General features: G+C 72.2%; 55 protein-coding genes and 1 pseudogene (1 of these 56 running past the window's edge). 29 read left to right on the top strand and 27 right to left on the bottom strand.

Features of this window, described 5'->3' with window-relative positions; genetic code table 11:
* Nucleotides 1-424, top strand: the 3' portion of a protein-coding gene (locus tag ACFYY1_RS06320; RefSeq protein ID WP_388581664.1) for a BTAD domain-containing putative transcriptional regulator. The gene continues 2,534 nt to the left of window position 1, outside the view; the window shows 424 of its 2,958 coding nt (coding positions 2,535-2,958); its start codon lies beyond the left edge, outside the window; the stop codon is at nt 422-424.
* Between the two features lie 219 nt (nt 425-643).
* On the top strand, nt 644-853 hold the full coding sequence (locus ACFYY1_RS06315; RefSeq protein WP_388581661.1) for a hypothetical protein: 210 nt from the start codon (nt 644-646) through the stop codon (nt 851-853).
* Between the two features lie 151 nt (nt 854-1,004).
* On the opposite strand, the gene ACFYY1_RS06310 is transcribed toward ACFYY1_RS06315, so the two are convergent.
* On the bottom strand, nt 1,005-1,799 hold the full coding sequence (locus ACFYY1_RS06310; RefSeq protein ID WP_388581658.1) for a thioesterase family protein: 795 nt from the start codon (nt 1,797-1,799) through the stop codon (nt 1,005-1,007).
* A gap of 115 nt (nt 1,800-1,914) precedes the next feature.
* Nucleotides 1,915-3,471, bottom strand: coding sequence for a FadD3 family acyl-CoA ligase (locus ACFYY1_RS06305; protein WP_388581655.1), 1,557 nt, complete (start codon nt 3,469-3,471; stop codon nt 1,915-1,917).
* Nucleotides 3,472-3,561: 90 nt separating this feature from the next.
* On the opposite strand from ACFYY1_RS06305, the gene ACFYY1_RS06300 reads away from it, so the two are divergent.
* Genes ACFYY1_RS06300 through ACFYY1_RS06290 form a run of 3 tightly spaced genes read left to right on the top strand, consistent with a single transcriptional unit; the run spans nt 3,562 to nt 5,945 of the window.
* Complete coding sequence (locus ACFYY1_RS06300; protein ID WP_383717702.1) at nt 3,562-4,710, top strand: lipid-transfer protein; 1,149 nt, start codon at nt 3,562-3,564, stop codon at nt 4,708-4,710.
* A 14-nt stretch (nt 4,711-4,724) separates the two neighbouring features.
* Nucleotides 4,725-5,165, top strand: a complete 441-nt coding sequence (locus tag ACFYY1_RS06295; protein ID WP_388583417.1) for a Zn-ribbon domain-containing OB-fold protein — start codon at nt 4,725-4,727, stop codon at nt 5,163-5,165.
* A gap of 6 nt (nt 5,166-5,171) precedes the next feature.
* Nucleotides 5,172-5,945 (top strand): enoyl-CoA hydratase/isomerase family protein, encoded by a 774-nt coding sequence (locus ACFYY1_RS06290; protein ID WP_388581651.1) that lies wholly within the window; start codon nt 5,172-5,174, stop codon nt 5,943-5,945.
* A 16-nt stretch (nt 5,946-5,961) separates the two neighbouring features.
* Here the strand turns inward: ACFYY1_RS06290 and ACFYY1_RS06285 are convergent, their stop codons facing one another.
* A complete protein-coding gene (locus ACFYY1_RS06285; protein ID WP_388581648.1) occupies nt 5,962-6,513 on the bottom strand; it encodes a hypothetical protein in 552 nt (183 codons plus the stop codon).
* Nucleotides 6,514-6,671: 158 nt separating this feature from the next.
* On the opposite strand from ACFYY1_RS06285, the gene ACFYY1_RS06280 reads away from it, so the two are divergent.
* Entirely contained in the window at nt 6,672-7,367 is a 696-nt protein-coding gene (locus tag ACFYY1_RS06280; protein ID WP_388583416.1) for a hypothetical protein, read from the top strand.
* 95 nt (nt 7,368-7,462) lie between these two features.
* Here the strand turns inward: ACFYY1_RS06280 and ACFYY1_RS06275 are convergent, their stop codons facing one another.
* Entirely contained in the window at nt 7,463-9,898 is a 2,436-nt protein-coding gene (locus ACFYY1_RS06275) for a PQQ-binding-like beta-propeller repeat protein (RefSeq protein WP_388583414.1), read from the bottom strand.
* A gap of 164 nt (nt 9,899-10,062) precedes the next feature.
* On the bottom strand, nt 10,063-10,914 hold the full coding sequence (locus ACFYY1_RS06270) for a VOC family protein (protein ID WP_388581645.1): 852 nt from the start codon (nt 10,912-10,914) through the stop codon (nt 10,063-10,065).
* A 323-nt stretch (nt 10,915-11,237) separates the two neighbouring features.
* Between ACFYY1_RS06270 and ACFYY1_RS06265 the strand changes: the two genes are divergently transcribed.
* Nucleotides 11,238-11,885: a TetR family transcriptional regulator gene (locus ACFYY1_RS06265; RefSeq protein WP_124717053.1), complete on the top strand. Its 648-nt coding sequence runs from the start codon at nt 11,238-11,240 to the stop codon at nt 11,883-11,885.
* 143 nt (nt 11,886-12,028) lie between these two features.
* Here the strand turns inward: ACFYY1_RS06265 and ACFYY1_RS06260 are convergent, their stop codons facing one another.
* Both ACFYY1_RS06260 and ACFYY1_RS06255 read right to left on the bottom strand, forming a co-directional pair.
* Nucleotides 12,029-12,523, bottom strand: coding sequence for a nitroreductase/quinone reductase family protein (locus ACFYY1_RS06260; RefSeq protein WP_388581642.1), 495 nt, complete (start codon nt 12,521-12,523; stop codon nt 12,029-12,031).
* On the bottom strand, nt 12,523-13,770 hold the full coding sequence (locus ACFYY1_RS06255; RefSeq protein WP_388581639.1) for an acyl-CoA dehydrogenase family protein: 1,248 nt from the start codon (nt 13,768-13,770) through the stop codon (nt 12,523-12,525). The genes ACFYY1_RS06260 and ACFYY1_RS06255 overlap by 1 nt, the downstream gene beginning before the upstream one ends.
* 164 nt (nt 13,771-13,934) lie before the next feature.
* Between ACFYY1_RS06255 and ACFYY1_RS06250 the strand changes: the two genes are divergently transcribed.
* Both ACFYY1_RS06250 and ACFYY1_RS06245 read left to right on the top strand, forming a co-directional pair.
* Nucleotides 13,935-15,104: an acetyl-CoA acetyltransferase gene (locus ACFYY1_RS06250; protein ID WP_358941993.1), complete on the top strand. Its 1,170-nt coding sequence runs from the start codon at nt 13,935-13,937 to the stop codon at nt 15,102-15,104.
* Nucleotides 15,105-15,236: 132 nt separating this feature from the next.
* Complete coding sequence (locus ACFYY1_RS06245) at nt 15,237-15,917, top strand: pyridoxal 5'-phosphate synthase (RefSeq protein ID WP_388581636.1); 681 nt, start codon at nt 15,237-15,239, stop codon at nt 15,915-15,917.
* Between the two features lie 112 nt (nt 15,918-16,029).
* Here the strand turns inward: ACFYY1_RS06245 and ACFYY1_RS06240 are convergent, their stop codons facing one another.
* Nucleotides 16,030-16,218 (bottom strand): ferredoxin, encoded by a 189-nt coding sequence (locus ACFYY1_RS06240; protein ID WP_388581634.1) that lies wholly within the window; start codon nt 16,216-16,218, stop codon nt 16,030-16,032.
* Between the two features lie 87 nt (nt 16,219-16,305).
* Entirely contained in the window at nt 16,306-17,499 is a 1,194-nt protein-coding gene (locus ACFYY1_RS06235; RefSeq protein ID WP_388581631.1) for a cytochrome P450, read from the bottom strand.
* 215 nt (nt 17,500-17,714) lie between these two features.
* On the opposite strand from ACFYY1_RS06235, the gene htpX reads away from it, so the two are divergent.
* The 4 genes from htpX (at nt 17,715) to ACFYY1_RS06215 (ending at nt 20,837) form a co-directional block, all read left to right on the top strand.
* Entirely contained in the window at nt 17,715-18,656 is a 942-nt protein-coding gene (htpX, locus tag ACFYY1_RS06230) for a zinc metalloprotease HtpX (RefSeq protein WP_388581629.1), read from the top strand.
* Between the two features lie 60 nt (nt 18,657-18,716).
* Nucleotides 18,717-19,301, top strand: coding sequence for a hypothetical protein (locus ACFYY1_RS06225; protein WP_388581627.1), 585 nt, complete (start codon nt 18,717-18,719; stop codon nt 19,299-19,301).
* Between the two features lie 104 nt (nt 19,302-19,405).
* On the top strand, nt 19,406-19,993 hold the full coding sequence (locus ACFYY1_RS06220) for a DUF1707 domain-containing protein (RefSeq protein ID WP_388581624.1): 588 nt from the start codon (nt 19,406-19,408) through the stop codon (nt 19,991-19,993).
* A gap of 121 nt (nt 19,994-20,114) precedes the next feature.
* Nucleotides 20,115-20,837, top strand: a complete 723-nt coding sequence (locus ACFYY1_RS06215) for a hypothetical protein (protein ID WP_388581622.1) — start codon at nt 20,115-20,117, stop codon at nt 20,835-20,837.
* Between the two features lie 30 nt (nt 20,838-20,867).
* On the opposite strand, the gene ACFYY1_RS06210 is transcribed toward ACFYY1_RS06215, so the two are convergent.
* A complete protein-coding gene (locus tag ACFYY1_RS06210; protein ID WP_388581619.1) occupies nt 20,868-21,287 on the bottom strand; it encodes a Zn-ribbon domain-containing OB-fold protein in 420 nt (139 codons plus the stop codon).
* Nucleotides 21,284-21,736 (bottom strand): DoxX family protein, encoded by a 453-nt coding sequence (locus ACFYY1_RS06205; protein ID WP_388581617.1) that lies wholly within the window; start codon nt 21,734-21,736, stop codon nt 21,284-21,286. The genes ACFYY1_RS06210 and ACFYY1_RS06205 overlap by 4 nt, the downstream gene beginning before the upstream one ends.
* A gap of 191 nt (nt 21,737-21,927) precedes the next feature.
* Between ACFYY1_RS06205 and ACFYY1_RS06200 the strand changes: the two genes are divergently transcribed.
* The gene (locus tag ACFYY1_RS06200; protein ID WP_388581614.1) at nt 21,928-23,115 is read left to right on the top strand and encodes a flavin-containing monooxygenase; all 1,188 of its coding nucleotides are present in this window, start codon (nt 21,928-21,930) and stop codon (nt 23,113-23,115) included.
* Between the two features lie 110 nt (nt 23,116-23,225).
* Here the strand turns inward: ACFYY1_RS06200 and ACFYY1_RS06195 are convergent, their stop codons facing one another.
* The gene (locus ACFYY1_RS06195; protein ID WP_388581612.1) at nt 23,226-23,801 is read right to left on the bottom strand and encodes a TetR/AcrR family transcriptional regulator; all 576 of its coding nucleotides are present in this window, start codon (nt 23,799-23,801) and stop codon (nt 23,226-23,228) included.
* A 69-nt stretch (nt 23,802-23,870) separates the two neighbouring features.
* Between ACFYY1_RS06195 and ACFYY1_RS06190 the strand changes: the two genes are divergently transcribed.
* Both ACFYY1_RS06190 and ACFYY1_RS06185 read left to right on the top strand, forming a co-directional pair.
* Nucleotides 23,871-24,458 (top strand): dihydrofolate reductase family protein, encoded by a 588-nt coding sequence (locus ACFYY1_RS06190; RefSeq protein ID WP_388581610.1) that lies wholly within the window; start codon nt 23,871-23,873, stop codon nt 24,456-24,458.
* A gap of 171 nt (nt 24,459-24,629) precedes the next feature.
* Entirely contained in the window at nt 24,630-25,367 is a 738-nt protein-coding gene (locus ACFYY1_RS06185) for a PepSY domain-containing protein (RefSeq protein WP_388581607.1), read from the top strand.
* A 293-nt stretch (nt 25,368-25,660) separates the two neighbouring features.
* Here the strand turns inward: ACFYY1_RS06185 and ACFYY1_RS06180 are convergent, their stop codons facing one another.
* Both ACFYY1_RS06180 and ACFYY1_RS06175 read right to left on the bottom strand, forming a co-directional pair.
* A complete protein-coding gene (locus ACFYY1_RS06180) occupies nt 25,661-26,686 on the bottom strand; it encodes a helix-turn-helix domain-containing protein (protein WP_388581604.1) in 1,026 nt (341 codons plus the stop codon).
* Nucleotides 26,687-27,001: 315 nt separating this feature from the next.
* A complete protein-coding gene (locus ACFYY1_RS06175) occupies nt 27,002-27,439 on the bottom strand; it encodes an ATP-binding protein (protein ID WP_388581602.1) in 438 nt (145 codons plus the stop codon).
* Between the two features lie 163 nt (nt 27,440-27,602).
* On the opposite strand from ACFYY1_RS06175, the gene ACFYY1_RS06170 reads away from it, so the two are divergent.
* Genes ACFYY1_RS06170 through ACFYY1_RS06160 form a run of 3 tightly spaced genes read left to right on the top strand, consistent with a single transcriptional unit; the run spans nt 27,603 to nt 28,938 of the window.
* Nucleotides 27,603-28,481: a helix-turn-helix transcriptional regulator gene (locus ACFYY1_RS06170; RefSeq protein ID WP_388581601.1), complete on the top strand. Its 879-nt coding sequence runs from the start codon at nt 27,603-27,605 to the stop codon at nt 28,479-28,481.
* Entirely contained in the window at nt 28,478-28,687 is a 210-nt protein-coding gene (locus tag ACFYY1_RS06165) for a DUF397 domain-containing protein (protein WP_388581599.1), read from the top strand. The genes ACFYY1_RS06170 and ACFYY1_RS06165 overlap by 4 nt, the downstream gene beginning before the upstream one ends.
* Nucleotides 28,688-28,728: 41 nt before the next feature.
* Nucleotides 28,729-28,938 carry a DUF397 domain-containing protein gene (locus ACFYY1_RS06160; RefSeq protein ID WP_388581597.1) on the top strand — a complete coding sequence of 70 codons (210 nt, stop codon included), beginning with the start codon at nt 28,729-28,731 and terminating at the stop codon, nt 28,936-28,938.
* 78 nt (nt 28,939-29,016) lie between these two features.
* Here ACFYY1_RS06160 and ACFYY1_RS06155 read toward each other — a convergent pair whose 3' ends face one another.
* Nucleotides 29,017-30,372 carry a hypothetical protein gene (locus ACFYY1_RS06155; protein ID WP_388581595.1) on the bottom strand — a complete coding sequence of 452 codons (1,356 nt, stop codon included), beginning with the start codon at nt 30,370-30,372 and terminating at the stop codon, nt 29,017-29,019.
* Between the two features lie 269 nt (nt 30,373-30,641).
* Between ACFYY1_RS06155 and ACFYY1_RS06150 the strand changes: the two genes are divergently transcribed.
* The 4 genes from ACFYY1_RS06150 (at nt 30,642) to ACFYY1_RS06135 (ending at nt 36,185) form a co-directional block, all read left to right on the top strand.
* Nucleotides 30,642-32,873, top strand: coding sequence for an acetate--CoA ligase family protein (locus ACFYY1_RS06150; protein WP_388581592.1), 2,232 nt, complete (start codon nt 30,642-30,644; stop codon nt 32,871-32,873).
* Between the two features lie 103 nt (nt 32,874-32,976).
* Complete coding sequence (locus ACFYY1_RS06145) at nt 32,977-33,825, top strand: enoyl-CoA hydratase/isomerase family protein (RefSeq protein ID WP_388581590.1); 849 nt, start codon at nt 32,977-32,979, stop codon at nt 33,823-33,825.
* Nucleotides 33,826-34,033: 208 nt separating this feature from the next.
* Nucleotides 34,034-35,464: a histidine kinase gene (locus ACFYY1_RS06140; RefSeq protein ID WP_388583412.1), complete on the top strand. Its 1,431-nt coding sequence runs from the start codon at nt 34,034-34,036 to the stop codon at nt 35,462-35,464.
* 34 nt (nt 35,465-35,498) lie between these two features.
* The gene (locus ACFYY1_RS06135; RefSeq protein WP_388581587.1) at nt 35,499-36,185 is read left to right on the top strand and encodes a response regulator; all 687 of its coding nucleotides are present in this window, start codon (nt 35,499-35,501) and stop codon (nt 36,183-36,185) included.
* Between the two features lie 90 nt (nt 36,186-36,275).
* Here ACFYY1_RS06135 and ACFYY1_RS06130 read toward each other — a convergent pair.
* Nucleotides 36,276-36,896, bottom strand: a pseudogene (locus ACFYY1_RS06130) (phosphatase PAP2 family protein); the annotation flags it as partial.
* A gap of 180 nt (nt 36,897-37,076) precedes the next feature.
* Between ACFYY1_RS06130 and ACFYY1_RS06125 the strand changes: the two are divergent.
* Entirely contained in the window at nt 37,077-37,691 is a 615-nt protein-coding gene (locus tag ACFYY1_RS06125) for a flavin reductase family protein (protein ID WP_388583411.1), read from the top strand.
* Nucleotides 37,692-37,753: 62 nt separating this feature from the next.
* On the opposite strand, the gene ACFYY1_RS06120 is transcribed toward ACFYY1_RS06125, so the two are convergent.
* Nucleotides 37,754-38,644, bottom strand: coding sequence for a LysR family transcriptional regulator (locus tag ACFYY1_RS06120; RefSeq protein WP_388583409.1), 891 nt, complete (start codon nt 38,642-38,644; stop codon nt 37,754-37,756).
* Between the two features lie 105 nt (nt 38,645-38,749).
* On the opposite strand from ACFYY1_RS06120, the gene ACFYY1_RS06115 reads away from it, so the two are divergent.
* Nucleotides 38,750-39,493, top strand: a complete 744-nt coding sequence (locus tag ACFYY1_RS06115; protein WP_388581584.1) for a DUF6585 family protein — start codon at nt 38,750-38,752, stop codon at nt 39,491-39,493.
* 20 nt (nt 39,494-39,513) lie between these two features.
* Here the strand turns inward: ACFYY1_RS06115 and ACFYY1_RS06110 are convergent, their stop codons facing one another.
* Nucleotides 39,514-40,860: an MFS transporter gene (locus tag ACFYY1_RS06110; protein ID WP_388581582.1), complete on the bottom strand. Its 1,347-nt coding sequence runs from the start codon at nt 40,858-40,860 to the stop codon at nt 39,514-39,516.
* A 188-nt stretch (nt 40,861-41,048) separates the two neighbouring features.
* Between ACFYY1_RS06110 and ACFYY1_RS06105 the strand changes: the two genes are divergently transcribed.
* Nucleotides 41,049-41,390: a hypothetical protein gene (locus ACFYY1_RS06105; protein WP_388581579.1), complete on the top strand. Its 342-nt coding sequence runs from the start codon at nt 41,049-41,051 to the stop codon at nt 41,388-41,390.
* On the opposite strand, the gene ACFYY1_RS06100 is transcribed toward ACFYY1_RS06105, so the two are convergent.
* A complete protein-coding gene (locus ACFYY1_RS06100) occupies nt 41,317-41,742 on the bottom strand; it encodes a DUF2809 domain-containing protein (RefSeq protein ID WP_388583407.1) in 426 nt (141 codons plus the stop codon). The two genes, ACFYY1_RS06105 and ACFYY1_RS06100, sit on opposite strands and share 74 nt — an antisense overlap.
* A gap of 86 nt (nt 41,743-41,828) precedes the next feature.
* On the bottom strand, nt 41,829-43,049 hold the full coding sequence (locus ACFYY1_RS06095) for an MFS transporter (protein WP_388583406.1): 1,221 nt from the start codon (nt 43,047-43,049) through the stop codon (nt 41,829-41,831).
* A 187-nt stretch (nt 43,050-43,236) separates the two neighbouring features.
* Here ACFYY1_RS06095 and ACFYY1_RS06090 point away from each other — a divergent pair, with 187 nt between their 5' ends.
* Nucleotides 43,237-44,220: a GlxA family transcriptional regulator gene (locus ACFYY1_RS06090; protein ID WP_388581576.1), complete on the top strand. Its 984-nt coding sequence runs from the start codon at nt 43,237-43,239 to the stop codon at nt 44,218-44,220.
* A 20-nt stretch (nt 44,221-44,240) separates the two neighbouring features.
* Here ACFYY1_RS06090 and ACFYY1_RS06085 read toward each other — a convergent pair whose 3' ends face one another.
* From ACFYY1_RS06085 to ACFYY1_RS06075, 3 genes are read right to left on the bottom strand one after another with little or no spacing between them, the layout of a single operon-like run.
* Nucleotides 44,241-45,290 carry a Zn-dependent alcohol dehydrogenase gene (locus ACFYY1_RS06085; protein ID WP_388581573.1) on the bottom strand — a complete coding sequence of 350 codons (1,050 nt, stop codon included), beginning with the start codon at nt 45,288-45,290 and terminating at the stop codon, nt 44,241-44,243.
* Nucleotides 45,287-46,483: an acyl-CoA dehydrogenase family protein gene (locus ACFYY1_RS06080; protein WP_388581570.1), complete on the bottom strand. Its 1,197-nt coding sequence runs from the start codon at nt 46,481-46,483 to the stop codon at nt 45,287-45,289. Before ACFYY1_RS06080 ends, ACFYY1_RS06085 begins: the two co-directional genes overlap by 4 nt.
* Before the next feature lie 37 nt (nt 46,484-46,520).
* Entirely contained in the window at nt 46,521-47,435 is a 915-nt protein-coding gene (locus tag ACFYY1_RS06075) for an SDR family oxidoreductase (RefSeq protein ID WP_388581567.1), read from the bottom strand.
* Between the two features lie 83 nt (nt 47,436-47,518).
* Here ACFYY1_RS06075 and ACFYY1_RS06070 point away from each other — a divergent pair, with 83 nt between their 5' ends.
* Complete coding sequence (locus ACFYY1_RS06070) at nt 47,519-48,445, top strand: cyclase family protein (RefSeq protein WP_388581564.1); 927 nt, start codon at nt 47,519-47,521, stop codon at nt 48,443-48,445.
* A gap of 31 nt (nt 48,446-48,476) precedes the next feature.
* On the opposite strand, the gene ACFYY1_RS06065 is transcribed toward ACFYY1_RS06070, so the two are convergent.
* From ACFYY1_RS06065 to ACFYY1_RS06050, 4 genes are all read right to left on the bottom strand, one after another.
* The gene (locus ACFYY1_RS06065) at nt 48,477-48,995 is read right to left on the bottom strand and encodes an ATP-binding protein (protein WP_388581562.1); all 519 of its coding nucleotides are present in this window, start codon (nt 48,993-48,995) and stop codon (nt 48,477-48,479) included.
* Between the two features lie 517 nt (nt 48,996-49,512).
* On the bottom strand, nt 49,513-50,457 hold the full coding sequence (locus tag ACFYY1_RS06060; RefSeq protein WP_388581560.1) for an acyl-CoA dehydrogenase family protein: 945 nt from the start codon (nt 50,455-50,457) through the stop codon (nt 49,513-49,515).
* 7 nt (nt 50,458-50,464) lie between these two features.
* Nucleotides 50,465-51,625, bottom strand: a complete 1,161-nt coding sequence (locus tag ACFYY1_RS06055) for an acyl-CoA dehydrogenase (protein WP_388581557.1) — start codon at nt 51,623-51,625, stop codon at nt 50,465-50,467.
* A gap of 7 nt (nt 51,626-51,632) precedes the next feature.
* Nucleotides 51,633-52,826 carry an amidohydrolase family protein gene (locus tag ACFYY1_RS06050; protein ID WP_388581554.1) on the bottom strand — a complete coding sequence of 398 codons (1,194 nt, stop codon included), beginning with the start codon at nt 52,824-52,826 and terminating at the stop codon, nt 51,633-51,635.
* A gap of 144 nt (nt 52,827-52,970) precedes the next feature.
* On the opposite strand from ACFYY1_RS06050, the gene ACFYY1_RS06045 reads away from it, so the two are divergent.
* Nucleotides 52,971-54,509, top strand: coding sequence for a class I adenylate-forming enzyme family protein (locus ACFYY1_RS06045; RefSeq protein ID WP_388581552.1), 1,539 nt, complete (start codon nt 52,971-52,973; stop codon nt 54,507-54,509).
* The last annotated feature ends 162 nt before the right edge of the window (nt 54,510-54,671 follow it).

The raw sequence follows: 54,671 nt of genomic DNA, 5'->3' as shown, positions 1-54,671 counted from the left end.
CGACGGCATGGGGCTCAGCCTCCGCACGGCCAACGGCCGCTTCGCGCTGGGCATCGCGCTCACTCAGGCGGGACGGCCGTCCGAGGCCCTGGAGGAGCTCGACGAGGCGCTGCGCGTGTTCCGGGGCAACCGGCAACGGCTCTGGGAAGGCTCGACCCACTTCCGGATCGCAGAGGCGCACCTGGCCGACAAGCGCCCCGCACAGGCGGCTCAGCACGCGGAGCAGGCCCTGGCCCTGCGTGTCATCGGAGGCGAATGGATGCGGGGAAACGTTCTGATCACCCTGGGACACGCCCTCGAACGCCTCGGTCAGATCGATCGGGCCCATGCATGCTGGACCGAAGCACTCGCCATCCACGAGCAGTTCGGAGCCGTGGAGGCGGACAAGGTCCGGGCGCTCCTCAATCCGGTCAGTGCCGCCTGACGCACCGGAACGGGCATCGAGCCGTCGGCGTTCATCGAACGTTTATCACCACTCGTCAGTCTTAAGTCCATCGATCCGCCGTGTCGGGGGGCAGGCGGGTTGTACGGGGGACCACACCGCTAGGGTGAACGGCCCTGATATGCCCGTCCGGCAGCCCACGGGGGAGCAGCCGGACGGGCATCGCCGACCACACAAGCAAGAACTTGGGAGTTGACAGGCATGAGCGACGCATTGAAGCCGAAGACCGGTGCGACCACTCAGGAGAACCACGCCGGCAGCCCGGGCAGCGGTGCAGGCACCGTCAAGCCGCTGGAGAACCACGCCGGCAGCGTGACCGAGGACATCACGACCCTGGAGAACCACGCCGGCAGCACGCCGAAGGACTTCCTCAAGACGCAGGAGAACCACGCGGGTTCCGAGACGGCCTGAACGTCACTCGACGGGGGAGCGGCCGCGGCGGCGCGGAGGGGGAGCCGTCGCGGCCGCTGCGCGTCCGCGAAAACGGAGAGGGGCACGTGACATCGTCGCGTGCCCCTCTCCGCGTTCGTGTACGCGCCAACGCCCAGGGCGGGGGCGGTGGTCACAGGGGGCGGACGGTGAGTATCTGCTGGGCGTGGCCGACCGGCCCGTCGGCGTCGTGCAGGACGGTGCTGGTGACGCCCTGGCCGGTGGGGCCGAAGGTCACCGTGGTGTCGAGTCCCGTCCAGCGGCCCTCGGGCCGGCGGTGCAGGTGGATGGTCAGGTCGACGTTGGGGAACATCCAGGCGGTCGGCGACTCGCGTACGGCGATGCCGTTGGCGGTGTCGACGAGCGCGATGTAGGAAGCGAGGGGGCTCGCGGTCTGCCCGGCGACGAGGTCCAGGGGTGTGGAGATCCAGGCGGTCGTACGGCCCGGCCGCGGCTCGGCGAGCGGGCGGACGTCGAGGGAGGCGATGTAGCCGCCGGGCCAGACCTCGCTCATCGGCCAGGACCTGAGCTCCTGGGGAGGGGTGAGCCGGTCCTCGGCGCCGCCGGCGACGGAAGTGGTGTCGCCGGAGGCGAGGAGCCAGGCGCGGGCGCGTACGACGGGGCGGCCGGCGATCAGGGCGACGGCTTCGAGCAGTTCGATGGTGCGGCCGGGACGGAGGGTCTCGACCCGGATCTCGCACTCGTCGAGGGCGAGCCGCCCAAGGATGTCGAAACTGATCCGCGACAGGACCGGCCGACGGTCCGGGCCGCCGTCCGGGCGCGCGGCCAGGTAGCGGTCCATGGCGTGGACGATGAGGCCGCCGAGCGGGCTGAAGTGCTGCTCGTCGGTGTCCCAGGCGCCGCCCGCGTGGGCGGTGGGCTTGTAGCGGTGCTCGTCGATGGGCTCGTAGTAGCTGCCGATGTTCAACGCGTCGTTCCTCGGTCCGGTGGCTGGTGGGGCTCACTGGACGAAGACGCTACTCGCCAAAGCCACGTGGCCCGCGGCGGGCTGCCGGGACCACGACGACGACCGCCGCCGACCGCTACACCCGCCCCCGCAGCTCCCCCTTCACCACCTTGCCGCTCGCGTTGCGCGGCAGCTCGGGCACGAACTCCACCGCTCTGGGGACCTTGTAGTTGGCCATCTCGCGGCGGGACCAGGCGATCAGGTCGTCGGCGGTCGTCGTCGCGCCGGGGCGGCGTACCACGTAGGCCCTGCCGACCTCGCCGAGACGGGGGTCGGGGACGCCGATGACCGCCACGTCGGCCACGTCGGGGTGCAGGCCGAGGAGCTGTTCTATCTCGGCCGGGTACGCGTTGAAGCCGCCGACGATGAACATGTCCTTGATCCGGTCGGTGATCCGGAGGTTGCCCGCCTCGTCGAGGACGCCCACGTCGCCGGTGTGGAGCCAGCCGTCGGGGGTGATCGTGGCGGCCGTGGTCTCCGGGTCCTCGAAGTAGCCCTGCATCACGTTGAAGCCGCGGACCAGGACCTCACCGGGGGTGCCGGGGTCGGCCAGGACGCGGATCTCGGTGTCCGGGATCGCCCGGCCCGACGTCGAGGCGATCGTCTCGGACGGGTCGCCGCGGCGGCACATCGTGACGATGCCGCTCGCCTCGGAGAGGCCGTACGCGGTGAGGACCGTGGTGATGCCGAGCTCCGTGCGCAGCCGTTCCACCAGTTTCAGGGGGACCACCGCCGCGCCCGTCACCACCAGGCGGAGGGCGGAGAGGTCGTGGGTGGAGCGCGCGGGGTGGTCCAGGAGGGACTGGTGGAGGGTGGGCGGGCCGGGCAGCACCGAGATCCGTTCGGCGGCGATGTTGGCCAGGGCCGTGTCCACGTTGAAGACCGGCTGCGGGACCATCGTCGCGCCCCGCATCAGGCACGCGATGATGCCCGCCTTGTAGCCGAAGGTGTGGAAGAACGGGTTCACGATCAGATAGCGGTCCCCCTCGCGCAGATCCGCGAGCTCGCTCCAGATCGCGTAGCAGCGCAGGGTCTGGGCATGGGTGATCACCGCGCCCTTGGGCCGGCCCGTGGTGCCCGAGGTGTAGATGATGTCGGAGGGGTCCGAGGAGGCGATCGCGTCGGCCCGGGTGCGCACCTCGGCCCCGGACACCTCCTCCCCCGCCGCCAGGAAGTCCTTCCAGGTGACGTAGTCGTCGGGGGCGGAGTCGGCGAGCACCACCACCCGCTCCAGGTGCGGAAGCCGTACGTCCGCCCGGCGCAGCGACGCCACGTACGACGTGCCGAGGAAGGTGCCCGTGACGAAGAGGAGCTTCGCCCGGCTGCGCTGCAGGACGTACGCCGCCTCGCTGCCCTTGAAGCGGGTGTTGAGGGGGACGAGGACCGCGCCGGCCGTCACCGCCCCCAGCGCGGAGACGATCCAGTCCAGAGTGTTCGGGGCCCAGACCGCGACCCGGTCCCCCGGCTCCACGCCCGAGGCCATGCACGCGGCGGCGGCCCGCTCCACGCGCTCGCCGAGTTCGGCGTACGAGACCCGGGTGCGGCCCTCGACGACCGCCTCCCGGTCCCCGTACCGGCGCGCCGCCGCCCGGATCAACCCCGGGATGCTGCCCCACTCCTCGTCACCGCGCATCACTGGCCCTCCTGACGCAGTAGCTGACTATCCGTCAGATTAGCTGTAGCCTCAGCCGCTGTCAGCAGTCATGACGGCCTGGGAGGTGCGGTGACGGCACTCAAGGACGCGACGGCGATAGCCGGCATAGGACAGACGGCCTTCGCGAAACAACTGCCGGAATCCGAGAAGACCTTGGCCTGCCGGGCCATCGTCGCGGCGCTCGACGACGCGGGCATCGCCGCGTCGGAGGTGGACGGATTCGCCTCGTACACGATGGAGGAGACCGACGAGGTGGAGGTCGCCAAGGCCATCGGGGCCGGCGACGTCACCTTCTTCAGCAAGGTGGGGTACGGGGGCGGCGGCTCCTGCGCGACGATCGCGCATCTCGCCGCCGCCGTGGCGACCGGGCAGGCGAGCGTGGGCGTCGCCTGGCGGTCGCGGAAGCGGGGGTCGGGGCCCCGGCCCTGGAAGAACACCGCCGTGCAGCTGCCCACCCCCGCCCAGTGGACCCGCCCGTACGGTCTGCTGCGGCCGGCCGACGAGATCGGGATGCTGGCGCGGCGGTACATGCACGAGTACGGGGCGACCCGCGACCATCTCTTCAACGTGGCCCTCGCCTGCCGCAACCGGGCCAACCAGAACCCGGACGCGATGATGTACGAACGGCCGCTGACCCGCGACATGTATATGACCTCGCGCTGGATCAGCGATCCGCTCTGCCTCTTCGACAACTGCCTGGAGACGGACGGGGCGCTGGCCTGCGTGATCGTCTCCGCCGAGCGGGCACGCGACTGCCGGCAGAAGCCCGTCTACATCCACTCCGTCGCCCAGGGGCTGCCCGCCCAGCACCACGGGATGGTCAACTACTGGAACGACGACCCGCTCAGCGGCCCCGCCTGGACGGCCGCCCGACAGCTGTGGAAGCAGGCCGACTTCGGCCCGGACGATGTCGATGTGGCGCAGATCTACGACGCGTTCACCCCGCTCATCCCGCTCTCCCTGGAGGGCTACGGCTTCTGCGGGCGCGGTGAGGGCGCCGCGTTCACCGAGGGCGGGGCGCTGGAGAGCGGCGGGCGGCTGCCCATCAACACCGGGGGCGGCGGGCTCAGCGAGGCGTACGTGCACGGCTTCAACCTGATCAACGAGGGCGTCAAGCAGCTGCGCGGCGTCTCCACCGCCCAGGTCCCGGACGCCGGGACGTGCCTGGTCACCGCCGGGGAGGGCGTTCCCACATCCGCCGTACTGCTGAGGAGCTGAGGGAGTTGACCGGGATGGATGGACTGCTGCTGCCCGTCGTGGACGAGGACGGCGCCCCCTTCTGGGAGTACGCGGCCCGCGGGGAACTCCGTATCCAGGCGTGCGCCGCCCCGGAGTGCGGACGGCTGCGCTTCCCGCCGCGGCCGTGCTGCCCGCACTGCCAGTCCTTCGAGAGCGAGTGGCGGCCGATGAGCGGCCGCGGCCGCATCTGGTCCTATGTACGGCCGCATCCGCCGCTGCTGCCCGCGTACGCCGCGCAGGCCCCGTACAACGCGGTGGTGGTCGAGCTGGCGGACGCCCCGCAGATCCGGCTGGTGGGGAACGTGGTGAGCGGTCCGGACGCCCCGCTGGACTCGGTCGATCCGGAGCGGCTGCGGATCGGCGCGCCGGTGCGGGCGGTGTTCTGCCCGGCCGGTTCCGGGGCCACGCTGGTGCGCTGGCTGCTGGAGAAGTGAGGGGCGATGGCGCTGCGCACGGAGACGGACAAGGAGACCGGGGTCGCGCTCGTCACCCTCGACCGGCCCGCGAAGCACAATGCGATCGACCTGGCCACGGCCGCCGAACTGGCGGCCGCCTGGCGGGCGTTCCGCTTCGACGACGGGGTGCGGGCGGTTGTCCTCACCGGGGCGGGCGGCCGGGCCTTCTGCACCGGGATCGACCGGGGCGTGGACGTGCCGCAGCCCTCGTCCCCGTACACGATCGACGATCCGCTGCTCGCGATCGGGCCGAAGGCCAACGACCTGTGGAAGCCGGTGATCGCGGCCGTGGAGGGGATGGCCTGCGGCGGGGCGTTCTATCTGCTGGGCGAGTCGGAGTTCGTGATCGCGTCCGAGGAGGCGACGTTCTTCGACCCGCACACGACGTACGGCATGGTCAGCGCGTTCGAGGCGATCTCGATGGCGCAGCGGATGCCGTTCGGCGAGGTGGCCCGGATGTCGCTGATGGGGACGGCGGAACGGGTCTCGGCCCGTCGCGCGTACGAGACCGGCCTGGTCAGCGAGTTGACGGCGCCCGGCGGCGCGGTGGACGCGGCACTGCGGGCGGCGGCCGTGATCGCCTCGTACCCGACCGGGGCGGTGCAGGGGACGGTACGGGCGGTCTGGTCCGCGCGGGAGGCGGCCAGGGAGCAGGCCATGGCCCACGCCCCGCATCTCGTCGCACTCGGCAATCTGCCGCCGGAGCATCAGACCGAACTGTTCCGGGGGCGGGGCGCGGGCGGGTTCCGGACGCGCTGACGGGACGGACGGCGGGTCAGTAGCTCAGCTCGGCTTCCACGCGGCAGTTCTTCACCTTGGAGACCTTGCGCGGGTTGTCCATCCGCACGGAGACGGTCTTGGTCTCGCCGCCCTCGGCTTCCACGGTCGCGTCACCGGTGTCGACGGTGTTGCCGAACGCGTCGACGAAGGTCACGTCGACCTCGTAGGTGTGCGAGCCGGTGGCATCGGCACTGGCGGTGAGCTTCACGGTGGAGGCGGTGACGGCCTTGCGCTTGCCCTTGCGGGGCTGGGCGCAGCGCACGGCGTACGCCTGGGGCTCGTCGGACGCCGTGGCGGTCGGGGTCGGGGTGCCGTAGTCGGTGGAGCCGGAGGAGCTGCTCGACGAGTCGTAGTCGTCGTCGTAGTCGCTGTCGCTGCTGTGGTAACCGTTGTTGCTCTTCTTGGAGTTGGAGCAGCCACCGCCGCTGCTCGACCCGCTGCTCTTGCTCTTGCCGCTGCGGCCGCCGTGACTGGAGGTCGAGAAGCCGGTGAGCGCGAGCACCACCACGACCAGTACCGCGGAAAGCTTTATGTGCTGCCGCATCATCGATGCAGCCCCCCTTGTGTTGTTGTCCGTCTCTGCAGTTGTCGAACGACCGTCCGTCACGCTAGCGCAAGGTGCGAGGGCGAGAGGCCGGGCGTAGCGTCGAGGGCCAGAGCGGTGCAGAGCTGTGACGCCGGTCCGTGGCACGCAGGAGGCCGATGATGATCCGCAACGTCCTCGGCTCGGTGCTCGCTCTCGCCGGAGCGGCGGCCGCCGTGCTGAGCCCCTTCCGTGACTGGTACGACGGTCGCCTCGGGCGTGATTACCGGGTCGCGGAGCTGTTCTCCGGAATCAGTGCGAGCCGGCCCGGACCACTGGACTCGATCCTGCTCGCGTTCCTCTTCGCCGCCGTGCTGACGGTGGTTGGTGTGGTGCTGCGGTCGCGGCTGCTGGTGGCGGCGGCGGGTGTGGTGGTGCTCGGGTTCACCGTGCTGTGGATGGTGCGCCAGGGCGAGTCGGTGGGCAGTCTGGCGGTCGCGGCCGACGGTTCCGGGCTGGAGTGGGGTGTGGCCGAGGCCGCGGCGGGCGGGGTGCTGCTGCTGTTGGGCGCGGCGGTGATGCCGGGGCGGCACGGTGCCGGGGGCCGGCTCGCCCGCAAGCGGCGCGACCAGCCGTACAAGGCGCCCGGCTCGGAGCACCCGGACACCTGGCCGCCGACGCAGGAGCCGGGGCCGTCCGTGCAGACGAGCACCCTGCCGGAGCCCGAGCCGGAGCTGTACACGGGCCCGGATCCGGCGGAACGGCAACGTCCGGGCTCGGCCCCGGACCCGGGCGGCCGGGACACGGCCCCGTATCCCGTCGCGCCGGACGAGGCCCCGGACAAGGCCCCGGATGCGGACGGGCACCCGAACGGCTGAGGCCCTCCGCGCCCGGGGTTCCGTCCTCGAACGCCGGACGGGCCGGATTCCGCCGCGGCCCGGCACACGTCCCGGACGGGCCCGATCCCGCCGCGCTACGCCCTGGCCCGGCTGCCCGTGCCCGTGCCCTTCAGCGCGTCCAGCGCGTACACGCAGCGGTCCTTGCTGCACGCGTACACGACACCGCCCTGCGCCACCGGCGAACCCGTGATCTCGCCGCCGGTCGCCAGCTTCCAGCGGAGCTGCCCGCCCGCCGCGTCCAGGGTGTACAGGACGTGGTCGGCGGAGCCGAAGTGGACCCGGCCGTCGGCGACCACCGGGGCGCCCACCACCTCGCCGCCCGCCGCGAACCGCCACTTCGGGGTGCCGGTGACCGCGTCGAGCGTGTACAGCGCGCTGCCGCTGCCGACGTGGACGTTCCCGGCCGTCACCAGCACCGGTTCGATCGACTGGCGGGCCTCCGTGGCGATGCGCCAGCGGTCCTTGCCGGTCGAGGCGTCGAGCGCGTACACCGTGCCGAGGTAGTCGGCGAGGTACACCCCGCCGCCGGTGACGGCGGGGCCCGGCGCGAACGCGGGCGGGGAGAGGAAGACGGCGGGCGACTCGAAGTGCCAGCGCACATGACCCGATACGGCGTCCACGGCGAGGACCCGGGCCCCCGCGCTGACGTAGACGAAGCCGTCGGGCGCCGCGGTCACCCGGACCGGCACCCCGCCGCAGGAGGCGGCGTCGCCGATGGGGTACGACCAGCGCTCGATGCCGGTACGGGCGTCGACGGCGCGCAGTCGGGCGTCCTGCCAGAGGTAGACCGTGCCGTCGTGGATCGCGGGCCCGGCCTCCGCCGTCTCGAAGTCGGTCTGGACGCCGCCGCTCTCCCACAGCTTCTCGCCGGTGGACGCCTCCCACGCCTGGACGCCGCCGCCCCGGGTGCCGGTGACGACGGTGCCGCGGTCGGCCTTGAGGGAGTACACCCAGGCGTCCGTCTGGAGCCGCCACCGCTCGGCGCCGGTGGTCGCGTCCAGGGCGTACAGGGACGGCCCGTCGGAGGCGTGGATACGGCCGCCCTCGACGGCCATCGCCCAGGCCACGTCACGGGTCTTGAACTGGCGCCGCCCGTTGCCCACGTCCAGGGCGTGCACCTCGAACGACGTGACGTAGAGGAGGTCCCCGGCGACGACGGGTGTCCCCCAGACGTCGTTGGACATCCGGAAGCGCCAGGGCCGCCAGCGGTCCGGGCCCGGCGGCGGCTCCGGCGGCTGCGCGGGGCCCGGCACGGGCACGGCGGGCGCGGCCGGGACGGAACCGTTCACTCCGGCGGGCGGGCGCACCCAGCCGGTCGCGGGGCCCGCGTCCGCGGTGGCCGTGGCGGTGGCCCGTACGTCCTGGGCCCGCGGGCCGGGACCGATCGGCACCTTCGCACCGGGCAGCCGCACCGGACCGCCCGCGTCGGGCACGGGCACCGGGTCGGAGGTCTGCGGGCGGGGGTCGGGGGCCTGAGGGCGCGGGTCCGGGGCCTGCGGGCGCGGGGCGGGGGCCTGGTGGCGCGGGTCCGTGTTGGCGCGCCAGCCGGGGTCGACGCCCGGCGGCGGTCCGGGCGGCGGGCCCGGCGGCTGGGCCGGGCCGGGTCCCACGGGCCTGCGGCCGCCGCGGCGCTGCTCGATCATCGCGGTGGCGGAGGTCGGCAGCCAGGCCGAGGCGGTGCCGCTGTCGTCGCCGCCGGAGGCGAAGAGGTGCGGGGCGAGCTGGGCCTGGAGGTCGGCGGGGGTGGGCCGCAGTCCGGCGTCCATCTGCATGCAGGACTCGATCAGCGGCCGCAGCTCGCCGGGCAGCCCCTCCAGGTCGGGGCCCTCGCGCAGCAGCATGAAGACCGTCTCGACGGGGTTGGCGCCGTGGAAGGGCGCGTGGCCGGTGGCGGCGAAGACGAGGGTGGAGCCGAGCGAGAAGATATCGCTGGCGCCGGTGACGCTGCGGGAGTCCCTGGCCTGCTCCGGCGACATGTAGGCAGGCGTGCCGACGGCGACGTTGGTCATGGTCAGCCGGGTGTTGGAGACCCCGGACGCGATCCCGAAGTCGATCACCCGGGGGCCGTCCTCGACGACGAGCACGTTCGACGGCTTCATGTCGCGGTGGACCAGTCCCGCGCCGTGGATCGACTGGAGCGCCTCGGCGATACCGGCGGCCAGCCAGCGCACTGCCTGGACGGGCATGGGCCCGCACTCGCTCACTATCTCTTCCAGCGAGGGGGCCGGCACATAGGCGGTGGCCAACCACGGCACGGCCGCGCGCGGGTCGGCGTCCACCACCGCCGCCGTGTAGAAGCCGCTGACGGCGCGGGCGGCCTCCACCTCGCGCGTGAACCGGACCCGGAACAGCTGGTCCTCGGCGAGCTCCGTACGAACCGTCTTGATCGCCACGCGCCGGCCCGAAGCCGAGCGGGCGAGATAGACCAGCCCCATGCCGCCGGCACCGAGCCGTCCCAGCACCTCGAACGGGCCGATCCGCCTCGGGTCGTGCTGCGTCAGCTGCTCCACCACTTGCCCTGCCACCTCCCCGTACGAGCCTCAGGAACAGAAGCCCGCGAAAACCCGCCCTGTACGGCGTCTCACCACTGGGCACCACCCGGCGGTGCGCACCCCCGATTCTTCCTGGCTGAGGCCCTGGTTGCGAACCCGGGGGCGGATCGGGGTGTCACAGCTCACTCTGCCCCGTTCCCGGACACAGGGGGCTGAAGTACGGCGAACACGGCGCCCTGATCGTCCTGGAGGACGGCCATCCGCCCGTACGGGATGTCGAAGGGCGGTGCGGAGATGCGGCCGCCGAGGCGTACGGCGTTCCCGGCGGCGCGGTTGCAGTCCTCGACGGCGAAGTAGCTGAGGAAGTAGCTGGGCATCTCCGCCGGGAACGCGTCGGTGATGACGCTGCGGCCGCCGACCGCGGTGTCCGGACCGGGTTCGGTGCCCGCCGGGGACCACATGCGAAAGCCCGGCGGCTCCGGCTCGTCCGCACCGGATGCGCCGGAGCCGGACTCGCCGGCACCGGCGCCCTGCGGAAGGTCGGTGCCCTGGAAGCCGAAGACCTCCTCGTAGAAGGCGTCCACCCGGTCCTTCTGCCGGGTGTAGACCTCGGTCCAGCAGAAGGAGCCGGGTTCGTTCTGCTTCTGGAATCCCTCGCGGTCACCGGCCTGCCAGAGCCCGAAGACCGCTCCGCCGGGGTCGGCCGCCTGGGCGAGCACCCCGGCCCGGCCGGCCCGGACCGGTTCGGTGATCACCTGGCCGCCCGCCTCCCTGATCCGGGCGACGGACGCGGCGATGTCGTCGGTGGCGAAGTAGATCCCCCAGGCGGTGGGCATCCGGCCGTCCTTCTTGGCGGCGAGCGCGGCGACGAGCTTCCCGCCGCTGCAGGCGTCCGCGTACGGCCCTTCGCCGTACGGCGCTTCGCCCGCTCGGAAGGTCCAGCCGAACAGCTCGCCGTAGAAGCGCTTGCCCGCTTCCAGGTCGGGCAGCTGCACATCCACCCAGCACGGCGCGGATCGCGCGAATGCGGCCATGGGCCCGGGTCCTTCCGTGATCCCGCGTCGTTCACGGGTCATGACAGTGACACTCGTCACAGCAAACGTAACCACGCATCGCCCGCATCGCGCCCCGACCCCTCAACATCGAACTAATTTTCGAAGAATCTCGACGGAAGCGTTCCATGCTCACGGCATCACGGAAAGTTATCCACTGAAGTTATCCACAGGCTGTTGATAACACTTATCGCTTCGTGGTGCGCATGCGTCGAAATCCGGCCACTCCCCCCACCGCGTCTGCGGTGATCCCCATTTGCAGTCGGCCGAATCGCGCTCAGATCACCCCTCGGTAAGCTGACGGCATGACAGGACAAGTGCGCACCGTCGACGGCCGCGTGGCCGGTCGACGCGGACAGGCGACGCGGCAGAAGCTGCTCGACTGCCTCAGCGAGATGCTCAGCTCCTCGCCGTACCGGGACGTCAAAGTCATCGACGTCGCCCGGAAGGCGGGGACTTCACCCGCGACCTTCTACCAATACTTCCCCGACGTCGAGGGCGCCGTCCTCGAAATCGCCGAGGAGATGGCCAAGGAGGGCGCCGGGCTGACCGAACTGGTCGCCGGCCGCTCCTGGGTCGGCAAGGCCGGCTGGCAGACGGCCGAGGAACTCGTCGAGGGATTCCTCGACTTCTGGCGGCACCACGACGCGATCCTGCGCGTGGTCGACCTCGGTGCGGCCGAGGGCGACAAGCGGTTCTACAAGATCCGCATGAAGATCCTGAACTCGGTCACCAACTCGCTCACCGACTCGGTGAAGGAGCTCCAGGCCAAGGGCAAGGTCGACAAGGAGGTCAGCGCCGCCGCGATGGCGGGCTCGCTGGTAGCGATGCTGGCCGCCGTCGCCTCGCACCAGAAGGGCTTCACGACCTGGGGTGTGAAGCAGGCCGAACTCAAGCCGAACCTCGCCCTGTTGGTGCATCTGGGCATCACCGGAAAGAAGCCCACGAGGTAGCACAGGCGCCGACGGCCCCTCCCCCACCGGGTTTCGCGCGGCCGTCCCGGGCGCCCCAGGTCCTGTCTCACCGACGGCGGGCCACGCATGTGGTCCGCCGTCGGCGCACCCGGACCTTTCCCCCACTGCCGGTAACCCCGGCATCAGGGCGCGGCGCCGCCCCGCTCGCACAGCCGGAAGAGCCGGATCTCCCGCTCCACCCGCGCCTGGTAAGTCGCGTACGGCGGCCAGAACTTCAGCGCCGCCCGCCACACCTCTTCCCGTTCCTCGCCCGCCAGCAGCGTGGCGCGCACCGGAACGTCCCGGCCCTGCCAGTTGACGACCGCCTTGTCGGGGCCGGCCAGCAGATTCGCGGTCCAGGCCGGATGCCCCGTGCGGCCGAAGTTGCTGCCGACCAGGATCCAGCTCCGCTCCGTCCCCTTCACGGGCATACAGGCCAGCGGAGTGGTTCTGAGCTGACCGCTCCGGGCCCCCGGCACCGTGAGGATCAGCCCCGGCAGCATCCGGGAGCTGAGCAGCACCTTGCCGCGCGTCAGCCGGTGCACCGCACGGTCCATGGCGGGCACGACATGCGGGGCGACCTTCGCGAACGCGCGGGTGGAGGACACCTTCTGGATCAGCCGGACGCCGGGCGCCATCAGACCGCCACCCGCTCGGACGAGGCGGACGAGGTGGACGAGGTGGACGAGGCAGCCGGGGCGGACGGGGCCGGTCCCGCGAACAGTCCGGCCAGCTGCGCCGCGTGGTCCCGGAGCTGGTGGACGGGGCCGAAGAGCAGTTCGTCGGCGGCGGCCCGTTTGAAGTACAGATGCGCCTCGTGCTCCCAGGTGAAGCCGATCCCGCCGTGCAGCTGGACGGCCTCGGCGGTGGTGATCCGGAGCGCCTCCAGGGCCTGGGCCAGGGCGAGCCCCCCGGCGTCGGCCGGGTCCCAGGCCGCGTAGTACGCGGCGGAACGGGCCGCCTGCACCTGTACGTAGAGATCCGCCAGGCGGTGCTTCACGGCCTGGAAGGAACCGATCGCCCGGCCGAACTGCTCGCGCGCCTTGACGTACTCGACCGTCCGCTCCAGCGCACTGCCTGCCGCCCCCACCGCCTGGGCGGCGAGCAGCGCGGCGACCGGGTGTCCGGCCGAGGCGAGTGCGCCGGTCACGTCGGCGGTGTCGTCGGCGCCGAGGAGTTCGGCCTCGGTGTCGCGGAGTTCGATCCGGGCCAGCGGGCGGGTCTCGTCGAGCGAGGTCCGGCGGGCGCGGACGACTCCGGCCGCCGTGTCCGGACGGACCAGGAAGAGGAGCGTACGGCTGCGCGGGAAGCCTCCGGCGTGGGCCGCGACCAGGAGCAGTTCGGCGCTGTGCCCGTCGAGGACCTGCGCGGCCTCCCCGTAGAGCCGCCAGCCCCCGTCGCCGGCGCCCTGCCTGGCCTGCACGCCGCCCGCCCGGCCGCCGCCCGCCCAGGAGCCGTCGGTGGGGTCGTCGGTGAGCCCGAGGGCGGTGGCCAGCGAGCCGCCGGGGACGGCCAGGGTCGCGGTCAGTTCACCGGCCGCGATGCGCGGCAGCAGGGCGGTGCGCTGGGCGTCGGTGCCGAGTGCGGCGATCAGCGGCGCGGCGAGCACGGCGGTGGCGATGAGCGGCGAGGGCAGCAGGGCGCGGCCGGTCTCCTCGCAGGCGACGGCCAGCTCGGTGAGGCCGCAGCCGACGCCCCCGTACCCCTGCGGGAGGGCGAGTCCGGGCAGCCCGAGGTCCTGGGCGAGCCGTCGCCACAGGGCCGCGTCGTACCCGTCGGCGGTCCGTACGGCGCTTCTGACGTCGTCGGGTGCGCAGTGTTCGGCGAGCAGTTCGCGCAAGGTGCGGCGGATCTCGTCCTGTTCCGCGGTGAAGGCGGCATCCATCGTCGGACTCCTTCCCCTCGGAGGCCTCCGGCCTCCGATCTGACGGTGCGTCATGCTAGGGGCGAATCCACCAGATGCCCAGAGTCGCGCACGGGAGGGGGCCGGAAGATCCCCGCCCCGCCGGACGGTCCCCCCGCACCCGAATCTGATGTACCGTCAGATTCATGCCTTCTTCCCACCGCAAGGTCGCTGTCGTCGGCATATCCCTCGCCGACTGCGGGCGCGTCGACACGGCCACGCCGTACGCCCTGCACGCCCAGGCCGCCCGCCGGGCGCTGGCCGATTCGGGGCTGGAGAGGTCCGTCGTCGACGGTTTCGCCTCCGCCGGACTCGGCACGCTCGCCCCGGTCGAGGTCGCCGAGTACCTGGGCCTGAAGCCCACCTGGGTGGACTCCACCTCGGTCGGCGGCTCGACCTGGGAGGTGATGGCGGCCCACGCGGCGGACGCCATCGCCGCGGGGCGCGCCAACGCCGTACTGCTGGTGTACGGGTCGACGGCGCGCGCGGACATCAAGGCGGGCCGGCGGACCTCCAACCTCTCCTTCGGCGCGCGCGGCCCGCTCCAGTTCGAGGTGCCGTACGGGCATTCGCTGATCGCCAAGTACGCGATGGCCGCGCGCCGTCACATGCACGAGTACGGGACGACCCTGGAGCAGCTGGCCGAGGTCGCGGTCCAGGCGCGGGCGAACGCGGCGGCCAACCCGGACGCGATGTTCCGGGACCCGGTCACGGTGGACGACGTGCTGTCGGGGCCGATGATCGCGGACCCGTTCACCAAACTGCACTGCTGCATCCGCAGCGACGGCGGCTGCGCGGTGCTGCTGGCCGCCGAGGAGTACGTACCGGACACGGCGAAGGCGCCGGTGTGGATCCTGGGCACGGGCGAGCACGTCTCGCACTCCACCATGTCGGAGTGGGACGACTTCACGGTCTCCCCGGCGGCGGTCTCGGGCCGGCTGGCGTTCGAGCGGGCCGGGGTGCGGCCCTCGGACATCGACCTCGCCGAGATCTACGACGCGTTCACCTACATGACCCTGGTGACGCTGGAGGACCTCGGTTTCTGCGCGAAGGGCGAGGGCGGCGCGTTCGTGGAGAAGGGCCGGACCGGGCTGACCGGCGAGCTTCCGGTGAACACCGACGGCGGCGGCCTGTCCGCCTGCCACCCCGGGATGCGCGGGCTGTTCCTCCTGGTGGAGGCAGTACGCCAGCTCCGCGGCGAGGCGGGCGAACGGCAGGTGCGCAAGGCCGGCGGCCGGCTCCCGGAACTGGCGGTGGCCTCGGGCACGGGCGGCTGGTTCTGCTCCTCGGGAACGGTGGTGCTGGGGCGGGGGTGAGGGGGCGGCGAAGAGCGCATCGGCCTCGCGGCGCGTCTGCTCGCCGTCCACCCGCGGCAGCCGGCGGTGCCTGGCCACCAGCTCTTCGGAGTTCAGCCCGCCCCGTACGGTGCCGTGCGCTGCAATGGGGGCATGACCGACGCACACCAGAGCTTCCTGGACCTCCTCCATGCCCAGCGCGTCTGGGACGTGGAGCTTCCCGGCTTCGACCCGGCCGCCGCGCCCCCGGACCCGCTCCCCCTCTTCCACCGCTGGTTCGCCGAGGCGGTGGCCGCCGGGCAGCTGGAGGCGCACACCATGTCACTGGCCACCGTGGACGCCGGGGGCCGCCCCGATGTGCGGACGGTGATGCTGCACGACGCGGACGAGCGCGGCTGGCACTTCGCCACCCATCGCACCAGCGCGAAGGGCCACCAGCTCGCCGCCCGGCCGTATGCGGCGCTCGGCTTCTACTGGCCGGTGCAGGGCCGGCAGGTACGGGTGCGGGGGCCGGTCACCGCCTGCGCGCCCGACGAGAGCCTGGCCGATCTGCACGCCCGCTCGACCGGCGCGCTGGCCTCCGCGCTGACCGGGTCGCAGAGCGAGGTGCTGGGCTCGCTGGAGGAGCTGGCCCGCACCGCCGACGCCGCCTGGGAACGGGCACGGGCCGAGCCGGACGCGGAGGTGACGAGCTGGACCCGGTACGTGGCCGAGGCGCGGGAGGTCGAGTTCTTCCAGGGCGACGCGGCGCGCCGGCACGTACGGCTGCGCTACCGCAGGCAGGACGCGGCCGGGAACGGCGCGGCCTGGACCCGGGAGCTGCTCTGGCCGTGAGGCCCGCGATCCGCCCGTACCCCTGCCGATCCATGCCCGCCCGCACCCGTACGGAACCTGCCGCCCGCACCCGCACTGCACCTGCCCTGCGGGCACGGGCGGTGGCGGTCCGTCAACCGAGGCTGATCGCCTGCACCGGGCAGACCCGGACGGCCTCCTTCACCGTGGCGCCGTCGAGGGCCTCCTCGTAGCCGGGCATCAGTTCGCTGAACCCGTCGTCGTCCTGGGTGAACACCTTCGGCGCGGTGAGCGCGCACTGGCCCGCGCCGATGCACCGGTCCTTGTCGATACTGATCCGCATTCCGGCAGATCCTTCCGCTCGCATTCCGATCACCATGTTCCGATCAGCACGTTTCATTCGCCCGTGCTTCGTTCACCCATGTTCCGGTCACCAGGTCACGGGGAGTTCGAGGAGCCCCTGAATGGTGTCACCGGGCTTGAACGGGATTTCTTCCGCGGGTACCGCGAGCCGCAGACCGGGAAGGCGGTCGAAAAGCGCGGGCAGTGCGATCTCCAGCTCGGCCCGTGCCAGGTTCTGGCCCAGGCACTGATGGATTCCGAACCCGAAAGCGACGTGATTGCGCGCGTTCCGGCCAAGGTCCAGCTCGTCCGGTGACGGATACACGGCCTCGTCCCGGTTGATCACCGCCGTGGTCAGGATGACACCGTCCCCCGCGCGAATGGTCACCCCGCCGATCTCGATGTCCTCGACGGCCACCCGGGAGATCCCGTCGGCGATGGACAGGAAACGGAGCAGTTCCTCGACCGCCGAACCCATCAGCCCCTCGGACTCGCGCATCCGGGCCAGCTGACCGGGATGCTGGAGCAGCGTGAACGTACCGAGCGAGATCATGTTCGCGGTCGTCTCGTGCCCGGCGACGAGCAGGATCTCGGCCAGCCGCACCAGTTCCTCCTGGTCCACGCCGCCGGTCTCCAGCTGCTTGACGATGAGCTCGTCCAGCAGCCCTTCGCCCGGGGCGGCCCGCTTCTGCCCGATCAGCACCCGGAAGTATTCGTCGAGCTCGTCCCGCGCCGCCTCCACATCCGCGGCCGCCGGACCGCGGAGCAGCTTGCGCGACTGCGCCTCGAAGAACTCGTGGTCCTCGTAGGGCACCCCGAGCAGGGCGCAGATGACCATGGACGGTACGGGCAGGGCGAAGGAGTCGACCAGATCGGCCGGCGGGCCCTGCTCGGCCATCGCGTCGAGCAGCCGGTCCACGGTCTCCTGGATCCGCGGCCGGAGCGAGGCCGTCCGCTTGACCGTGAAGCTCGGGATCAGCATCCGGCGCTGGGCGTTGTGCTCGGGGTCGTCGACGCCGAGCAGTTCGACACGGCGCAGGGTGCTCGCGGCCAGCCGCTCGGCGAAGAACGGGAACGCGGGATTCTCCCGGTCGGACGAGAGCCTCTGGTCCACCAGGAGCGAACGCGCCTCGGCGTGCCCGGTCACCAGCCACACCATGCGGCCGTCGAAGAGCTTGGCGGGAGACACGGGCCGCTGCCCCCGGTGCTCGCGATATCCCGTCGGCGGGTCATAAGGACAGGTGCGGTTCTGCGGAAAGGAGACGGTTTCGGCTTCTGCCATGGCGGACCTCGCAAAGAGAGGGGGGAGTCCTAACCGATCTCCCGCCACTAGATGCCTCGGGCACCTAATGGGTCTAGGTGATGTTCGGCCAAATGTCCTCGGGAAGATCCATTCTCCGCCCGCCCGGCCGAGCGGGCATTTCGAGCCACCCGATCACCTCCGTGCTCCTTTCGAAAGGAGCAAGATGGAAGGCATCAGGCGGACTGGAGGCGAAAATGAGCCGAACCCTTTCCCGCACCCGCGCCGGCGCGCGTTCCCGTTCCCGTTACGCCCCCGACAGCGGGCTGACCACACGCATGGTCGGCACCATGTTCCTGATCGGACTGCTGTACGTGGTCCTGGTCGGCGTGCTGCTCGCCGTGCTGCGCGGCGCCTGGCCGATCATTCTGATCCTCGTCGGCGGGATGTTCATCGCGCAGTTCTGGTTCAGCGACCGCATCGCGGCGTTCAGCATGGGGGCCCGTGAGGTCACCCCGGAGGAGGCGCCGGAGCTGCACGGTGCCGTCGACCGGATCTGCGCTCTTGCCGACATGCCGAAACCACGCGTGGCGATCGCCCGGAGCGATGTACCGAACGCCTTCGCGACGGGGCGCAGCGAGAAGACCGCCCTCGTCTGCGCCACCACCGGTCTGCTGCGCAGACTCGATCCCCCGGAGCTGGAGGGCGTGCTCGCGCACGAGATGTCGCACGTCGCGCACCGCGATGTCGCCGTCATGACGATCGCCTCGTTCCTCGGGGTGCTCGCCGGCGTCATCACCCGCGTCGCCCTGTGGGGCGGGCTCTCCCGCAACAGCCGCAGCAATGACCCCGTCGGCATCGCGATCATGCTGATCCCGCTGGTCAGCGCGGTCGTGTACGCCCTGAGCTTCCTGCTGACCCGGCTGCTCTCCCGCTACCGCGAGCTCTCCGCCGACCGCACCGCCGCCCTGCTCACCGGCCGTCCCTCCGCACTCGCCTCCGCTCTCACCAAGGTGAGCGGCCAGATGGCCCGTATCCCGACCGAGGACCTGCGGAAGGCGGAGCCGTACAACGCCTTCTACTTCGTCCCCGCGTTCTCCTCCAAGGAGAGTCTGAGCCGGCTGCTCTCCTCCCACCCGACCCTCGAACAGCGCCTCGACCAGCTGGCCCGCATCTCCGCCGACCTCGCCCGTCCGTGAGCGACATCCGATGCGAAGCCCGTGACAACGCGCCCGACGCGACGCCCGGAGGAACGCCCCATGGGTCTTCTCGACACCATCCTCGGCCGCAGCAAGCCGGTCCGCCCCGACCTCGACCAGCTCTTCGCCGTACCCTCCGCCGCCCTCACCCTCCAGGCGGGCGCGGGCTTCACACCGACCGGTCTCGGCTCGGTCTGCTTCGCGGGGGTCGAGGGCGGCACCTTCGCCCGCATCGAGCAGGACGTACGAGAACTGCTCGACGCCGACACCGGCCGCGGTGGAATCCCGGTGGAGTTCAGCCAGGACGCCTACGGCTACACCTGGCTGCTCTCCCGCCGCCCGGCCGACGACACCGCCACCCTGGTCAACGACCTGCACGCGGTCAACACCCTGCTCCAGGACGGCGGGTTCGGCCCGCACCTGCTCTGCTCCCTGATCGGCTTCCGCGACGCGCGGGACCGTCCGCTGGCCCTGGTCTACCTCTACAAGCGCGGCACGTTCTACCCGTTCGCGCCCCTGCCCGGTGGCATGGAGCGGCGGGACAACCAGCTGGAGTTGCAGGTCAGAGCGGTGCTCGGCGACGACCTGCGGGTGGAGAAGGACCTGGCCCGGTGGTTCCCGGTGTGGGGGGCGCCGGGGCTGTGACGCGGGCGGAGAAAGGGCCGGGGGAAGGAGCGGGGAAAGGGCGGGGAAAGAGCGAGGAAGAGACGGGGAGGCCCGGCGCGGCACCCGCCCGTATCATCGCTTCCATGACTGCTGATCCCGCCCGTTCCGCCGCCCGTATGCGCGCTTCGGATGCCGATCGCGAGGCGGTGGTCGAGCAGTTGCGCGAGGCGGCGGCCGAGGGCCGCATCGACATGGACGAGCTGGACACCCGGCTCGGGGCGGCACTCTCCGCCAAGACCTACGCCGAACTCGCTCCCCTCACCGAGGATCTGGTCCCCATCGAGGTGGCCACCGGCGAACCGCTGGTCCTCAAGGGCGGCCTGCACGGCGCGACGCGCTCGGGCGTCTGGAAGGTCCCCCCGGTGATACGCGCCCAGGGCGGCATCGGCGGCGTCCGGATCGACTTCACCCGCGCCGAGTGCCGGCTGCGCGAGATCTCCCTGGAAGTACGTGGCGAGATGGCCGGGGTGAAAATCGTGATCCCGGAGGGCTGGACCGTGGACACCGACAGCCTGGACCTGGGGATCGGCGGCCTGAAGGACAGGACCGGCGACGCGCGGACCCCCGGCGCCCCGCTCCTGCGGCTGACGGGCTCCTGCGGCATGGGCGGTGTGGTCGTACGCCACCCGAACTTCCGCGAACGGCGCAAGCTGCGCAGCATCGAGCCCTGAGCCCCGCCGGTCCGCACCGGCATCCCGTGCGGATCAGCGGGTCAACTGAGTACGCATACCTACTCCTTGCGGGTGGCCGCGCCCATCCGGCGCCCTGCGCCGAGGGCATACCGTCCCCCGTATGCCCGACGAGACCGCACCCGCCGACGCCGTCCCCGATCCCGACGCCACCCCCGCTCCCGACCCCGCCCCGGCCGGGTCCAAGTCCCCCTCCTCCGTGCTCGGGGCCCTCGGATGCGGCTGCGCCGCGCTCCTCGTCATACCCGTCGTCGCTCTGGTCGTCCTGCTCGCAGGGGGCCTTTCGGGGTCGACGGACTATCCCCGGGTCGCGCCCGGGAAGATGGCGGACCGTGCCTTCCAGCGCTCCCAGGAGGCGTACGACCTCATGGGGTTCGAGCGCACCGTGCAGCCGGGGGTCGAGAAGCTCGGCGTCAGCACGGAGAACACACTGAGCTCCGGCTACTGCTACGACGGGGGTCTGCTCGGGCTGGAGGACAAGACCGTCGACGGTGCCTACCGGATGAGCCACAGCTGGGCGCTGGACCACGTCCCCGCGGACCAGGCCGTCTCCGGCCTCCGCCGACTGCACCGGCAGTTCAAGGACGACGGCTGGGAGGTCTCGTCCTTCCGCGAGGGCGGGAAGAGCAAGTCCTGGGACCTGTACGTCCAGCGGGACGGCGGGAACGAGCGGATGTCCTTCATCTGGTACCCGGACCGGGAGTACTTCACCGGTGGTGCCTCCATGCCCTGCGCCTACGACCCCGAATGGAAGGACGGAGATGCCGGCCTCCCGGAGGCCGACCGGTGGCCACCCGCTCTCGGCCCCGCACAGCGGAAGAAGTAGAACGGGCCGGGCCCGTCCGGCGCAGCTCGCTCAGCAGTCCCCGGGGTGGAAGACCGGAACGGTCTCCTTCCCCTCCTCCTGCCGGAAAGTCACCCGCAGCGCCATGCCGATGGCGAGCTCGGACTCCTCGCACCCCACGACCTCCGTCATCATCCGCGGCCCCTCCGCCAGGTCGACCACGGCGGCGACGTACGGGACGCGGGCGCCGAACGGCGGCAGGTCGTTCCGGTGGACGACGGACCAGGTGTAGAGCGTGGCGTCCCCGCTCGCCGGTTCCCAGGCGACGTCCTCGCTCCAGCAGTGCGGGCAGAACTCGCGCGGGTAGTGGTGCGCGCGCCCGCAGTCGTGGCAGCGGCGCAGCAGCAACTGCCCCCGGGCGGCGGCGTCCCAGTACGGGCGGGTGAAGGCGTCGGGCTCGGGAAGGTCGAAACGTACGGCGGCCGTGGTCACAGGAAGAGTCCGATCGCGTTGTCGAGGGACCAGGTCTGCCAGGCCATCGTGAACAGCGCGACGAGCGAGATGAGCGCCATCATCGCGTTCTGACCCTGCTCGGCCCAGTCGTGGATCATCAGCACCAGGTAGAGAAGGTTGAGCAGGAGCCCCGCGACCAGTGCGACGGGGGTGAGGAATCCGGCGACCAGGCCGAGTCCCAGGGCGAGTTCGGCGTACACGACGACGTACGCCATCAGCTTGGGGCGCGGGGCGACGATCTTCCGGAAGCCGGTGCGTACGGCCGCCCAGCGGTGCTTGCCCGCGACGTCCGCGGCCCAGGCGATGCCCGTGCCGCGCTCGAACCAGCCCTTCTTGTCCTTGTGCCGCCAGCTCTCCAGCCACCACAGGCCGAGGCCTATCCGGAGAACGGCGAGCCACTCGGCTCCGCCGAGCCAGATCGTCTGCATGGGGCCTCCGCTCACTGAATCTGACGGTACGTCAGTTCACCCGATGACGGGCGACTCGCGCAAGAGGTGCGCAAGGAGTGGACGAGAAGCGGGCGAAGCCCGAACAGAAGGCGTGCACCCGTGATCAATTCGCAATCGATTCCGGTCTTGACCGAGACCCATCAACCGGGTGCGCGATTACGCTCCGAACCATGTCCGACAGCGCACTTACCGCCGGTATCCCCCGATCGGCCCCCACCGACCTCACCGAGGGCCGCCCCGTCTACGTGGTCGGCGGCGGGCCGGGCGGTCTCGCAGCCGCGGCGGCCCTGCGCGAGCAGGGCGTACGGGCGGTCGTGCTGGAGAAGTCCGGGAACGTGGGCGCGTCCTGGCGCCGTCACTACGACCGGCTGCACCTCCACACGACCCGGAGCCGGTCCGCGCTGCCGGGGCTCGCGATGCCGCGCCGGTTCGGGCGCTGGGTGTCCAGGGACGACGTGGTGCGCTATCTGGACAAGTACGCCGAGCACCATGGGCTGGAGGTGGTGACGGGCGTCGAGGTGTCCCGGATCGACCGCGCCCCGGACGGCAAGGACTGGCAGCTGACCGCGACCGGTGGCCGGGTACTGACCGGCCGGGCGGTCGTCGTCGCCACCGGCTTCAACCACACCCCGCGCGTCCCCGACTGGCCCGGCCTCGACACCTTCACCGGCGATCTGGTCCACGCCTGCGACTACCGCAACCCCGCCCCGTACGCGGGCAAGGACGTCCTGGTCGTCGGCATCGGCAACACGGGCGCGGAGATCGCCGTCGACCTGGTCGAGGGCGGGGCGTCCCGGGTCCGGATCGCCGTGCGCACCGTGCCGCACATCGTGCGCCGCTCGACGGCGGGCTGGCCCGCGCAGTTGACCGGCATCCTGGTGCGCAGGCTGCCGGTCCGGCTGGTCGACCGGGCCGGGCGCCTGATGGCCAGGGCCGCCGTGCCCGACCTCACCGCACAGGGCCTCCCCCGCCCGGACACCGGCCTGTACTCACGGGTCAAGGACGGTGCGATCCCGGTGCAGGACGTGGGACTGATCGACGCGGTGAAGCGCGGCCGGGTGGTACCGGTGGCGGCCGTCGAGTCGTTCGACGGGGACGCGGTGGTACTGGCCGACGGCGAGCGGATCACCCCGGACGCGGTGATCGCGGCGACCGGCTACCGGCGCGCCCTGGAGGGCCTGGTCGGCCATCTCGGCGTACTGGACGCCCGGGGCCGGCCGGTGGTCCACGGCGCCCGCACCCCCAAGCAGGCCCCCGGTCTGTACTTCACCGGGTTCACCAACCCGATCAGCGGCATGCTGCGCGAACTGGCCCTGGACGCACGGAAGATCGCGAAGCGGCTGGCGCGCCGGGGCTGAGACCGCACGGACCGCCGCTTCCGGAGTCGACGTCGCGCCGGCCCCCCTGCGCGCGCTCGCGCGGACCCACGTGAGTCCGCACGCATGAGTCCGCACAGCGGATCCGGGGCTCACGACGTCACGATGCGTTCGACCGCGGCCTCGACGAGCTGTTCGCGCTCGGCCTCCGAGAACACCCCGGGCAGGGTGAGCTGTTCCACGATGAGCCAGTTGAACGCCAGATAGAGCAGCCGGACGGCGGTCGCGTCGCCGGGCAGACCGGACTGCTCGTGGTAGGCCACGTTGGCGTCGACGTCCGCGCGGACCCGCTCGGTCAGCACCGCGCGCAGCTCCGGACGCCGGGTGGCTTCGAGGCGCAGTTCGAGCAGCGCCAGATAGCCGGTACGGAAAGCACTGATCCGGCCGACCAGCTCGTGCATCAGCATCGTGTAGGTCTCGCGGCCCGGCGCGCTCGCCCGCTGGCGTTCGATCGTCGCCTCATCGGGCTGGAGCCGTTCGTAGACCCGCGCGCCCGCCTGGGTGAGCAGGTCGTCGCGGTTGGCGAAGTAGTTGGAGGCCGTGCCGACGGGCACGGCGGCTTCGGCGTCCACGGCCCGGAAGGTCAGACCTCGCGCCCCCTCCCTGGCAAGGACCTCGATCGCCGCATCGACGAGGGCGGCCCTTCGCTCGTCATTCCTGCGCACCATTGACACCACTCCATCCGTAGTACTACCTTCAAACCACTTCAGCCAGAGTACTACAGTCGGAGTTAATAGATGCGAAAGCTCGTGTACTACGTCGCCGTCACCATCGATGGCTACATCGCCGGCCCCGGCGGAGAGTTCGACTTCTACCCTCAGGGCGACGAACAGCAGGCCGCCGCCTATGCCGAGTGGGTCAACGCCCGCTACCCCGAGACGATCCCCACCGCCGCGCGTGCCGCCCATGGCCTGTCGGACACCCCGAACCAGCGCTTCGACACCGTCCTGATGGGACTCGGAAGCTATCGCCCGGCTCTGCAGGCGGGCCTCACCAGCCCCTACGCCCACCTGCGCCAGTACGTCGTGTCGAGCACGCTCGCGCCCGACACCGACCCGGCGGTCACCGTGGTCGGCGAGGACCCGCTCGCCCTCGTCCGCGGCCTCAAGCAGGAGGAAGGTCAGGACATCTGGCTCTGCGGGGGCGGAATTCTCGCGGGCGCGCTGCTGCCGGAGATCGACGAGCTGATCGTCAAGAGCTATCCCGTACTCGCGGGAACCGGGATCCCGGTGTTCGCCGGAGAGTTCGACCCCACTCTCTTCAAGGTCGCCGATCGCACCTCGTTCGCCAACGACGTCACGATCACACGGTTCGTCCGACGTTGACGCGTCCAGGGCGAGGCGATGGGCGACGAGGCCCGCCAGGCGGGGCGGGGGCGCGGCGGGGGCGCGGCGGGGGCGCGGCGGTGACGGCCGAATGACGGTATGCGCAGGGACGCGCCCGTTGTCGCGCCGGTTCGGAATGCGCTCCCGGGCGCCACTGCCTAACTTGAAGCCATGGACACTCTATGCATCTCTTCACCTACGCAGCGTCACAGAACCTCGCGCGGGCTGCGCACTGCCGGGCTTCTGTGCGCGGTCGCCGCGGTGGGCGGTCTGGTGACCGGCTGCGGCAGCGAGGATGCCGACAGCGGCAGCAGGAAGACCTCCGGCTCGGCCCCCACCGCCTCCGCGGCGGCGGCCGCAGCAGCACCGTCGCAATCGGCGGGCGTCGTCGAATCCGCCTCGGCGAGCCCCGGAGAGTTCACCGACGACCAGGCCGAGCGCAAGGCCATCGTTCCCAAGGTCAAGGTCCCCTACGACAAGGCGCTGAAGGCCGCGACGGATGCCGTGCCCGGCACCAAGCCGGTCTCGATCGAGCTGGAGGGCACCGCGAACGGCACGCCGTGGTGGGACGCGGAGGTCGCCAAGACGGACGGCAGCACGTTCACCGTGCACGTCGACGCGGTCTCCGGGAAGGCGGACAAACCGCGGGCCGATGCCGACGAGGACGCCGACGACAAGCGTCAACTGGCCGACCTCCTCGGCAAGGCCGAGGTGACGCCCCAGCAGGCCGCCGAGGTCGCGACCGACCGCACGAAGGGCACGGTGAGTTCCGTCGAACTCGACGACACCGACCAGGGCGCGACCATCTGGTCCGTCGACGTCATCTCTCCGAAGGACTGGAACAAGACGACCTACGACATCGACGCGACGAGCAAGAAGGTGCTGAAGGAAGAGGTGGACCGCGACTGAGCGCCGGCATCCCGGTTCCGGCGCCCGAGCGCCGGAACCGGTGCGGGGCGCGGCCGGCCGGACCGGTCGCGCCCCGCCGTGCCGGCGGCGTTTCCCGCGACGCCCTGGCGGGGCAGGCGCGGCGCCCGTCGCCCATGCCGAACACGTCGGCGTCACCGACCGCCCAGCCCCAGGCCGAGCAGAAAACTCACCACACAGCCGGTCACGCCCGGCAGCCTCCCACGGGCGTCTACCACTCAACTGCCCCTCCAACCAGTCCGGTCACCGCCCCGGCGGGCCACCCGGTCAGGGCACTAGGCGGCCTCCAGGCCGGTTCGGCACTCGCGGCAGTGGCCCGGCTCCGGAGCCCGGAAGGCCCGGTCGCAGCCGTCACAGTTCTGCAGGGGGTCGTGGCGCGGAGCGGCTTCCTCGGCCGGGGCGGTGGTGGGCAGGGGTGGCGGCAGGAGGGCGGTGAGGCGGTGGGCGATGAGGCCCGCCGGGCGGGTCAGCGGTTCGGGCAGGTCCGCGACGAGGGTGCGGCGCACGACGTCGGGGTGGGCGTCGCGTTCGAGCCAGGCCGCGACGGCGGGGGCCAGCCGGTGGGTGTCCGCCTCGCCGAGCAGCAGCCGGGGTTCATGGCGTCGCAGGTCCGCGAGGAGAGCGGAAGCCGCACGGTGGCGGTCGGGGTCGTGGGCCTGCGGACGGGGCAGCGGAGGGCGTGGCGGTACGGGGGTGGGTGCGCCGGGCTCCGGCCGAGGCGCGGGAGCCGGAGTGGCAGGCGCAGGGGCGGCCGGAGCGGGGGCGGGAGCGCATGGCGCGGGAGCCGGAGTGGCAGGCACGGGAGCCGGAGGCGCGGGGACGGCGGGCGTGGGAGCGGCAGCCGGGGCCGGGGGCGGAGGTTCGGGCACCAGGTGCACGGGCCTGGGCTTTCGCTGCTGGGACTGCGGGCGTGGGTGCGGGCGTGGGTGCGGGCGTGGCATCGCGACGGGGCGCCCATCGGTGACGGGCTGGTTGTACGAGACCGTACGGGTGACGACCCGCCCGCTCGGCAGGCGTTCCCGGGTCCGCTTCAGGTAACCGTGGGCCTCCAGCTCGCGCAGCGCGGCGGCGATCCGGGCCTCGCTCTCCGGGAAGCGGTCGGCGAGTAACTTGATGCCGATCCCTGCCCCGGCGGGCAGCGACTGGATGTGAGTGGCGAGCCCGATCGCGGTGAGGGACAGCTCGCCGTGCTGGGCGAGGTGGTTGCCGACGACCGTGAAGCGGCTGGTGTGCCGGGTGTTGCTGTGCACGACGCCGGATGACGGGGCGCGCGAGGGCGCGATAATCTGCGGGGTATCCATCAGGAAGCTGTTTCTTCCTCGTTGGTCAGGCCCTCGTTCAGGATTGCCGTCCTGGCGAGGGCCGTCGCGTGTCTGGGGTTGGATGGCGAGCATATGCCAGCCAACCGGCCCGAGATCCAGCCGTGTTGGGGAGCCTCACCCTTGTGAGTGACGGGGAGGGGTTGGGTTTGGTTGGGAAGGGTTTTCTCCCCGGTTCTTGGATCTTTTGACGTCGTGCGCGACCGCGTCGCGGTGCACCACGTCGCGGCCCGCCGCGTCGCCGTTCACCGAATCGCGGTCCACCGGGTCGCGACTGCTGCGATCCGGTGGGGGCGGTCACCGTGCGAGGTCGATTTCGGCCCAGATCGTCTTGCGCGGGAACGGGCCGGGAACGACACCCCAACGGTCCGCGAGCGCCTCGACGATCAGCAGACCGCGCCCGTGCTCGGCGTCCTCGGCGGGGACGGCGGTCGCGCCGGGACCGGGCGGAAGGCGCTCGCCCCGGGCGTCGCTCACCTCGATCCGCAACAGCGCGTCACCGTGCACCGCGAGGCCCAACCGGAAGTCCCGGCCGACCACTCGGCCGTGGATCGTGGCGTTGGCAGCCAGTTCGGCAACGATGTGCGCGGCCGATTCGCAGGCGACCCCCCAGTCCCCCAGATGCGCCGTTGCCAACAGCCGGGCGAGACGGGCACCCCGGCGCGTGGGCGAGAGAAGCACGGTGAACGTGCGAGTGGGGGCGGCGAGTTGAGGTTGAGTGATTTCTCGATTCACATCACTCAGCGTGGTCGGGCCTGCATACCGTGAACAGCGACAAAGCCCTTGCGTACGGTAATTGTCCCGGGCTTGTCCAGTGCTGTCCTGGCTGTCCGGAGTGACGGGCCGGGGACAGAAGGGGTTGAGGAAGAACGGCACGCACGGCAGAAATGGGGCACGGATGAGCGTGGTTGAGCCCGGTACGGAACACACTGCTGGTGGAACGGACGAGCCCGGCTGGGACGTCGACCCCGATGACGAGTCGGGCCTGGCCGTGCTTGCCGCGGTGGGCCGCCAGATCAAGGCATGGCGGGAGTCGGCCGGCCTGCGGGCCTGCGAGTTCGGCAAGGCGATCGGGTACGGGGAGGACCAGGTCTACAAAGTGGAGGGCGGCCGCCGCATCCCCCGGCCGGAGTTCCTGGACAGAGCAGACAAGGTACTGAGCGCGGGCGGAAAGCTCTCCGCGATGAAGAAAGATGTGGCGGAGGTCCGGTACCCGAAGAAGATCCGGGACCTGGCACGGATGGAGGCCCGCGCCGTCGAGATCCTGGTGTATGCCAGCCACGGCGTCCATGGCTTGCTGCAGACGGAAGGTCATGCGCGGGTGCTGCTGGAGGCGCGGCAGCCCTCCCATTCTCAGGACGAGATCGAGCGTGGAGTCGCCGGCCGCATGGCCCGACGTTCGATCTTCGACCGGTCGCCTGCGCCCGCTCTCAGTTTCGTCCTGGAAGAAGCTGCGCTGCGGCGCCCCATCGGGGGCAGAATGGAGTGGCGGCGCCAGCTCGAACGCCTTGCGGAGGTCGGCCAGTTGCGGAACGTCTCACTGCAGATGATGCCTCTCGACTGCGAGACTCACCCCGGAATGGGCGGCGAGATCGAGGTGCTGAAGTTCGGGGACGGCACGGCCGTGGGGCGGTCGAGCGGCGCATTCAACGGCCGCCCGGTGTCCGACCCGAAGCAGCTCAGGATTCTCGAATTGCGCTATGGCATGATCCGGGCTCAGGCCCTGACGCCAGGGGCGATGCTGGCTTTCATCAAGAAATTGCTGGGAGAGACATGATCCGCAAGCCCTCCGCCCGGGACACTTCCGAACTGAAGTGGTTCAAGAGCAGCTACAGCGACAGCAGCAGCGGAAACGACTGCATCGAGGTCGCGACCACACCGGGCACGGTCCACGTCCGCGACTCAAAAAACGTGGCAGGCCCCCAGCTCACTGTCACGTCCGTGGCATGGACCGACTTCGTGAACCACGCATCCACGAGCTGACCGACATCGTCCGCGCCCGAGACGCAAGTGCTGGGAGAACCATGATCCGCGAGCCCTCCGCCGGGAGCACTCCCGAGCTGAAGTGGTTCAAGAGCAGCTACAGCAGCAGCGGCGACGGAAACGACTGCATCGAGGTCGCGACCACGCCGGGCACGGTCCACGTCCGCGATTCGAAGAACGTGACAGTTCCCCCGTGCACTGTCACGTTCGCGGCGTGGGCAGAGTTCGTGAGCTACGCGTCTTCGCGCTGACGGACATCAGCAACCGCCCCGCGCGGGGCACAGCCTGGAGATCCGGCCGCACCCCGCGCAGTCGTTTCGGGGCCCCGGTCAGGCCACGGGCGTGGCGTTCACCGTGAGCTGGGTCATGTTGTTGGCCGGCTGCGGGTCGAAGGGGAAGGTCGCGGGGCTGGAGCCGCCGGTGGTGAGCATGACGCGGCCGGTCGCGTCGGGGACGACGCGGTCGATGCGCAGCTGGAACGGGAGGGAACGCGTCGTGTCCGGCAGGGCCCAGTACGGCATCTCGCAGCTGTAGCGCGGGGCGCCGGTCCGCTGCGGGTAGTAGCCGCCGCTCAGGGTGCGCGGCTCGCAGTCGGCGGGGGCGTTGGTGACGGTGGCGCCCTCGGGGACGGTGAAGTCGACGGCCGCGACCGGGTCGCCGGAGCCCAGGTTGCCGATCCAGGCGGGGCCGTTGTTGCGGAAGCCGAGTTCGGCGGTGACGGTCTCGCCGACGCCGCCCGTGACCTGGGCACCCTGTGCTGCGAAGTCCGCCGTGTTCACCGCACGGAAGGCGGCGATGGTGTAGTTGTCCTCGTCCGAGAGGTCGGCGGCTCCGTTGCCGGGCTCGACGCTGATGTCCAGCCGCTCGGTGTACGCGTGCGCGGCGAGGGCGACTTGCAGCGGCGCCGGCAGGGCGAAGGAGCCGCCCGGCTCGATGACCTGGTCGAAGGAGCAAGTGGCCTGGGACATCGGGGCGTAGTCGCCGCCGAGCGTCCCGTAGGTGCACTCGGCGTACTCGGTGAGGAAGTCGAGTCCGTACGAAGCGGTGAAGGTGGCGGTGAGGCCCTCGGACCGCTCGCTGCCCTTGTTGGTCACCGCGAACGGCACGGTCTGGACGGCGCCCGGCTGAAGGTTCTTCACCGGGGCGATCTCCCCGAGGGACAGGTCGGGGGCCGAACCGACCGAGACCGTGGTGTCGAACGAGTCGAGCGGGGCTTCCAGCGTGCCGTCGGGGCCGCCGGTGGCCACGGCGGCGTAGGTGATCCGCCCCTGCGCTCCGGGCTCGGCGCCGTCGGCGGCGCGGACCGTGAGGTGGACCTGCGGGCTGTAGGTCTCGTCGATGACGGGGACCTCGGGGACGGTGCACACGGCCGTGGTCCCGGCCGGGGCGCAGTTGTCGGGCCAGGTCACATCGGCCACCCCGGCGACACCGGAGATGTCGACCGAGAGCCGGCCGTCGGTGACGGCGAAGTTGTTGTTGTCGTGGTAGAGCCCGATGTCCAGCGGGCTGCCCTCCGACGAGCTGCCGCCGGGCGTCAGTTTCTGCTCGTTGGGGGCCTGTATCCAGAGCTGGTCGGTCTGCTCCTCGGCGAACGCGGGAGCCGCGAGTCCTGCGGACAGCAGTCCGGCGGCTGCGGCGACACAGACGCCGAGGCGCACGGTGCGCCGGGCGGAGACGGGTCTCATGTTTCTCCCAGGGGTGAGCCATCCATGGCCACGGATGGCCATGGATGGCCATGGATGGCGTACGGCGGCCGGTGTGTCCGGTCCGACCGTTGGACCTTCAAGATCACCGGGAGGTTGTACGGCCCCGGCCAACACCTCCCGCCTCTCTCAGGCTTTGCCTGCACACCCATTCCTGACGAGCCGTCAGTTCAGTAACCTGACAGAGCGTCAGCTTTTGGCTGGCCCGGCACGATCACCCCGACGGACCCCGAGCAGGAGTGGGCGGAACGATGCTTGGATCGACTCACGGCACCCTCACCACCGACTTCCGCGCCAGGGTGGTGGCCTGCGGCGAAGAGCCGCATGCCGCCGTCCACAGCATGACGGTCGCCGCCGCCACGGAAGGCGTGCTCGACGTCAGCGGCCGGCCGCTGCACGCGGCCGTACCGGATCTGGACCGGTTCTTCCGGCCCGGGTCCGTGGCCGTCGTCGGCGCGTCCGACACCGAGGGACGGCCCAATACCGGAATCACCCGGCAGCTGATCCGCTGGGCCGAGCGGGTCGGGGCGCGGCTGTATCCCGTGCACCCCACCCGGAAGTCCGTATTCGGGCTGGCCTGTTCTCCTTCCGTCGCCGAGCTGCCGGAGCAGGTCGATCTGGCCGTGCTGCTGGTCGGCGACCCGCTCCCGGTGATCGAGGAACTCGCCCAGGCCAAGGTGCGGTTCGCCGTCGCCTTCGCCTCCGGGTTCGCCGAGACCGGCGAGGAGGGCGCCGCCGCCCAGGCACGGCTGGCCGCCGCGGTGGAACGGTCCGGGCTGCGGCTGCTCGGGCCGAACACCAACCTCAACGCCTTCGAGGAGTTCCGGGACGATCTGGACGGGCCGGCTATCGCGCTGATCACCCAGTCCGGTCACCAGGGCCGCCCCGTGTACACCCTCCAGGAGCTGGGCGTGCGGCTCTCGCACTGGGCGCCCACGGGCAACGAGGCGGATCTGGAGACCGCCGACTTCATCTCGTACTTCTCCCAGCGCCCCGAGGTCGGGGCCATCGCCTGTTACGTGGAGGGGCTCAAGGACGGGCGCTCCTTCCTGCTGGCCGCGGACCGGGCCGCGCGGGCCGGGGTCCCGGTCGTGGCGGTCAAGGTGGGGCGTACCGAGACGGGGGCCAGGATGGCCGCGTCACACACCGGCAAGCTGACCGGCGCCGACCAGGTGGTGGACGCGGCGATGCGGCAGTTCGGCGTGATCCGGGTGGACGGGCTCGACGAACTCCAGGACACCGCGGCGCTGCTCGCGCGGGCCCGGAAGCCGCAGGCCGAGGGTGTCGTCGTGTATTCGATCTCGGGCGGCACGGGCGCGCACTTCTCGGACCTGGCGACCGGCGCGGGGCTGAGCCTGCCCACCCTGTCCGAGACGAAGCAGCGCGAGCTGCACGAATGGATCCCGGACTACCTGAACGTGGCGAACCCGGTCGACAACGGCGGGCATCCGGTCGGCGACTGGCGCGGCCGGAAGATCATCGACGCGATACTCGCCGACCCCGACGTAGGGGTGCTGATCTGTCCGATCACCGGCCCCTTCCCGCCGATGAGCGACAAGCTCGCGCAGGACCTGGTGGACGCGGCGGAGGCCACGGACAAGCTGGTGTGCGTGGTGTGGGGCTCGCCCGTCGGTACGGAGGAGGCGTACCGCACGACGCTGCTCGGCTCGTCCCGCGTCGCCACCTTCCGCACCTTCGGCAACTGCATCACCGCGGTCAAGGCCTACTTGGACCACCACCGGTTCGCCGCCTCCTACCGCTCCCCCTTCGACGAGGCACCGCGCACGCCCTCGCCCTCGTTCCGCAAGGCGCAGGCACTGATGCGTCCTGGCCAGCAGCTGAGCGAGCACGCGGCGAAGCAGCTGCTGCGGGCGTACGGGATCCGGGTGCCGCGCGAGCAGTTGGTGACCAGCGCCGCGGCGTCCGTCCGGGCCGCGGCACTGGTCGGCTACCCGGTCGTCATGAAGGCTTCGGGCGCCCGGCTCGCCCACAAGACCGAACTGGGCCTGGTCAAGGTCGGGCTCACCTCCGCGAGCCAGGTGCGGGACGCGTATCGCGAACTGACCGACATCGCGCGGTTCGAGGGCATCGAGCTGGACGGGATCCTGGTCTGCCAGATGGTCGAGCGGGGCGTCGAGATGATGGTCGGCGTCACCCAGGACGCGCTGTTCGGGCCGACGGTGACGGTCGGGCTCGGGGGCGTACTCGTCGAGGTGCTGCACGACGCGGCGGTACGGGTGCCGCCGTTCGGCGAGGACCAGGCGCGGTCGATGCTGGCCGAACTGCGCGGCCGGGCCCTGCTGGAGGGCGTGCGCGGCGGCCCGCCGGTGGATGTGGACGCGCTCGTCGAGGTCGTGCTGCGGGTACAGCGGATGGCGCTGGAACTGGGCGACGACCTCGCCGAACTGGACATCAACCCTCTGATGGTGCTCGGGCGGGGGCAGGGCGCGGTGGCGCTGGACGCGCTCGCCGTCTGCCGTTGACCGGTCCTTCCCCCGCCGACGCCGCCGCCGTACGCACCATCGCCCCGACCGCCCCGACCGCCCGCCGCTGAGCCCGCCACCGCGCCCACCCAGGAGCTGCCCCATGCCGTCCTCCCCCGAAGACATCACCAAGTCCGCCGAGTCCGCCAAGCCGGCCGACCCGCTCCATTCCTTGGTACTCCACACCACTGACAACGGCGTCTCCTGGATCACGCTCAACCGCCCCGAAGCGATGAACGCCGTCACCTGGGAGCAGCGGGAGCGCGTCATCGGCCTGCTCGCCGAGGCCTCCGCCGACCCGGCGGTCCGGGCCGTCGTCCTCACCGCCACCGGCCGCGGCTTCTGCGCGGGCGCCGACCTGCGCGGCGCCCCGGCGACCGGCGAGCGGGTGCCGGGCGATGTGGCCCGTACGATCCGGCTCGGCGCGCAGCGTCTGATCGCCGCGGTCCTGGACTGCGAGAAGCCCGTCATCGCCGCCGTCAACGGCACGGCGGCCGGCATCGGCGCCCATCTCGCGTTCGCCTGCGATCTGGTGCTGGCCGCCGGATCGGCGAAGTTCATCGAGGTGTTCGTACGGCGCGGCCTCGTGCCCGACGGCGGCGGCGCGTATCTGCTGCCGCGGCTGATCGGCCCGCAGCGCGCCAAGGAACTCATGTTCTTCGGCGACTCGCTCCCGGCTGCGGAGGCGGAACGCCTGGGGCTGGTCAACCGGGTCGTGCCGGACGAGGAGCTGGCGGCGACGGCGCGGGCCTGGGCGCAGCGGCTGGCCGAGGGGCCGACCCGGTCGATCGCCCTGACCAAGCAGCTCGTCAACGCGTCGCTGGACGCCGACCGGTCGACGGCGTTCGCCGCCGAGGCCATGGCCCAGGAGATCAACATGACGACGCAGGACGCCAACGAGGGCGTGGCGAGCTTCGTGGAGCGCAGAGCGCCGAAGTACCGGGGGGTCTAGGCCGACGCGGCCCGGGGCTCCGATCGGTCGCACGGGTCACGGACCGCTGGTGTCCAGGTCCAGGTCGAACGGGTGCGGCAGCCTCAGGACCGCGCCGAACGGGTGCGGGCCGTCCACGTGGGTGCAGCCGGGGGCGGTCGGCAACGGTGACTTTCGGCAGTGTCGGGGCGCTCCGCGGCTGCGTACGGTCGTGCGGGTGGAGAGAGTGATGTCGATCGGCGCGGTCCGGCGGGCCGTCGTCGCCCCGGGGAGCCTGCTCGCCGTCGCGGCGGCGGTCTGTGTCGGGCTGAGCACGGTCAGTATGTGGTGGGCGCTGCCCGCGGCCGTGGCGGCCTTCTTCGCGGGGCGGGAGCCGGGGAGGACCGGGCCCACGGTCCTGGTGCTCGTGGCGGTGCTGGCCGGTGGTGTGGTGGCGGTGGCCCTGGTGCCTTCCTGGCTGCTGATGGCGGGGCGGTTCTCGGCGGTGGTGGCGGTGGCCGCGATGCTGCCGTGGTTCGCGGGGCGGTTCTGGCTCCAGTACCAGGAGCTCGTCCGGGCGGGCTGGGAGCGGGCGGGCCGGCTGGAGCGCGAACAGCGGCTCGTCGCCGAGCAGGCGCGGTCCCGCGAGCGGGCCAGGATCGCCCAGGACATGCACGACGTCCTCGGGCACGACCTCAGCCTCATCGCCCTGTCGGCCGGCGCCCTCAAACTGGCCCCCGGTCTCGACGAGGCGCACCGGGCGGCGGCCGGGGAGATCCGGGCCCGCGCCGCCGCTTCGGTGGAGCGGCTCGGCGAGGTGATCGGCCTGCTGCGCGAGGAGGCGGGCGAGGAGTCCCCGCAGCAGCCCCGGCCGTCCGGCAGCGGGATTCCCGGGCTGGTCGAGGAGGCCGCGGCCGCCGGGCTCGCGGTCGGCCTGCGGGTCGAGGGGGAGGCCGGCGCCATGCCCCCGGCGGCCGGACGGGCCGCCCACCGGGTGGTCCAGGAGGCCCTGACCAACGCGGCCAAGCACGCGCCGGGGGCGCGGGTGGACGTGCGGGTGACCCACGCGGCCGGGGAGACGACGATCCGGGTGGAGAACGGGCCCGCGCCCGCACCGGCCCGCGCCGGGGACCTCCCGGGCACCGGGCGCGGACTGATCGGGCTCGACGAGCGAGTGCGGCTGACGGGCGGCGAGTTCGCGTACGGACCGTACGGGGGCGGCTTCGCGGTCACCGCACGGATCCCGCACGCCCCGCCCGCCCTGTCCACCGCACCCGTCCATCGAGCGCCTGCGGCTCCCTCGGCCCTGCCCCCGGAACACCGGCGTGCCCGCAGCCGCGCCCGCCGGGCGCTGGCCGTCGCGGTCGTGCTGCCCCTGGTGGCGTGGGCGGTGCTGAGTGCGGCGCTGATGGCCTGGGACATCCGCTCGGCCCGGCTGTCCGTGCTGGACCCGGGCGACTACGCCCGGCTGCGGGTGGGACAGGATCGGGAGAGCGTCGGGCGGCTGCTGCCCGACCGTGAGACCACGCAGCGGCCGGTGGCCGGGGAACCGAAGGGAGAGGGCATCACATGCCGGTACTACGCGATGACGGCGGACCGCTTCGACGACCGGTCCGGGGACGCCTACCGGCTCTGCTTCCGGGACGGCCGGCTGATGTCCAAGGAGGCGCTGACACCATGAGCGCGCCACGCACGACAGGAAGGACGGGCGGGCGGTGATCCGGGTGCTGATCGCGGACGACGAGCCGATGATCCGCGCGGGGGTGCGCTCCGTGCTGTCCACCGATCCGGACATCGACGTCGTCGCCGAGGCCGCCGACGGGCGCGACGCCGTGGAGCTGGTACGCCGCCACCGCCCGGCCGTCGCCGTGCTCGACATCCGGATGCCCGGGACGAACGGCATCGAGGCGGCGGCCGAGATCCGGCGCACCGTGCCGGAGACGGGGGTCGTGATGCTCACGACCTTCGGCGAGGACGACTACATCCTCCAGGCACTGGGAGGCGGCGCCGCCGGTTTCCTTATCAAGTCGGGCGAGCCCGAGGAGCTGATCGCGGGGGTCCGCGCGGTGGCCGACGGGGCCGCCTATCTGTCACCGAAGGTCGCGGCGCGGGTCGTCGCCCATCTCTCGGCGACGGGCGCGGGCGCCCTGGCCGGCCGCCGGACCGCCGCCCGGGAACGGGTCGGCGCGCTCACCGGCCGGGAACGCGACGTACTGGCCTTCCTCGGCAGCGGGCTGTCCAACGGGCAGATCGCCCGGCGGCTCCACCTGGTGGAAGGGACGGTCAAGGCGCACGTGAGCTCCATCCTGGCCCGGCTGGGCGTGGACAACCGGGCCGCCGCGGCCGTCGTCGCCCACGAGGCCGGGATCGTCGCGCCCGCGCAGCCGCCGCTCGACCGCTGACGCCGCACGCCGGGCGAGCGGCAGGAACGCCAGGAGTGCAGCCGCCACCACCGAGGACCCGAGGACCGCGCCGGCCAGCACGTCGTGCGGGTAGTGCGCCCCCACCGCGACCCGCAGCAGCGCCGCCGCCGCGCCCACCGGCAGGGTGACGGCGGCGAGGCGCGGGCGCAGCACGGCGAGGCCCACGGCAAGGCTGGCGGCGAGGGTGGCGTGGTTGCTCGGGAAGGACCAGTCGCCGGGCGGCGGGCACTCGGCGGCCGTTTCCGCGACGGCGCGCAGGGCCCGGCAGGGGCGTTCCTCGTCCACCACCAGTTTCGCCGCCTCGCTGACCGCGTACGCCGTCACGGTGCCGATGCCGGTGAGCACCGTGCCCGCCGAGACCCGGGTGTCCCCGCGTCGTACGGCGCTCCACCAGGCCCACACCAGCAGCAGGCCGAGGACCACCAGGGTGCCGTCGGTGGCCGCCTCCAGCAGCCCTCCCGCCCAGGAGGGCGCGTCGGCCACCGCCCGGGTCACCGAGCGGTAGACGGAGGCCGAGGCGCCGTCCGTCACCTCCACGGCACGGGCCGTGCCCAGGCCGCCCGGGGCGAGCGCCACGACGGCCGCCGCTCCCGCCGCCAGCACGACGCAGGCGAGCAGGGGCCGCCCGGCAACCGCCCCGGTAGCCGCCCCGGTCCGGGTTCCGCTTCCGGTCTCTCGTCTCTTGAACATGAACATGGACGTGAACCTAGGAAGCGGCGGCGCCGCGGACCCGGGCCGAACGGCAGGGCCCACCCCCGACGATCGTCAGGGGTGGCCCGGTCCGCACCGGCAGGTCCAAGCTGCCGGTCCCCGGCCCTTCCCATCTGATGGAGCGTCAGCTCTAATCGAAGAGTGATGGGACACGCAGGCATGGCCGCCATCGCCGTCCGGTACCTCAGGTCCGTCGGCGCCGCCACCACCGCAGGGCCGGCACCGGTCGACGCGCTGCCGCGCCCGCATCTGCGAGCCGTGGCCGACGGGGAGCGGCCGCCCGTCGACCCGGGCGAATTCCGCCGCGTACTGGGGCACTTCGCCAGCGGCGTCACCATCGTCACCGCGCACGACCCGGACGACGAGGAGGGCCCGGCGGGCTTCGCCTGCCAGTCGTTCGCCTCGCTCTCCCTCGATCCGCCGCTGGTCACGTTCATGGTCGCCCGTACGTCGACGACCTGGCCGCGCATCGCGCGCGCCGGGGCCTTCTGCGTCAACATCCTCGGCGCGGGCCAGGGCGAGCTGTGCCGGAGCTTCGCGGTGAGCGGCGCGGACAAGTTCGCGGGGGTGGCGTACGAGGCCGCCCCGGCGACCGGGTCGCCGCTGCTGGACTCCGTACCGGCCTGGATCGACTGCCGCATCCAGGCGGTCCACACCGGGGGCGACCATCTGATCGTCGTCGGCCGGGTGGCGGCGATGGGAGCGACGGACGGGGCCGGTCCGCTGCTGTTCCACCGGGGGACGTTCGGACGGTTCGGGCCGCTCGACGGGTAGGCACTCGCCACAGCGGATCGGCGGGTCGGCCGGTAAGTCGGCGCGCCGGTACGCGTACGCCTTCAGCCGGCGGCCGCGTCGCGCAGCAGATCCCGCAGCTTCAGCGCCGCCGGAAGCGGGGCGGCGGCGGGCAGTGCGACATGTACGGTCCGGCGCGGGGCGAGGTCGCCGAGCCGGCAGACGGCGAGTTCGGCGGGGACCGCCCAGGCGGCCAGCGAAGGGACCAGCGCGACCCCCAGCCCGGCGGCCGCGTAACCGAACTTGCCGGTCCACTCGGCGATCCGGACGATCCGCTTCGGCCGGAAGCCGGCCCGGCCGCAGACCTCGGCGAGCATCATGGGCCGGTCGGCGGAGACGTCCTGGAGCCAGGTCTCGTCGCGCAGCTCGCGCAGATCCACCGTCCCGGTTCCGGCCAGGCGGTGGTCACGGGGGAGCACGACGAACAACTCGTCCTCCAGCAGCGCCTCGGTCGTCACGCCGTCGGCCGACGGCAGACCCGACGGGTAGTCGCTGACCACGGCCAGGTCGAGCGCCCCGTCCGCCAGACGCCGCATCGACTCACCGGTCCGGCCCTCGACCGCGACGACCTCGACATCCGGCCTGGACCTGGCGAACGCCCGCAGCGCGGCGGGCACCAGCGAGACATTGGCCGTCGCGAACGCCCCCACCCGAAGCCGCCCGCCCCGCCCGGCCCGGATCGCGGCCATTTCGTGCTCCGCACCCGCCAGGCGCGCGAGCACCTCGACGGCGTGCCGGTGCAGCGCGTGGCCGGCCGGGTTCAGCCGTACGCCCCGGGCGAGCCGTTCGAAGAGCGGTCCGCCCGCCTCCTTCTCCAACGAGGCGATCCGCCGGGACACCGCCGACTGCGTGTAGTCGAGCCGGACCGCGGCCTTCGTGAACGATCCGGTTTCGGCCACCGTCACCAGCAGACGCAGCGCGTCGATCTCGAACACATTCCCCCCTCGCATGGCTCACATGCAATCTAGTCGCTGGTGGAATGGCTCGTCCGGTCCTAGCTTCGACAGGAGTTCGCGAGCTTCGAGACGAGGGACACGTCCATGGCAGCAGCACCGAACACCCTGTCACCCGAGGCCGCCGAGCTGGCCGCCGCCCACCGACTCGGCGCTCCGCAGGGCACGTTCACCCCCAAGCGCCTGAACAAGGCGCTCTTCGTCCTCTACATCTTCACGACGCTCCACCTCTTGGCGCTGCTCGTGATACCCGGCCTGCTGTTCTTCTGGTGGCTGCGCCGGTATCCGGACTTCAGCCGGAGGCAGGCCGCCAAGCGTCTCCACCTGTTCGAGAACGGACTGATCGTGCACCCGGAGTCCGGCGACGGCAGGGTCGTCATCCGCTGGGACTCCGTGCGGCTCTACCAGGACATCACCCAGAAGATCATCAACGGCGTCCCGTCGACCACCGAGTACGTCTACTCCGCGGTGGGCCCGGGCCGGGACCACGCGAGGATCACACACTTCTACGAGGGTCCCGAGACCTGGGGCCCCCGTATGCAGCAGGCCGTCCTGCGGGCCCAGGGCCCGGCGGTCCTGGAATCGGTCCTGGCGGGCGGGACCGCCGACTTCGGGGAATTGTCGCTCTCCCGCACCGGCCTGACCGCCCGGGGGAAGGGCCAACTCCCCTGGTCCGGCGTCCAGGAGATCCAGGTGTCAGCGGGCCGGGTGAACGCCATGGGGGCCGGCGGCTCCGGGCGCCGGTGCGGCGCCGCGGTCAGCGACATCGCGAACCTGCACGTCTTCCTGGCCGTCGCCCAGCACCTCTGCGCCGAAAGTTCGCCGGCCTGAGGCACCGGCTCCCGGCGACATCAGCCGAGCCCGGCGACGGCGTCCGAAGGCTCCTTCACCCGGCGGATCACCAGCGCCATCAGCGCCGCCATCGCGCACAGCGCCCCGGACGCGTACCAGACCACGTCGTACGAGCCGAACACGTCGCGCGCCACCCCGCCCAGGAACGCCACCAGCGCCGCGCCGACCTGATGGGACGCCAGCACCCAGCCGAAGACGATGGCGCTGTCCTCCCCGTACTGCTCGCGGCACAGGGCCAGCGTCGGCGGGACGGTGGCGACCCAGTCCAGGCCGTAGAAGACGATGAAGAACACCATCGGGGGCTGCACCGTCGGCGCCATCAGCATCGGCAGGAAGAGCAGCGAGACGCCGCGCAGCGCGTAGTAGACGGCGAGGAGCCGCCGGGCCTCGAAGCGGTCGGTGAGCCAGCCGGAGAAGACGGTGCCGATGATGTCGAAGATCCCGATGACGGCGAGCAGCGAGGCCGCGGCGGTGATCGGCATGTGGTGGTCGAGGGCCGAGGGCACGAAGTGCGTACGGATCAGGCCGTTGGTCGAGGCCCCGCAGATCGCGAACGTACCGGCCAGCAGCCAGAACGGCCCGGTGCGCGCCGCGTCGGCCAGTACCCGCAGGGTCCGCCGCGCCGCCCCGCGCGCGGGCGCCGGCTTCTCCACGTAGCTGCCGCCGTACGGGGCGAGGCCCACGTCGGCCGGGTGGTCGCGGAGCAGGAACCAGACGAACGGGACGACGACCAGGGCCGCGAGCGCCACCGTCACCGATGCGGGGCGCCAGCCGTGGTGCTCGACGATCCAGGCGCACAGCGGCAGGAAGACCAGCTGGCCGGAGGCGCCGGCCGCGGTGAGGATGCCGGTGACCAGGCCGCGCCGGGCCACGAACCAGCGGTTGGTGACCGTGGCGGAGAACGCCATCGCCATGGAGCCGGTGCCCAGGCCGACGAGCACGCCCCAGTAGAGCATCAGCTGCCAGGAGGCCGTCATCCATACGCTGGCCAGCGCCCCGGTGGCCACGGTGGTGAGGGCGACGACGGCCACCCGGCGGATGCCGAAGCGGTCCATCAGCGCGGCGGCGAACGGTGCGGTGAGCCCGTACAGCGCCATGTCGATGGAGACGGCGAGTCCGATCTCCCCGCGCGACCAGCCGAACCGCGCGTTGAGCGGCTCGATGAGGAGGCCGGGGAGGGAGTTGAAGGCGGCGCCGCCGATGATCGTCACGAAGGTGACGGCGGCGACGATCCAGGCCCGGTGGACACGTCGGCGGGAGGGGCGCCCGGGGGCTGCCGGGGTGGTGGCCGGCCGGTCGTCGTACCGGGCGGCGCTGTCGGTTGTCTGGGTCACGTCACTCAGCATCGGGTCGTGGCGCGCCTCCCCACGAGTGGCCGGAGGGACACCCTTCGCAGGAATCGGGCCATCGGGATCGCCGCTTCCCGGCCCGGCCCGGCCGGACGGACGGGCCCTGGTGCGCGTACGATCGCCAGTCGGCCGACGGGCCGGGCGCGCCGGCCCCGTCGCACAGCACGCCGATCCGGGGGGATTCCATGCAGTGGGCAGCACGTCAGCACTTCCACCACCGCTCCGCGCTGATGCAGGCATGGGGCGCCGTGCTGCTGCTGATCGCCTGTGCCCTGTGGGTCTGGCTGGGCTTCCTGCTGGCGGACCAGGACGGCATGTACTGCTACATCGGCAGGTCGTCGGTGTGCGAGGTGGAGAGCGACGTACCGAAGGGGCTGACCATCCTGGGGATCTCCGCGCCCCTGTCCGTTCTCGGTGCGGGGCTGCTGGTCGCCGGCAGCGTGCGCAGGCAGATCAGCGCCCATGTCTTCGAGGTCGTCGAGATGCAGAAGTCCGAGGAGCGGAGCCGGGAGAAGCGGGAGAAGTAGCCAGGGCCGTCACCGCCCAGGCGAAGCCCGCTCCCACCGCGTACCAGAGCAGATCGGGCGCGTTGAAGGTCGAGCCGAGCACCAGTCGCGCCACCGTGCTGTGCCGGGAGAGCTCCGCGGGCACCCCGGTCAGTTGCAGCAGCTCGACCACCCAGCTGAACGTCAGCCCTGCCCCGGCCGTGACGACCGGCCGCGCGCCGGGCGCGATCACGGCGGCCAGGGCGCAGATCAGCACGGTGTAGAGCGCGTCCCCGGCGTACTTGGCGAGGTCGCCGTCCATGAACGCCCTGACCCCGAGCCCGGCGAGCACGGTCGCCGCCGCGGCGCCGGCCGCGACCGCACGGGCGCGCAAGGCCGTCCGGGCGCCCCTGCCCCCGACCCCGACCCCGACCCCGCCCTCGCTCCCGCTCCCGCTCACGTTCACTCCCCCACCCCCGGTCACGCGATCCGCTCCAGCCGGCTGATCGGCCGGGCCACCAGCAGCACCGCCACCACCATCAGGTTGATCACCGCGCCGGCCAGCAGCACCTCGGGGGTGCCCACCCGGTCCGCGACCGGTCCGGCCAGCGCCCGGCCCGCCGCCAGCATCAGCAGCGAGCCCGCCACGTCGTACGCGTGCAGGCGGTTCAGCGCCTCGGGCGGCACATGCGTCTGGACCGTCGTCGACCACATCACCAGCCAGAACGCGAAAGCCGCACCCGCCGCGAACTGCCCCGCCCCGAGCGCGGGCACCGGCAGCCCGAGCCCGAGCACCAGCAGGTTCACACAGACCCCGGTCAGCGCGACGGCGCCCGCCGCGAGCGGGCGGCGCGGTCTCAGACGCAGGGCCAGCAGCCCGCCGACGACGCTGCCCGCGCCGTTCACCGCCATCATCACGCCGTACGTCCCCGAGCCGTGCGCCTCGGTGACCTCGACCGCGGTGAGCGGCAGCATCGGGCCGAGCACCGTGAAGCCGTACACCGTCCAGATCGCGATCACCCCCCACAGCCAACTGCGGGCCCGGAACTCCCGCCACCCGTCCGCCAGTTCGGAGACAAAGCCGCCGCGCGGCGCCTCGTCCGAGGGGGCCGGGGCGAGCCGGAGCAGGAACAGGCAGATGCCGGAGACCAGGAAGGTCGAGGCGTTCGCCGCGTAGACCGCCCCGGCACTGGCCAGCCCGACGAGCATGCCCGCGAAGGCCGGGCCCGCCATGGTCATCAGCGCCTCGGAGACCCTCAGTACCGCGTTGGCCCGCTGCACGTCCGAGGCGACCCGGGGCACGGTCGAGGCGACGCCCGGCTGGAAGAGCGCGGCGCCCACCCCGGCCACCGAACTGAGCGCGTACACCGCCCACAACGGCGGGTTCCCGGTGGCGAAGGAGAACGCCAGCACCGAGGCCCCCACCAGCCGCAGCGCGTCCGCGATGATCATCATGCGGCGGGGGGTGAACCGGTCCGCCAGTACGCCGCCGAAGAGCACGAACAGCGCCAGCGGGCCCATCCAGGCGGCGAGCGCGAACCCCACCGAGGAGTGCGGGCGGCCGGCACCCAGCAGCCCGGCGGTGAGCGCCACCGGAATCATGCCGTCACCGAAGAGCGCGGCGGTGCGGGCGACGAAGAAGAGCCGGAAGTTGCGGTTCCAGAGCCCCTCCGCCGGGCCGCCGCCCAGGCCGCCGCCCAGGCCGCCGCCGAGTCCGCCGTCGAGTCCGCCGCCGCCTGCGCGCACATCGCGGGAGCCGGAGAAAAGGGGCTGCACACCATCGCGTTCGGCGGCGGGAATGCGCGGATATTGCGCTGACTTTTCCTTCACAGGAGTGACATGTATCAGGGTTGAGGTCTATACCACTAGGGGTGAAGGGAGTCCGCCAATGCCGCACCGAATCGCCGTCCTGGCCCTCGACGGGCTGCTCCCCTTCGAACTGGGCATCCCCCAGCGGATATTCGGCCGCGCGTTCGCCATCGAACCGCACGAGAAGGGCCGCGGCCTGTACGAAGTCGTGACCTGTTCCGTCCGCCCGCCGGGCCCGGTCCGTACCGACGCGGACTTCACGATCACCGTCGAACGCGGCCCCGAGGCCCTGGCCACCGCCGACACGGTGGTGGTTCCGGCCAGCTACGAACTCGGCCCCGTCTTCGACGAGGGCAGGCTCACCGACGAACTGGCCGCCGCGTTCGCCCGCATCAGGCCGGGCACCCGGATGGTGTCGATCTGCACGGGCAGCTACGTGCTGGCCGCCGCCGGGTATCTCGACGGGCGCCCCGCCACCACGCACTGGTCGCACGCCGACCACTTCCAGCAGCTCTTCCCCGAGGTGCGGGTCGACCCGGACGTCCTGTTCATCGACGACGGGGACGTCCTGACCTCCGCCGGGGTCGCCGCCGGGATCGATCTCTGCCTGCACATCGTGCGCCGGGACCACGGCACCGCCGTCGCCAATGATGTCGCCCGGCGCACGGTCGTGCCCCCGCACCGGGACGGCGGACAGGCGCAGTACATCCAACGCCCCCTGCCCGAGGCCCGGTTCGCGACCACGACCACCGCGCGCAGCTGGGCGCTCGGGCGGCTGGAGCGGCCGATCCTGCTGCGCGACATGGCGCAGCAGGAGTCGATGAGCGTGCGCACCTTCACCCGGCGGTTCCGGGAGGAGGTCGGCGTCAGCCCGGTCCAGTGGCTGACCCGGCAGCGGGTCGAACGGGCCCGCCACCTGCTGGAGTCGACGGACCTGTCGATCGACCAGGTGGCGCGGGACGCGGGCTTCGGGACGCCCACCTCGCTGCGGCAGCACCTCCAGGCGGCGCTGGGGGTGTCCCCGACGGTGTACCGGCGCACCTTCCGCGCCGGGAGCTCCTGAGGGGCGCCCGGCGCGAAGGGTCAGAACACCAGCACGCCCCGGGCCACCCGGCCGTGGTGCGCGTCGTCCGCGGCCTTGGCGAAGTCCTCCACCGGGTAGGTGGTGGTGACGAGTTCGTCCAGGAGCAGCCGGCCCTCCCGGTACAGCTCCGCGTAGAGCGCGATGTCCCGCTGCGGGCGCGAGGAGCCGTACCGGCAGCCCAGGATCGACTTGTCCAGGTACATCGACGAGACGAGGAACGACGCCTCCGCCGTGGCCGCCGGGACACCGAGCAGGATCGCCTGGCCGTGCCGGTCCAGCAGATCGATCGCGGTACGGATCAGCTCCGTGCGGCCGACGCACTCGAAGGCGTGGTCGGCGCCGTGCGGCAGGATGTCCCGCACCCCGTCCGCCGAGGTCAGGAAGTGTGTCGCGCCGAACTGCCGGGCCGCCGCCTCCTTCGCCGGGTTGGCGTCGACGGCGACGATCGTCAGCGCGCCCGCGATCCGGGCGCCCTGGATCACGTTGAGCCCGATGCCGCCGGTGCCGATCACCACGACCGTGTCGCCCCGGTCGACCTTCGCCCGGTTGAGCACGGCGCCCACGCCCGTCAGCACCCCGCAGCCGATCAGCGCCGCCGAGGTCAGCGGGATGTCCGCCGGGATCTTCACCGCCTGCACGGCCTTGACCAGGGTCCGTTCGGCGAAGGCGGAGTTGGAGGCGAACTGGTACAGCGGCTTCCCGTGCCGCGAGAACGGCTGCCCCGGCATCCCGATCGCCTTGCGGCACATGGTCGGGCGCCCCCGGTCGCACTGGGCGCACGCCCCGCAGTTGGCCAGCGTGGACAGCGACACGTGGTCGCCCGGCGCCACATGGCGCACGCCGGCGCCGACCGCCTCGACCACCCCCGCGCCCTCGTGTCCGAGCACCACCGGCGGCGGGAACGGGATCGTCCCGTCGATCACCGAGAGGTCGCTGTGGCACAGCCCGGCCGCCGCCACCGCCACCAGCACCTCGCCGGGGCCCGGATCGCGTATCTCCAGGTCGTCGACGACCTCGGTCCGCTTGCCGTCGAAGACGACGCCTCTCATCTCGGCTCCCTCGGTAGGCCGAGCACCCGCTCGGCGATGATGTTCCGCTGGATCTCGTCCGAGCCGCCGTAGATGGTGTCGGACCGGGTGAACAGGAACAGGCGCTGTGCCTCGTCGAGTCCGTACGGTTGTTTCGCCGACCAGTCGTCCGGGCCGACGGCGGCCGCCGCGCCCCTGATCTGCACGGCCAGCTCGCCCAGACGCTGGTGCCAGCCGCCCCAGAGCAGCTTCGCCACGCTGGGCGCGCCCGGGTCGCCGGTGGAGCCGAGGGTGCGCAGGGCGTTCCAGCGCATGGTCCGCAGCTGGGCCCACTGCCGGACGAGGCGTTCGCGCAGGACCGGGTCGCTGACGGCGCCGCTGTCGACGGCCGCCTCGACCACCCGGCCCAGTTCGGCGGCGAAGCCGATCTGCTGGACGAGCGTGGAGACGCCGCGCTCCAGGGCGAGCAGCCCCATGGCGACCGTCCAGCCGTTGCCCTCGCCACCGACGCACTCCTCGGCGTGCGCCCCGTCGAAGAAGACCTCGTTGAACTCGCTGGTCCCGGACATCTGGCGGATCGGCCGCACCTCGATCCTGCCGGGCTGGTCCATCGGTACGAGCAGGAACGACAGGCCGTGGTGGCGGTGGGAGCCGGGCTCCGTGCGGGCCAGCACGAAGCACCAGTCGGCCTCCTTCGCGAGCGACGTCCAGATCTTCTGCCCGGTCACCCGGTGGCCGCCGCCGCCCGGGTCGCGCACCGCGGCCGTGCGCACCGCGGCAAGGTCCGATCCGGCACCCGGTTCGCTGTAGCCCTGGCACCAGAGCGCCTCGCCGCGCGCCACGGCGGGCAGGAAGCGGCGCTGCTGCTCCTGGCTGCCGTAGGCGATCAGGGTTGGGGCGAGGAGGTTCTCGCCGATGTGGCCGACCCGGGCGGGGGCGTCGGCGCGGGCGTACTCCTCGGCCCAGACGACCTGCTGGGTCAGGCTGGCGCGGCGGTTGCCGTGGCCGGCGCCGTGGTCGTCCCAGCCGAGGCCGATCCAGCCGTCGCGGCCGAGTTCGCGCTCCCAGGCGCGGCGGACCGCGACGCCCTCGTGCTCGCTGCCGGGGCCGCCGGTGCCGGCGGCCGCCGCGTACTCGCCCACGAGGTGCTCTTCCAGCCAGGCACGGGCCTGGGCCCGGAAGGCGGTGTCGTCGGGACCGAAGCCGAAGTCCACGGATGCCTCCTGCTGTTGCCGCTCGCCGTCCAGGGCCTCACGCGTTCGGGCGCGCCTTCGCCGCGGCCGCCGCGGCCATCTCCTCCAGCTTCGCCAGCATCGGCATCGGGTCGGTGCCCACCGTCCCCGGCAGGAAGTCCGCGATCCGCTCCGGGGTCCACGCCCCCTCGACGTACCCGGCCCGCAGCTCCCTGGGCTGGGCCCAGACCGCGATCTTCGGCCCCGCGACCGTGTAGACCTGGCCGGTGATCTTCTCCTCGCGGGCCCGTTCGCTGAGCAGGTAGACGACGAGCGCCGCCACGTCCTCCGGCTCGCCGATCTCCTTGAGCTCCATGGGGACGTTGGCGGACATCCGGGTGCGGGCGACCGGGGCGACGGCGTTGGCCGTGACCCCGTACTTGTGCAGGCCGAGCGCCGCGCTCCGGACCAGCGAGATGATCCCGCCCTTCGCGGCGCTGTAGTTGGCCTGGGCGACGCTGCCCTGGTGGTTGCCGCTGGTGAAGCCGATCAGGGTGCCGCCGCCCTCCTGCTTGCGCATCACCGCCGACGCGGCCCGGAAGACGGTGAAGGTGCCCTTGAGGTGGGTGGCGACCACCGGGTCCCACTCCTCCTCGGACATGTTGAACAGCATCCGTTCCCGCAGGATGCCGGCCACGCAGACGACCCCGTCGATCCGCCCGTACCGCGCGAGCGCGGTGTCGACGATCCGCTGACCGCCCGCCATCGTGGCGATGTCGTCGGCGACCGCCACCGCCTCGCCGCCCGCCGCCTCGATCTCCTTGACGACCGCCTCGGCGACCTCGCTGCTCGGCTCGCCGCCCTCGATGGAGACGCCGTAGTCGTTGACGACGACCCGCGCCCCCTCGGCCGCCGCCGCGAGCGCGACCGCCCGCCCGATGCCGCGCCCGGCACCCGTGACGGCCACCACCTTGCCTGCCAAGAAGTTCCCCATGTCCGGCCCCTTCCCGCGGTTTCTGACGGACCGTTAGATTTTATGGGCCATCAGGTCCACGAGCACAAGCCCCAGGAGGCGTCATGTCACTGCCGGCCGAGTTCCACGACATCGCGAAGCGGGTCAACAACTGGGGCCGCTGGGGGGACGACGACGAGATCGGGACGCTCAACCTGATCACCGACGCCGTCGTGCGCGAGGCGGCGGCCACCGTCCGCACCGGTCTGCGGATCCCGCTCGCGCTCCCCCTCCAGCAGGACGGGGTGCAGAGCGGCCTGATCCCCGGGCGGGTCAATCCGCTGCACACCATGATCCAGATCAACCAGGAGCTCTTCGGCCCCGGCACCGTCGCCACCAGCGACGACACGGCCGTCCTGAGCCTGCAGACGGCCACCCACTGGGATGCCCTGACCCATGCCTCGCACTCGGGAAAGATCTACAACGGCCGCCCGGCCTCGACGATCACCGCACACGGCGGCGCGCAGTTCAGCGGGATAGACAAGGCGCCGCACATCGTCTCGCGCGGGGTGCTGCTCGACGTGGCGCGGGCGCGCGGCGTGGACCGGCTGGAGGGCGGCCACGCCGTCACCCCCGAGGACCTGGACGCGGCCGAGGACCTGGCGGGGGTACGGGTCCGGTCCGGCGACATCGTGCTCGTACGGACCGGGCAGGTGCAGGTGTATCTGGCGGGCGACAAGCACGCGTACGGCTATCCGTCGCCCGGCCTGTCGGTCCGGACGCCCGAGTGGTTCCGCGCGCGCGACGTGGCGGCGGTCGCCAACGACACTCTGACCTTCGAGATCTTCCCGCCGGAGATCGAGGACCTGTGGCTGGGGGTGCACGCGCTGGACCTGGTCGAGATGGGCATGCTGCAGGGCCAGAACTGGAATCTGGAGGCGCTGTCCACAGCCTGTGCACAGGAGAAGCGGTACGCCTTCCTGCTCTCCGCCATGCCGGAGCCGTTCACCGGCGCGACCGGCACCCCGGTGGCGCCGGTCGCCGTCCTGTGACGGGAGAGCCCTCAGCGAACTGCTTTAACCTTTATGCAAAGTGCTTGACGGCCTGCGACACCTGGTGCGCATCACGGCCCGCATCCCCCGCGCAGGGCGCGGCGCCCTGCGCGCCGGAGTGCAGCGGCAGCTGGATCAGCGGCGCGCCCCGGTCGACCTCGCACCAGATGCGCTTGCCCGCGCCCTCCGGCTGCCAGCCCCAGCGGTCGGCGAGGCCGTCGACCAGCTCCAGGCCCCGGCCGTTGGTGTCCTCGCCCGCCGCGTGGCGCTGCTGCGGCGGCCGACAGCTCGCGTCGGCCACCTCGACCCGGACGGTCCCGGCCGCACCGGCCGAGCCGGTCAGCCCGAACAGCATGCGCAGCACCGCCGGGCACCCGGTGTGCACCACCGCGTTGGTGACCAGCTCCGAGATCAGCAGGATGAGCGTCTCGGCCAGTGGCTCGTCGTCCCTTATCCCGGACCCGACCAGTCTCGACCGGGCCCATCTACGGGCCCGCCCGACCTCTGCGGGATCCGGCCCGACCTCCAGCTGAACCTGAAGCACCTGCACCGCTCACACCATCCGAACCGGCGGACACATCGCCTCGCGCCTCCTCGGGGTCACGGAACGTGATTCCCCTGCGAGACAGCATGGTTGACGTACAGTCACCGCAACAAGCGCTTCGGGCATATTCCAGCGCGAAGGAGTACGCGTGATGCATACTGTGCGACGCACGTTGCGGGGAGTCGAACAGAGGCGCGTCGAGGCCGTACGAACCGCCCCCGGGGCATCCCCGGCGCTTCTGCCTGGAACGCGAGCAGGGCACCGTTCCGGGGCCGGAGTCACCGCAGGGGCAACGCCCGGACCGCCCGGTTCCAGTTCCTGTCGCATCCAACGGAGCGTACCCGAGCCCGGCGCCGACTCCACGCCGTGACGGAAGACGTGAAGGCCGCAGGCCGGGGCCGGTGGCCGTCCACTGCACTGCGTAACTCCGCAGCGTGAGGCTTGTGCCCCTGTCCGTGATCCGCGCGCACCGCGCATTCACCCGCCGCCGGGCGCCCGAGGTCTGCACGGAACCCGTCCGGTTTCAGCACAGGTCCCCCGCGAGCACCTCCTCGGCCGCCGCAGCCGTCAGCCACTGCCCGGACCGCAGCCAGGCCCGTTTGAGGTGCAGGTGGACGTCCGCCTCCCAGGTGAAGCCCATGCCGCCGTGCACCTGGAGGCAGTCGCGCGCGTTGCGGACCGCCGCGTCGTCGGCGAGCAGTTTGGCGCCCGCGATCTCCACCGGGTCCGCGGTCACGGCCGCCGCGTAGACGGCGCAGCGGGCCAGTTCGGCGCGGACCAGCATTCCGGCGCACAGGTGTTTGACCGCCTGGAAGGCGCCGATCGGCGATCCGAACTGTTCGCGCTCACCGGCGTGTTGGACGGCCATCTCGGTCGTCCGGGCGGCGCTGCCGAGCTGTTCGGCGGCGGCGAGCAGGGCACCCTCGTCGCGCAGCCGCCCGCCCCGGGGCAGCTGCTCGCCCGCCTCCACCGGGTCCGCGACCCGCCACAGGGGGGTGAACGGGTCCATCGAACGTACGGGGGTGGCGGCGTCCCGTACCTGGGCGACGTCCTGCACCCGGGCGGTGTCCGTACATCCGGGGCCGAGCACCAGCAGCGCGTCCGCCTCGCCCAGGTGTGCCACCGGCTGCCCCGGGTCGAGCACGGCGACCACCGTCTCGCCCTGCGCCGCGCCCTTGACGGGGCCGGCCGCGAGGTGGGTGGCGATCAGCGGTCCGGGGAGCAACGCGCGCCCCGCCTCCTCGAAGAGCAGGACCGCCTCGGGCAGCCCGAGACCGACGCCGCCCTGTGCCTCCGGCAGCCGCAGCGCGAAGAACCCGGCTTCGCCGAGCTCCCGCCACAGGGCCCGGTCGACGCCGGTGCCGGTATCGAGCGCGGCCCGCATCCGGTCCCTGCCGAAGCGCCCGGCGAGGAGTTCCCGCACCCCCGCCCGCAGGGCCCGCTGGTCGTCCGAGAGCTGGAAGTCCATGAGTGCGTCAGCGCCCCTTCGGCAGGCCGAGTATGCGTTCGGCGACGATGTTCCGCTGGATCTGCGAGGTGCCCGCGGCGATGGTGTACGAGAGCGAGGACAGCCGGTCCAGCACCCACTCCCGGTCCAGGTCCGCGCTGTCGGCGCCGAGCACCTCGGCGGCCGCCTCGTACAGCTCCTGGCGGGCGTGCGAGTAGCGCAGCTTGAAGACCGAACCGCCGGTCCCGGGCACGCCGCCGGCCCCGGCCCGCTGCGCCTCGCCGACGTTCCACTGGGTGAGCCGCCACAGCGCCCGGAATTCGGCGTTCAGCCTGCCCAGCCTGCGACGCAGCACCGGATCGTCCCAGCGTCCGCTGCGCCGGGCCTCGGCCGCCAGGGCGTCCAGGGTGCGGCGGCAGGCGACGACCTCGCCGACGAAGGCCGTACCGCGCTCGAAGGAGAGGGTGACCATGGTGACCCGCCAGCCGTCGTTCTCCGCGCCGACCCGGTGGGAGACGGGCACCCGCACCTCGTCGAGGAACATCTCGGCGAACTCGGTGGACCCGGCGAGGGTGCGCAGCGGGCGGACGGTGACGCCCGGCGCGTCCATCTCCATCGCGAGCCAGGTGATCCCGCGGTGCTTGGGCGCCGCCGGGTCCGTACGCACCAGGAGCTCGCACCAGTCGGCGACCTCGGCGTGCGAGGTCCAGATCTTGCTGCCGCTCACCACGTAGTGGTCGCCGTCGCGCACCGCCCTGGTCCGCAGCGCGGCAAGGTCCGAACCGGCGTCGGGCTCGCTGAACCCCTGGCACCAGATCTCGTCGCCGCTCAGCACCGGGGGCAGCCAGCGCGCCCGCTGCTCCGCGCTGCCCTCGGCGGCGATCGTCGGACCGGCGTGCAGCAGCCCGACGAAGTTCGCGCCGACGTACGGGGCCCCGGCCTTCTCCGTCTCCTCCAGGAAGATCAGGTGCTGGGTCGGGGTCGCGCCCCGGCCGCCCGCGTCGACCGGCCAGTGCAGACCGGCGTAGCCGGCGTCGTGGAGCATCCGCTGCCAGGCCGTGTCGTACGCGCGGCGGCCCGGCCAGTCGTCGGGGCGGGGCTTCGGCGGCAGTCCGGGCAGCACTGCGCCCAGCCACTCGCGCAGCCGTGCCCGGAACTCCTGTTCCTCCTGGGTGTACGCGAGGTCCATCGCGGGCCTACTTGTCGAGGTCCAGATCGAGCATGCGGATCGCGTTTCCGCGCATCAGTTTGTAGACGGTCTCGTCGTCCAGTCCCTTGACGTGGTCGAGGGCGACCTCCTTGGTGTGCGGGAAGGTCGAGTCGACGTGCGGGTAGTCGGTCTCGAAGGTGGCGTTGTCCCGTCCGACGACGTCGAGCGAGGCGACGCCGTGCTTGTCGCGGAAGAAGCAGCAGAAGATCTGCCGGTAGTAGTACGTGGACGGCGGCTCGGGGATCAGGTCGCGCACCCCGCCCCAGGCCCGGTGCTCCTCCCAGACGTCGTCGGCGCGCTCCAGGGCGTACGGGATCCAGCCCATCTGGCCCTCGCTGTAGGCGAGCTTGAGCCGCGGGAACCGCACCAGGACCCCGCTGAAGAGGAAGTCCATCATCGAGGCCATGGCGTTGTTGAAGGAGAGGCTGGCCTGCACGGCGGGCGGGGCGTCCGGCGAGGCGGCGGGCATCTGGGAGCTGGACCCGATGTGCATGTTGACGACCGTGCCGGTCTCCTGGCAGGCCGCGAAGAACGGGTCCCAGTAGCCGGTGTGGATCGACGGCAGGCCGAGGTGGGTGGGGATCTCGGAGAAGGTCACCGCGCGCACCCCGCGGGCCGCGTTCCGGTGGATCTCCGCGACCGCGAGGCCGATGTCCCAGAGCGGGATGATGCAGAGCGGGATGAGCCGGCCGCCGCTGTCGCCGCACCACTCCTCCACCATCCAGTCGTTGTAGGCGCGCACGCAGGCGAGCGCGACCTCTTTGTCGTGGGCCTCGGCGAAGGTCTGGCCGCAGAAGCGCGGGAAGGTCGGGAAGCAGAGGCTGGCCTCGACGTGGTTGAGGTCCATGTCCTTGAGCCGCTCGGCCGGGTCCCAGCAGCCGGGCCGCATCTCCGCCCGGGTGATGCCCTCCAGCGTCATGTCGTCGCGGTCGAAGCCGACGGCGGCGATGTTGCGCTTGTACGGGAACTTCAGGTCCTCGTAGATCCACCAGTCGGTGGGCGGGCCGTCCGGATCCATGGTGATGACGTACTTGCCGCCCGTGTAGGCCAGCTCGCCGATGCCCGCGGTGAGCGGCTGCGGGCCGCGCTCGCGGTACTTGGCGGGCAGCCAGGTCGAGAAGAGGTGCGGCGGCTCGATCACATGGTCGTCGACGCTGACGATCCGAGGCAGTTCCGTCATGGTGTCCCCTTCGGCGCGCGATTTTCTGATGGCCCGTCAGATTTATGTCGCCAACAGGCTAGCCCCGCACCCCTGGACCGACAAGGCGCAGCGCTCTACGCTCTCCGCACCATCTGACTGTCCGTCAGCTTTAAGGGGTTCGCCGTGACCGAGACCGCGCACGCCCTGGGTGCATCGGGCACCTTCTGGGAACTCGTCGAACGCCGGGCCGGCCTGACCCCGGACCGCCCGTTCCTGATCCAGGACGACCGCACCCTGACCTTCGGCGAGCTGTGCGGCCGCGGCGAGCGGGTCGCGGCCGGGCTGTGGGAGATGGGCGTACGTCCGGGCACCGTCGTCGCCTGGCAGCTTCCGACCCGGATCGAAACGGTGCTGCTGTCGTTCGCGCTGACCCGGATCGGCGCCGTGCAGTCGCCCGTCATCCCGTTCTACCGGGACCGCGAGGTGGGGTTCGCGCTGCGCGAGTCGAAGGCGGAGTTCTTCGCCGTACCGGGCACCTGGCGCGGCTTCGACCACACGGCGATGGCCGGGCGGGTGACGGCGGACCGGCCGGTGACGGTGTTCGAGGCGTACGCGTCACTGCCCGACGGCGATCCGTCGGTGCTCCCGCCGCCGCCCGGCGACGGTACGGCGGTGCGCTGGATCTACTGGACCTCGGGCACCACCTCCGACCCGAAGGGGGTGCTGCACACCGACCGCAGCCTGATCGCGGGCGGCTCCTGCCTGGCCCACGCGCTGCATCTGTCGGCCGACGACATCGGCTCGATGGCCTTCCCCTTCGCCCATGTCGCCGGGCCCGACTACTCGGTGATGCTGCTCCTGTACGGCTTCCCGGCGGTCCTCTTCGAGCACTTCGCGATGCCGGACGCGCTGGCGGACTACCGGCGCCACGGGGTGACGGTCGCGGGCGGGTCCACGGCGTTCTACTCGATGTTCCTGACCGAGCAGCGCAAGGAACCGGACCGGAAGCTGATCCCCAGCCTGCGGCTGCTGGCGGGCGGCGGGGCCCCGAAGCCGCCGGAGATCTACCACGCGGTGGTCCGGGAGATGGGCGTCCAGCTCACCCACGGGTACGGCATGACCGAGGTCCCCATGATCACGATGGGCGCCCCCGACGACACGGTGGAGCACCTCGCCGAGACGGAGGGCCGGCCGCCGGCGGGCATGGAGATCCGGATCACCGACGAGGACGGCAAGCCGCTGCCGCACGGCACGGACGGCGAGGTGCGGCTGCGCGGGGAGGCGGTCTGCCAGGGCTATCTGGACCCGGCGGCGTCCGCGGCGGTCTTCGACGCGGACGGGTTCCTGATCACCGGCGACGTCGGCCACGTCAGGGCGGGCGGGCATCTGGTGCTCACCGGACGGCTGAAGGACATCATCATCCGCAAGGGCGAGAACATCTCCGCGAAGGAGATAGAGGACCTGCTGCACCAGCATCCGGACGTCGGCGACGCGGCGGTGATCGGGCTGCCGGACCCGGAGCGGGGCGAGCTGGTCTGCGCGGTCGTGGAACAGCCCGCGGGCGCCGCGCCGCTGACGCTGGAGCAGGTCACGGGGTATCTGCGGGCCGAGGGGCTGTCCGTGCACAAGCTGCCGGAGCGGCTGGAGGTGGTGGCCGCGCTGCCGCGCAACGACGCCCTGCGCAAGGTCCTGAAGTACCGGCTGCGGGAGCAGTTCGCCTGACGGGAGGGGCGAGGCGGCCCAGCGGGAGCGGCTCGCCCGGCGGGGGGTGGGGGGGGGGGGGCCCCCCCCCCCCCCCCCCCCCCCCCCCCCCCCCCCCGGCCCCCCCCCGGTAGACCCGGCGCCCCCCCACCACCCCCACCCCACCAAAACACACCCCCACCG

Source organism: Streptomyces sp. NPDC001890 (genome assembly GCF_042891445.1).
Classification (GTDB): Bacteria; Actinomycetota; Actinomycetes; order Streptomycetales; family Streptomycetaceae; genus Streptomyces.
The sequence above is the reverse complement of the archived record's forward strand: the minus strand, read 5'-3'. Positions and strand labels throughout refer to the sequence as shown.

Coding starts and splice junctions, on each gene's coding strand:
- ACFYY1_RS06315 (WP_388581661.1), top strand. CDS start 644: ATGAGCGACGCATTGAAGCCGAAGACCGGTGCGACCACTCAGGAGAAC.
- ACFYY1_RS06070 (WP_388581564.1), top strand. CDS start 47,519: ATGTCACTGCCGGCCGAGTTCCACGACATCGCGAAGCGGGTCAACAAC.
- ACFYY1_RS06240 (WP_388581634.1), bottom strand. CDS start 16,218: ATGCGGATCAGTATCGACAAGGACCGGTGCATCGGCGCGGGCCAGTGC.
- ACFYY1_RS06085 (WP_388581573.1), bottom strand. CDS start 45,290: ATGAGAGGCGTCGTCTTCGACGGCAAGCGGACCGAGGTCGTCGACGAC.
- ACFYY1_RS06110 (WP_388581582.1), bottom strand. CDS start 40,860: ATGCTGAGTGACGTGACCCAGACAACCGACAGCGCCGCCCGGTACGAC.
- ACFYY1_RS06165 (WP_388581599.1), top strand. CDS start 28,478: ATGATCCGCAAGCCCTCCGCCCGGGACACTTCCGAACTGAAGTGGTTC.
- ACFYY1_RS06295 (WP_388583417.1), top strand. CDS start 4,725: ATGGATGGACTGCTGCTGCCCGTCGTGGACGAGGACGGCGCCCCCTTC.
- ACFYY1_RS06160 (WP_388581597.1), top strand. CDS start 28,729: ATGATCCGCGAGCCCTCCGCCGGGAGCACTCCCGAGCTGAAGTGGTTC.
- ACFYY1_RS06205 (WP_388581617.1), bottom strand. CDS start 21,736: ATGCAGACGATCTGGCTCGGCGGAGCCGAGTGGCTCGCCGTTCTCCGG.
- ACFYY1_RS06115 (WP_388581584.1), top strand. CDS start 38,750: ATGGCAGCAGCACCGAACACCCTGTCACCCGAGGCCGCCGAGCTGGCC.
- ACFYY1_RS06265 (WP_124717053.1), top strand. CDS start 11,238: ATGACAGGACAAGTGCGCACCGTCGACGGCCGCGTGGCCGGTCGACGC.
- ACFYY1_RS06305 (WP_388581655.1), bottom strand. CDS start 3,471: ATGCGCGGTGACGAGGAGTGGGGCAGCATCCCGGGGTTGATCCGGGCG.
- ACFYY1_RS06105 (WP_388581579.1), top strand. CDS start 41,049: ATGCAGTGGGCAGCACGTCAGCACTTCCACCACCGCTCCGCGCTGATG.
- ACFYY1_RS06200 (WP_388581614.1), top strand. CDS start 21,928: ATGTCCGACAGCGCACTTACCGCCGGTATCCCCCGATCGGCCCCCACC.
- ACFYY1_RS06155 (WP_388581595.1), bottom strand. CDS start 30,372: ATGAGACCCGTCTCCGCCCGGCGCACCGTGCGCCTCGGCGTCTGTGTC.
- ACFYY1_RS06260 (WP_388581642.1), bottom strand. CDS start 12,523: ATGGCGCCCGGCGTCCGGCTGATCCAGAAGGTGTCCTCCACCCGCGCG.
- ACFYY1_RS06060 (WP_388581560.1), bottom strand. CDS start 50,457: ATGGACTTCCAGCTCTCGGACGACCAGCGGGCCCTGCGGGCGGGGGTG.
- ACFYY1_RS06090 (WP_388581576.1), top strand. CDS start 43,237: ATGCCGCACCGAATCGCCGTCCTGGCCCTCGACGGGCTGCTCCCCTTC.
- ACFYY1_RS06150 (WP_388581592.1), top strand. CDS start 30,642: ATGCTTGGATCGACTCACGGCACCCTCACCACCGACTTCCGCGCCAGG.
- ACFYY1_RS06170 (WP_388581601.1), top strand. CDS start 27,603: ATGAGCGTGGTTGAGCCCGGTACGGAACACACTGCTGGTGGAACGGAC.
- ACFYY1_RS06185 (WP_388581607.1), top strand. CDS start 24,630: ATGGACACTCTATGCATCTCTTCACCTACGCAGCGTCACAGAACCTCG.
- ACFYY1_RS06190 (WP_388581610.1), top strand. CDS start 23,871: ATGCGAAAGCTCGTGTACTACGTCGCCGTCACCATCGATGGCTACATC.
- ACFYY1_RS06285 (WP_388581648.1), bottom strand. CDS start 6,513: ATGATGCGGCAGCACATAAAGCTTTCCGCGGTACTGGTCGTGGTGGTG.
- ACFYY1_RS06255 (WP_388581639.1), bottom strand. CDS start 13,770: ATGGATGCCGCCTTCACCGCGGAACAGGACGAGATCCGCCGCACCTTG.
- ACFYY1_RS06290 (WP_388581651.1), top strand. CDS start 5,172: ATGGCGCTGCGCACGGAGACGGACAAGGAGACCGGGGTCGCGCTCGTC.
- htpX (WP_388581629.1), top strand. CDS start 17,715: ATGAGCCGAACCCTTTCCCGCACCCGCGCCGGCGCGCGTTCCCGTTCC.
- ACFYY1_RS06125 (WP_388583411.1), top strand. CDS start 37,077: ATGGCCGCCATCGCCGTCCGGTACCTCAGGTCCGTCGGCGCCGCCACC.
- ACFYY1_RS06250 (WP_358941993.1), top strand. CDS start 13,935: ATGCCTTCTTCCCACCGCAAGGTCGCTGTCGTCGGCATATCCCTCGCC.
- ACFYY1_RS06050 (WP_388581554.1), bottom strand. CDS start 52,826: ATGACGGAACTGCCTCGGATCGTCAGCGTCGACGACCATGTGATCGAG.
- ACFYY1_RS06225 (WP_388581627.1), top strand. CDS start 18,717: ATGGGTCTTCTCGACACCATCCTCGGCCGCAGCAAGCCGGTCCGCCCC.
- ACFYY1_RS06140 (WP_388583412.1), top strand. CDS start 34,034: ATGTCGATCGGCGCGGTCCGGCGGGCCGTCGTCGCCCCGGGGAGCCTG.
- ACFYY1_RS06280 (WP_388583416.1), top strand. CDS start 6,672: ATGATCCGCAACGTCCTCGGCTCGGTGCTCGCTCTCGCCGGAGCGGCG.
- ACFYY1_RS06245 (WP_388581636.1), top strand. CDS start 15,237: ATGACCGACGCACACCAGAGCTTCCTGGACCTCCTCCATGCCCAGCGC.
- ACFYY1_RS06145 (WP_388581590.1), top strand. CDS start 32,977: ATGCCGTCCTCCCCCGAAGACATCACCAAGTCCGCCGAGTCCGCCAAG.
- ACFYY1_RS06235 (WP_388581631.1), bottom strand. CDS start 17,499: ATGGCAGAAGCCGAAACCGTCTCCTTTCCGCAGAACCGCACCTGTCCT.
- ACFYY1_RS06195 (WP_388581612.1), bottom strand. CDS start 23,801: ATGGTGCGCAGGAATGACGAGCGAAGGGCCGCCCTCGTCGATGCGGCG.
- ACFYY1_RS06215 (WP_388581622.1), top strand. CDS start 20,115: ATGCCCGACGAGACCGCACCCGCCGACGCCGTCCCCGATCCCGACGCC.
- ACFYY1_RS06055 (WP_388581557.1), bottom strand. CDS start 51,625: ATGGACCTCGCGTACACCCAGGAGGAACAGGAGTTCCGGGCACGGCTG.
- ACFYY1_RS06075 (WP_388581567.1), bottom strand. CDS start 47,435: ATGGGGAACTTCTTGGCAGGCAAGGTGGTGGCCGTCACGGGTGCCGGG.
- ACFYY1_RS06270 (WP_388581645.1), bottom strand. CDS start 10,914: ATGGCCGCATTCGCGCGATCCGCGCCGTGCTGGGTGGATGTGCAGCTG.
- ACFYY1_RS06180 (WP_388581604.1), bottom strand. CDS start 26,686: ATGGATACCCCGCAGATTATCGCGCCCTCGCGCGCCCCGTCATCCGGC.
- ACFYY1_RS06220 (WP_388581624.1), top strand. CDS start 19,406: ATGACTGCTGATCCCGCCCGTTCCGCCGCCCGTATGCGCGCTTCGGAT.